At 33.1% G+C, this 57671-nt stretch carries 49 protein-coding genes and 3 tRNA genes (2 of these 52 running past the window's edge); 28 read left to right on the plus strand and 24 right to left on the minus strand.

Translation table 11 applies throughout. The annotated features are described in order from the left end of the window. Both EG348_RS10935 and EG348_RS10940 read left to right on the plus strand, forming a co-directional pair. Positions 1–184, plus strand: the end of a protein-coding gene (locus tag EG348_RS10935) for a glucose 1-dehydrogenase (protein ID WP_123983154.1). It extends 626 nt beyond the left edge of the window; only the last 184 of its 810 coding nucleotides appear in the window; the start codon falls outside the window, past its left edge; its stop codon occupies positions 182–184. Between the two features lie 326 nt (positions 185–510). After that, entirely contained in the window at positions 511–3165 is a 2655-nt protein-coding gene (locus EG348_RS10940) for an MGH1-like glycoside hydrolase domain-containing protein (RefSeq protein WP_185145475.1), read from the plus strand. 171 nt (positions 3166–3336) lie between these two features. Here EG348_RS10940 and recO read toward each other — a convergent pair whose 3' ends face one another. From recO to EG348_RS10960, 4 genes are read right to left on the minus strand one after another with little or no spacing between them, the layout of a single operon-like run. After that, positions 3337–4023, minus strand: coding sequence for a DNA repair protein RecO (gene recO, locus EG348_RS10945; RefSeq protein ID WP_123983156.1), 687 nt, complete (start codon positions 4021–4023; stop codon positions 3337–3339). Continuing rightward, complete coding sequence (locus EG348_RS10950) at positions 4023–6302, minus strand: hypothetical protein (RefSeq protein WP_185145476.1); 2280 nt, start codon at positions 6300–6302, stop codon at positions 4023–4025. Before EG348_RS10950 ends, recO begins: the two co-directional genes overlap by 1 nt. A gap of 1 nt (position 6303) precedes the next feature. Further along, a complete protein-coding gene (locus tag EG348_RS10955) occupies positions 6304–7254 on the minus strand; it encodes a bifunctional metallophosphatase/5'-nucleotidase (protein WP_123983157.1) in 951 nt (316 codons plus the stop codon). Then, complete coding sequence (locus EG348_RS10960; RefSeq protein WP_123983158.1) at positions 7254–8012, minus strand: 5'-nucleotidase C-terminal domain-containing protein; 759 nt, start codon at positions 8010–8012, stop codon at positions 7254–7256. The genes EG348_RS10955 and EG348_RS10960 overlap by 1 nt, the downstream gene beginning before the upstream one ends. Before the next feature lie 116 nt (positions 8013–8128). Between EG348_RS10960 and dapA the strand changes: the two genes are divergently transcribed. The 4 genes from dapA (at position 8129) to EG348_RS10980 (ending at position 10900) form a co-directional block, all read left to right on the plus strand. After that, entirely contained in the window at positions 8129–9001 is an 873-nt protein-coding gene (gene dapA, locus EG348_RS10965; protein WP_123983159.1) for a 4-hydroxy-tetrahydrodipicolinate synthase, read from the plus strand. Positions 9002–9076: 75 nt separating this feature from the next. Beyond that, positions 9077–9580, plus strand: a complete 504-nt coding sequence (locus tag EG348_RS10970) for a GNAT family N-acetyltransferase (protein WP_123983160.1) — start codon at positions 9077–9079, stop codon at positions 9578–9580. Between the two features lie 296 nt (positions 9581–9876). Then, positions 9877–10458: a helix-turn-helix domain-containing protein gene (locus EG348_RS10975; RefSeq protein WP_123983161.1), complete on the plus strand. Its 582-nt coding sequence runs from the start codon at positions 9877–9879 to the stop codon at positions 10456–10458. After that, positions 10451–10900, plus strand: coding sequence for a response regulator (locus EG348_RS10980; protein WP_123983162.1), 450 nt, complete (start codon positions 10451–10453; stop codon positions 10898–10900). Before EG348_RS10975 ends, EG348_RS10980 begins: the two co-directional genes overlap by 8 nt. Positions 10901–11512: 612 nt before the next feature. Here EG348_RS10980 and recG read toward each other — a convergent pair. From recG to EG348_RS11025, 9 genes are all read right to left on the minus strand, one after another. Then, positions 11513–13597 carry an ATP-dependent DNA helicase RecG gene (recG, locus tag EG348_RS10985; RefSeq protein WP_123983163.1) on the minus strand — a complete coding sequence of 695 codons (2085 nt, stop codon included), beginning with the start codon at positions 13595–13597 and terminating at the stop codon, positions 11513–11515. 123 nt (positions 13598–13720) lie between these two features. Beyond that, on the minus strand, positions 13721–14254 hold the full coding sequence (locus EG348_RS10990) for a thioredoxin family protein (RefSeq protein WP_123983164.1): 534 nt from the start codon (positions 14252–14254) through the stop codon (positions 13721–13723). 44 nt (positions 14255–14298) lie between these two features. Then, on the minus strand, positions 14299–15810 hold the full coding sequence (locus EG348_RS10995) for a peptide MFS transporter (protein ID WP_123983165.1): 1512 nt from the start codon (positions 15808–15810) through the stop codon (positions 14299–14301). Positions 15811–15963: 153 nt separating this feature from the next. After that, the gene (locus tag EG348_RS11000) at positions 15964–17718 is read right to left on the minus strand and encodes a peptide MFS transporter (RefSeq protein ID WP_123983166.1); all 1755 of its coding nucleotides are present in this window, start codon (positions 17716–17718) and stop codon (positions 15964–15966) included. A gap of 133 nt (positions 17719–17851) precedes the next feature. After that, positions 17852–19507: a peptide MFS transporter gene (locus EG348_RS11005; RefSeq protein ID WP_123983167.1), complete on the minus strand. Its 1656-nt coding sequence runs from the start codon at positions 19505–19507 to the stop codon at positions 17852–17854. Between the two features lie 139 nt (positions 19508–19646). Next, entirely contained in the window at positions 19647–20432 is a 786-nt protein-coding gene (locus tag EG348_RS11010; protein ID WP_123983168.1) for a hypothetical protein, read from the minus strand. Positions 20433–20450: 18 nt separating this feature from the next. After that, the gene (locus EG348_RS11015) at positions 20451–22580 is read right to left on the minus strand and encodes a S9 family peptidase (protein WP_123983169.1); all 2130 of its coding nucleotides are present in this window, start codon (positions 22578–22580) and stop codon (positions 20451–20453) included. Positions 22581–22712: 132 nt separating this feature from the next. After that, complete coding sequence (locus tag EG348_RS11020) at positions 22713–24101, minus strand: hypothetical protein (RefSeq protein ID WP_123983170.1); 1389 nt, start codon at positions 24099–24101, stop codon at positions 22713–22715. Between the two features lie 4 nt (positions 24102–24105). After that, positions 24106–25287: a hypothetical protein gene (locus EG348_RS11025; protein WP_123983171.1), complete on the minus strand. Its 1182-nt coding sequence runs from the start codon at positions 25285–25287 to the stop codon at positions 24106–24108. 215 nt (positions 25288–25502) lie between these two features. Between EG348_RS11025 and EG348_RS11030 the strand changes: the two genes are divergently transcribed. Then, positions 25503–25976, plus strand: coding sequence for a hypothetical protein (locus EG348_RS11030; protein WP_123983172.1), 474 nt, complete (start codon positions 25503–25505; stop codon positions 25974–25976). An 11-nt stretch (positions 25977–25987) separates the two neighbouring features. Then, positions 25988–26173 carry a DUF6496 domain-containing protein gene (locus tag EG348_RS11035; protein WP_123983173.1) on the plus strand — a complete coding sequence of 62 codons (186 nt, stop codon included), beginning with the start codon at positions 25988–25990 and terminating at the stop codon, positions 26171–26173. Positions 26174–26281: 108 nt separating this feature from the next. Here EG348_RS11035 and glgP read toward each other — a convergent pair whose 3' ends face one another. Continuing rightward, complete coding sequence (gene glgP / locus EG348_RS11040; protein ID WP_123983174.1) at positions 26282–27946, minus strand: alpha-glucan family phosphorylase; 1665 nt, start codon at positions 27944–27946, stop codon at positions 26282–26284. A gap of 203 nt (positions 27947–28149) precedes the next feature. Here glgP and EG348_RS11045 point away from each other — a divergent pair, with 203 nt between their 5' ends. Then, entirely contained in the window at positions 28150–28947 is a 798-nt protein-coding gene (locus tag EG348_RS11045) for a hypothetical protein (RefSeq protein WP_123983175.1), read from the plus strand. A gap of 159 nt (positions 28948–29106) precedes the next feature. Continuing rightward, positions 29107–31212: a T9SS type B sorting domain-containing protein gene (locus EG348_RS11050; RefSeq protein WP_123983176.1), complete on the plus strand. Its 2106-nt coding sequence runs from the start codon at positions 29107–29109 to the stop codon at positions 31210–31212. Between the two features lie 46 nt (positions 31213–31258). Here EG348_RS11050 and EG348_RS11055 read toward each other — a convergent pair whose 3' ends face one another. Further along, complete coding sequence (locus tag EG348_RS11055) at positions 31259–31618, minus strand: nuclear transport factor 2 family protein (RefSeq protein WP_164463283.1); 360 nt, start codon at positions 31616–31618, stop codon at positions 31259–31261. A gap of 59 nt (positions 31619–31677) precedes the next feature. On the opposite strand from EG348_RS11055, the gene EG348_RS11060 reads away from it, so the two are divergent. The 3 genes from EG348_RS11060 to EG348_RS11070 all read left to right on the plus strand — a co-directional run bounded on the left by EG348_RS11060 (position 31678) and on the right by EG348_RS11070 (position 35250). Further along, complete coding sequence (locus EG348_RS11060; RefSeq protein WP_072411485.1) at positions 31678–32268, plus strand: DUF1572 family protein; 591 nt, start codon at positions 31678–31680, stop codon at positions 32266–32268. 66 nt (positions 32269–32334) lie between these two features. Next, on the plus strand, positions 32335–33681 hold the full coding sequence (gene mtaB / locus EG348_RS11065) for a tRNA (N(6)-L-threonylcarbamoyladenosine(37)-C(2))-methylthiotransferase MtaB (RefSeq protein WP_123983178.1): 1347 nt from the start codon (positions 32335–32337) through the stop codon (positions 33679–33681). A gap of 51 nt (positions 33682–33732) precedes the next feature. Next, the gene (locus EG348_RS11070; protein WP_123983179.1) at positions 33733–35250 is read left to right on the plus strand and encodes an FMN-binding glutamate synthase family protein; all 1518 of its coding nucleotides are present in this window, start codon (positions 33733–33735) and stop codon (positions 35248–35250) included. A 71-nt stretch (positions 35251–35321) separates the two neighbouring features. Here the strand turns inward: EG348_RS11070 and EG348_RS11075 are convergent, their stop codons facing one another. Next, the gene (locus EG348_RS11075; RefSeq protein ID WP_123983180.1) at positions 35322–36089 is read right to left on the minus strand and encodes a hypothetical protein; all 768 of its coding nucleotides are present in this window, start codon (positions 36087–36089) and stop codon (positions 35322–35324) included. Between the two features lie 54 nt (positions 36090–36143). Between EG348_RS11075 and EG348_RS11080 the strand changes: the two genes are divergently transcribed. Continuing rightward, positions 36144–36605: an RNA-binding S4 domain-containing protein gene (locus tag EG348_RS11080; RefSeq protein ID WP_123983181.1), complete on the plus strand. Its 462-nt coding sequence runs from the start codon at positions 36144–36146 to the stop codon at positions 36603–36605. Here EG348_RS11080 and EG348_RS11085 read toward each other — a convergent pair. Continuing rightward, entirely contained in the window at positions 36600–37115 is a 516-nt protein-coding gene (locus EG348_RS11085; protein WP_123983182.1) for a shikimate kinase, read from the minus strand. The genes EG348_RS11080 and EG348_RS11085 overlap by 6 nt on opposite strands. Before the next feature lie 115 nt (positions 37116–37230). Between EG348_RS11085 and EG348_RS11090 the strand changes: the two genes are divergently transcribed. The 3 genes from EG348_RS11090 to EG348_RS11100 all read left to right on the plus strand — a co-directional run bounded on the left by EG348_RS11090 (position 37231) and on the right by EG348_RS11100 (position 37576). Further along, positions 37231–37303, plus strand: a tRNA-Lys gene (locus tag EG348_RS11090). Positions 37304–37344: 41 nt separating this feature from the next. Beyond that, positions 37345–37427: transfer RNA gene (locus EG348_RS11095), tRNA-Leu, on the plus strand. 76 nt (positions 37428–37503) lie between these two features. After that, positions 37504–37576, plus strand: a tRNA-Lys gene (locus EG348_RS11100). Between the two features lie 243 nt (positions 37577–37819). Here EG348_RS11100 and panC read toward each other — a convergent pair. Further along, complete coding sequence (gene panC, locus EG348_RS11105) at positions 37820–38668, minus strand: pantoate--beta-alanine ligase (protein ID WP_123983183.1); 849 nt, start codon at positions 38666–38668, stop codon at positions 37820–37822. A 170-nt stretch (positions 38669–38838) separates the two neighbouring features. On the opposite strand from panC, the gene EG348_RS11110 reads away from it, so the two are divergent. The 8 genes from EG348_RS11110 (at position 38839) to EG348_RS11145 (ending at position 49028) form a co-directional block, all read left to right on the plus strand. Beyond that, entirely contained in the window at positions 38839–39609 is a 771-nt protein-coding gene (locus EG348_RS11110; protein ID WP_123983184.1) for a glycogen/starch synthase, read from the plus strand. Positions 39610–39622: 13 nt separating this feature from the next. Next, positions 39623–41176: a DUF4270 family protein gene (locus tag EG348_RS11115; protein WP_123983185.1), complete on the plus strand. Its 1554-nt coding sequence runs from the start codon at positions 39623–39625 to the stop codon at positions 41174–41176. Positions 41177–41200: 24 nt separating this feature from the next. Then, positions 41201–43054, plus strand: coding sequence for a glutamine--fructose-6-phosphate transaminase (isomerizing) (glmS, locus tag EG348_RS11120; protein WP_123983186.1), 1854 nt, complete (start codon positions 41201–41203; stop codon positions 43052–43054). Positions 43055–43162: 108 nt separating this feature from the next. Next, entirely contained in the window at positions 43163–44581 is a 1419-nt protein-coding gene (gldK, locus tag EG348_RS11125) for a gliding motility lipoprotein GldK (RefSeq protein ID WP_123983187.1), read from the plus strand. Positions 44582–44643: 62 nt separating this feature from the next. Further along, a complete protein-coding gene (gene gldL / locus EG348_RS11130; protein WP_123983188.1) occupies positions 44644–45336 on the plus strand; it encodes a gliding motility protein GldL in 693 nt (230 codons plus the stop codon). Between the two features lie 50 nt (positions 45337–45386). Further along, positions 45387–46976: a GldM family protein gene (locus tag EG348_RS11135; protein WP_123983189.1), complete on the plus strand. Its 1590-nt coding sequence runs from the start codon at positions 45387–45389 to the stop codon at positions 46974–46976. A gap of 24 nt (positions 46977–47000) precedes the next feature. Further along, entirely contained in the window at positions 47001–47939 is a 939-nt protein-coding gene (gene gldN / locus EG348_RS11140; RefSeq protein WP_123983190.1) for a gliding motility protein GldN, read from the plus strand. Positions 47940–47993: 54 nt separating this feature from the next. Next, positions 47994–49028 carry an NAD(P)/FAD-dependent oxidoreductase gene (locus EG348_RS11145; protein ID WP_123983191.1) on the plus strand — a complete coding sequence of 345 codons (1035 nt, stop codon included), beginning with the start codon at positions 47994–47996 and terminating at the stop codon, positions 49026–49028. Between the two features lie 88 nt (positions 49029–49116). Here EG348_RS11145 and EG348_RS11150 read toward each other — a convergent pair whose 3' ends face one another. From EG348_RS11150 to EG348_RS11175, 6 genes are all read right to left on the minus strand, one after another. Further along, on the minus strand, positions 49117–49476 hold the full coding sequence (locus EG348_RS11150; protein ID WP_123983192.1) for a helix-turn-helix domain-containing protein: 360 nt from the start codon (positions 49474–49476) through the stop codon (positions 49117–49119). A gap of 13 nt (positions 49477–49489) precedes the next feature. Then, positions 49490–49927, minus strand: a complete 438-nt coding sequence (locus EG348_RS11155; RefSeq protein ID WP_123983193.1) for a transposase — start codon at positions 49925–49927, stop codon at positions 49490–49492. Between the two features lie 309 nt (positions 49928–50236). Continuing rightward, positions 50237–50596 carry a hypothetical protein gene (locus EG348_RS11160; RefSeq protein WP_123983194.1) on the minus strand — a complete coding sequence of 120 codons (360 nt, stop codon included), beginning with the start codon at positions 50594–50596 and terminating at the stop codon, positions 50237–50239. A 1071-nt stretch (positions 50597–51667) separates the two neighbouring features. After that, on the minus strand, positions 51668–53086 hold the full coding sequence (locus EG348_RS11165; RefSeq protein ID WP_123983195.1) for a tetratricopeptide repeat protein: 1419 nt from the start codon (positions 53084–53086) through the stop codon (positions 51668–51670). Positions 53087–53755: 669 nt separating this feature from the next. Then, positions 53756–54106 carry a helix-turn-helix domain-containing protein gene (locus EG348_RS11170; RefSeq protein ID WP_123983196.1) on the minus strand — a complete coding sequence of 117 codons (351 nt, stop codon included), beginning with the start codon at positions 54104–54106 and terminating at the stop codon, positions 53756–53758. A gap of 20 nt (positions 54107–54126) precedes the next feature. Continuing rightward, positions 54127–54585, minus strand: a complete 459-nt coding sequence (locus EG348_RS11175; protein WP_123983197.1) for a transposase — start codon at positions 54583–54585, stop codon at positions 54127–54129. A 474-nt stretch (positions 54586–55059) separates the two neighbouring features. Here EG348_RS11175 and EG348_RS11180 point away from each other — a divergent pair, with 474 nt between their 5' ends. The 3 genes from EG348_RS11180 to EG348_RS11190 all read left to right on the plus strand — a co-directional run. Beyond that, the gene (locus tag EG348_RS11180; RefSeq protein WP_123983198.1) at positions 55060–56775 is read left to right on the plus strand and encodes a helix-turn-helix transcriptional regulator; all 1716 of its coding nucleotides are present in this window, start codon (positions 55060–55062) and stop codon (positions 56773–56775) included. Positions 56776–56835: 60 nt separating this feature from the next. Then, positions 56836–57093 (plus strand): SemiSWEET transporter, encoded by a 258-nt coding sequence (locus EG348_RS11185; RefSeq protein WP_123983199.1) that lies wholly within the window; start codon positions 56836–56838, stop codon positions 57091–57093. 484 nt (positions 57094–57577) lie between these two features. Continuing rightward, a protein-coding gene (locus EG348_RS11190) for a hypothetical protein (RefSeq protein WP_123983200.1) crosses the window boundary here: on the plus strand, positions 57578–57671 show its 5' portion. It continues 1388 nt past the right edge of the window; only the first 94 of its 1482 coding nucleotides appear in the window; the start codon lies at positions 57578–57580; the stop codon falls past the right edge of the window.

A 57671-nucleotide genomic window follows, 5' to 3' on the forward strand; every position in this document is an offset into this window, starting at 1 on the left:
GGGAACTCCAGAAGCATTAAATTCTCTTCTTAATTTAATTCCTTACAACAGAATCGGGCAACCACAGGACATCGGAAATCTGGCAGCATTTATAGCGAGCGATCTCGCAGATTACATCACAGGGACAAGTATTTTTGTAGACGGTGGAATGACAACTTTTGAAAGCTTTTCAACAGGAGGCTAATTATTTTGGCGCACATTTCCGGCTTTCACTACTCGCTTTTTTGTCCCTTGCATTTTCCGAGGCTTACAAAAAGAGCTCAGACAGACCGTTCAATCCGGGGCGCGAGACCGTCAAAGTTGAAACGGAGGTCGTTTGAGTGTCAATTGTGAAAAGTGAATTCACTTCGTTTGTCAATTTTTTTTAATTTGTACATTAAATTCAGAATTCACGCTAAAAATAAATTGACCATTCATTTTATCACAAAAAGTTTAAAATTGACCATTGACTTGCGAAGCAAAATTAACCATTCACCCTTTTAATCAATTATCATTAATCATTTATCAATTATGAAGGAAAAAGAAAGACTTTCAGACATTACATGGAAAAAATGGGGATCTTATGTCAGCAACCGAGAATGGGGATTGGTACGTGAAGATTACAGCGAAAATGGCGACGCATGGAATTATACCAACCACGATTCCGCGGAAGCAAAAACCTACAGATGGGGCGAAGAAGGCATTTGCGGTATCTGTGATGATCTTCAAAAACTTGTTTTTTCCGTAGGATTTTGGAATAAAAAAGATAAAATGGTGAAAGAACGTTTCTTCGGCTTATCAAACGGACAGGGAAATCACGGCGAAGATGTCAAAGAATATTTTTATTATCTGGATGCTACCCCGACGCATTCTTACATGAAAATGCTGTACAAATATCCTCAAAATACCTTTCCGTATGAAAATTTGATACAGACAAATGCAGAAAGAACAAAAGATGAACCGGAATACGAATTAATTGATACCGGAATTTTTGATCAAAATGAATACTTCGATATTTTTATTGAGTATGCAAAGGAAAGTCAGAATGATATTTTGGTAAAGCTTACCATTATCAATAAATCTGAAAAGGAAGCTCCATTAATTATACTTCCAACAATTTGGTTCAGAAACACATGGAATTGGGGATATGATGATTATAAACCTCAATTAAGTTCAGAAGAAGCTACTTCAATAAAAATTAATCACAAAGATTTAGAAACAAAAAACATATACGCAAAACAGTCTTTAAAAACACTTTTTTGTGACAATGAAACTAATAATGAAAGGCTTTATCAGTCTCCTAATAACACAAAATACTGTAAAGACGGAATCAATGATTTTGTAATTAATGGAAACTCTCAAGCCATCAATCCAAAAGATATAGGAACAAAGGCTTCGTTTTTTATTGATGAAAATTTTAAAGCTAAAGAGACTAAAGTATTTGAATTTAGACTTTCAGATAAAGATTTGAAACAGCCTTTTGAAGATTTTAATGAAATTTTTAATTCAAGACAAAAAGAGGCAGACGAGTTTTATAGTGAAATTCAGGAAGGAATAAAAACTGATGACGAAAAACTGGTTCAAAGACAGGCTTTTGCAGGAATGTTATGGAATAAAATGTTCTACCATTACAACGTTGAAAAATGGTTGAAAGGCGATCCTGCAGAAGTTAATCCGTCAAAATCCCGCGAAAAAATCAGGAATTATGAATGGAAACATCTCAACAACGAGCATATCATTTCAATGCCCGATAAATGGGAATATCCGTGGTATGCGACTTGGGATTTGGCTTTTCATACGATCAGTTTTTCTTTAATTGATCCTGGTTTTGCCAAACATCAGTTAAAATTATTCCTTTTTGAATGGTACATGCATCCAAACGGTCAACTTCCGGCGTACGAATGGAATTTCAGTGATGTGAATCCTCCGGTTCATGCCTGGGCGGTTTTTAGGGTGTTTAAAATTGATGAATATTTAAACGAAAAACCCGATCTGGAGTTTCTTGAAAGTGCTTTTCAAAAGCTTTTGATGAATTTTACGTGGTGGGTTAACAAAAAAGATAACAACGGGAATAATATTTTTGAAGGCGGATTTCTAGGGCTTGATAATATTGGAGTTTTCGACAGAAATATGCCACTTCCGAATGGTGAGCATTTGGAACAGTCCGACGGAACAAGCTGGATGGCAATGTTTGCGCTAAACATGATGAGAATTGCTCTGGAATTGGCTCTTTATAACAAAGTGTATGAAGAAATGGCGATGAAATTTTTCGAGCATTTCCTCTCGATTGCCAATTCTCTCGAGAATATGGGTGATGAATGTTTCAGCCTTTGGGATGAGCAGGATGAGTTTTTCTACGATGCGCTTGCGGCCAATGACGGGACTCATATGTATTTGAAATTGAGAACGATTGTTGGTCTGATTCCAATGTTTGCCGTTGAGGTTATTGATGATGAAATGATCGAAAAATTGCCCAATTTTAAGAAAAGAATGAATTGGGTGCTGGAAAATAAACCTGAGTTGGCTTCTTTGGTTTCCCGTTGGGAAGTGAAAGGTCAGGATTCCAAACACTTACTTTCGCTTTTGCGAGGTCATCGTTTGAAGAGATTATTAAGCCGAATGCTTGATCCTGAACAGTTTTTAAGTGATTACGGCGTTCGTGCTTTGTCTAAAGAATATGAAAAAAATCCTTATCAACTCAATTTGAATGGAACGGATTATTCTGTAAAATATACTCCGGCAGAAAGTGACAGCGGACTTTTTGGTGGAAACAGCAATTGGCGCGGTCCGATTTGGTTTCCTATCAATTTTTTAATTATTGAAAGTCTGCAGCGTTTTTTCTTTTATTACAGTCCGGATTTTATGGTAGAATATCCTACAGGAAGTGGGAATTATTCTAATTTAGATCAAATTGCAGACGCTTTAAGTAAAAGATTATCTAAGCTATTTTTAAAAGATGAAAATGGTGACAGACCTTTTAACGGACAATATCCAAGGTTTCAAACTGATCCAGATTTTAAGGATTATATTTTGTTTTATGAATATTTCCACGGGGACAATGGCCGTGGAGTAGGAGCTTCTCACCAAACGGGCTGGACGGGGTTGATTGCGAAAATTCTTCAGCCAAGATTTACCAAAAAGGAAATGGCAGAATCTGAAACGGAAATGCCGAATGATGCAAAATAATAAAAGCATATAACAAAGAGATTTGTTGTAAATCTTAAGTCACAAAATTTAATACCATCTTTGTCATTCCGTAGGAATCTAAACAATGATTTTCATAATTTAATCTCTACAAAATAAGTATAGATTCCTACGGAATGACAAAGATGATACATATGAAAAAATGGTTAATTTTTACTCAAAAATCTGTTGAATCACTTCTAAAGAAGTTGGTGTCCTAAAATCTGTAATATGATAATGATAATAAACCAAAACACTATCCAGAAAGTCTTTTCTTAATGATGAATTAATTTTTATCTGGTAAGGATTTGCTGAGGAAATAATGTTTTTCCACATTGATGAGATTTCTTCAGTAAAAAGCTGATGAGTTGATATTAAAGAAAAAGTTCCTGTTTCCGGATCTAAATATTTTCCATCACCTAACAAAGGCGCAACACCCTGAATTTTTAAAATTTTAATTAAAAAAATTAAATGAGACTGATAGTTTTGATTTTCCAATTCATCTATAAACTCATCAAGGCAAAAGAAAATATTGTGATTTTTGTTTTCGTGCCTTAAGTTTTGGTTTAAAAAATCTGAAACAAAAAAGACGACAGAATTACATCTGATATCGGTATAAATATCGTTGCTTTTTGCCAATTCAAATTTTGAAATTGTCTGTATTCCGTTTCCTTTTAACGGATTTAGAGAAAAATTAAGTTTACTCAAAGGCAGAAGGAGGGCTTTTTTCTTATTTCTTTTGGCGTAAATTCCTTTTAAGAAATAAGTCTGAAACCCGTCATCCTCAGTAAAACAATGCAGTACAGCATCATTTTCCCCATATTTTATGTATGAAAGTAGAAATCCGTTTTGAGAATTCATTAATTAACCACAGCTATTTTTGCGGTAGCTTTATCAGAACCATCTTCGTTGGTCATTAATACAAAATAGATCCCGGAAGCGACTCTTGTACCTCTCATATTGTTAAGATCCCATTCATAATAACCACCTCTGGCAACCGCTGAATGAACTACATTTCCTGCAACATCAGCAATTCTGATATTTGTTTTTTCTGCTAAACCTTTAATGGTAACTTTTCCTTTAAAGTTTGAATACACAACAGGATTAGGATAAACCAATACATTCCCAAAACCGGAAGTAACATCTGCTACATCTCCTTGATAGACAACGATCCCGTCATATGATGCGAAATATACCTTTCCTGTTTTTCTGTCAACTTTAATATCAGTAATACTGTTTGTTGGCAAAGGAGAGTTTTCTTTTGTAAAATGTTTAATAGTTTGCTGGCCGTCTGCCGATAAATAATATACGCCACCACCGTCTATAGAAACCCATTTGTGATCTCCGGCATCTACTTCAATCTGTAATATTTGCAGATCTCTGAAAAGTTCTTCACCCAATCCGTTTTGTTCTATGACGATAGGTTCTGCTTGAGGATCTGCTTCTTTAATTGCTGTTGTAGCGTTAGATAATACTCTTAATCCACTGTCTGTACCGATCCATGCGTCACCTGATTTGTCTATTGCGACAGAAAGTGTTCCTCCATTGTTTGATGGTAAACCGTTTGATGGGTCAATAATATAGTCTACATCATCCGTAGTGCTTGGTGTTTTTTTGTAATCATATACAAGTAAGCTGTTTAATCTTGGTGTTGGTACCCATAACAATCCTTCATAATAATAAGGTTTCTGAGCAGCTCCACTTGAAGAAGTAGTATTTTTGATAATAAAACCATCTGTTGCTCTATCGTAAGAGGCTATACCTGTTGCCTGTCCACCAGTGTTTACATCGCCTGTATAAGCTATAGAGGCAAATAAGCTATTTTGGTCGTCAGAAACAAATCCTACCGGACGATAGAATCCAAAGCTTGGTGATAACTGATAATATTTAACAAAATCAAAATCTTTGCTTGATGGATTGTATTTCATTTTATATAGACCACGACCAGTTGAGGTTGTATAATTTGTAAAAAATACATCATCCGGACTTGCCGGATCTAATACAGCATCAAGAACGTTAAATCTCGTTGTACTTCCTACAAAATAAGAAGAATAGATCCATTCCATCCCATTAAAGAAATAAAACCCAGGGTTTTTGGGATTATTTATTGGGGTATTAAATCTTGATTCTCTCCCTCCTGTAGAAACTAAAATTTGATTATTATCATGTAAACTAATTTTATAAGCATAGTTGAGATAAGGTCCATCTGGTTTAAAGGTATTATTAGTTTCGTTTTTTATACCTGATAATATGGTTCCGCCATAAACCCTTCCGCCAACAGTGGTAGCAGTATTACATTCTTCTCCAAAACTTGAAACAGTACCTGCCGTTCCGTTTGTATTAAAAGCATATACTCTTGCCAAATCTGTTACAATAATATTGTTTGCATTTACAACAACATCACGAACGTTTGTAAATGTCTGCCCAATTGGCGTAGAAACACCATTGTTATAAATATAAGATGTCGTTGGCGAAGAAAATGTAAGTACAGATTCAGAATCAATGTGAGTGAAATTCCCCGGTATTTCTGTTACCCAAGTCGTAAATACCGGAAAAGTGTTGTTCATTTCGTGGGTTTTTAATCCTGTATTAGTTACAGAATAAACTTTGTTTCCAAACAAAACGGCTTCGTTACTTGCCTGATAAACCCCTCCTGTCAGGAAGAAAGCGGAATCATTAAATTCCTTCTTTTTTAAGTCAAAAATAGAAACTCCATATCCTACAGAAATTACTGCTTTGTCGCCTGTAATTGAGATATGATTGATTTTTTTACTTCCGTTATAACCTGTAGCGATGGGAATATCTACAACATAAGTCACTCCATCCGAGGTAACAACATCCAAAGAACCATTTTGATATCCTATAAGTCCTACTTTAGTTTGTGGATTATAATCGAAAGCTGTTATTTTTATCTCATGCAAGCCGTTTGCTTTAGACAGCTTGGTAATTTCTCCTGAGGAAATTGTATAGTAGAAAAGTCCGTTTTCTGCCGCGGCAACTATTTTTCCATTATCTTCTTTCATGGCGATAACGTTGTTATAGGAAAACAAATCCGACCATTTTTTTGAAGAAATAGTTTGAGCATTTACCAATTGCAGGGATGCTAAAATACCAAGAGAAATTATAGAGAATTTTTTCATATTATGCTATTATAGAGCTGTCTATTGCCTGATTATTCCAGGAAATATGTTTTACATTTTTATTTGAATCAAAAAAGAAATCTATTCTACCTAAAAGCAAACCTGCCCAGCCAACCTGGTTCACCAAAATATTTTTACCTTGTCTGTTGGTAAAAGTTTGAGGTTCAGGTAAAAAAGTATGGGTATGACCGCCTAAAATTAGATCAATATTTTCAGTTTTAGCAGCTAAAATTTTATCACTTACTTTATTTGGTTCGTCTTTGTAATCGTAACCGATGTGTGAAAGGCAGATCACAAGATCACATTTTTGTTCGTTTTTAAGGAAGTTTGAATAATGTTGAGCAACATCGATGGGATCAGAGTAAACCGTTTCACCATATTGTTTTTTACCAACCAATCCATCTAATTGAATTCCGACTCCGAAAATACCGACTTTGATTCCGTTTTTGTTGAAAATCTTGTATTGAGAAGTTTTTCCGTCAAGAATTGTATTTTTAAAATCATAATTTGAACAGATAAAAGGAAACTGCGCATTAGGCAAAACCTTTAAAAATCCATCTAAACTATTGTCAAAATCATGATTTCCCATGGTTGAGGCATCATACTTCATCATGGACATTAATTTAAACTCCAATTCACCTCCGAAAAAGTTGAAATAAGGAGTTCCCTGAAAAATATCACCTGAATCAAGAAGCAAAAGATTACTTTCCTGATTTCTGATTTGCTGAATTAAACTTGCCCTTCTCGCAAAACCTCCCTGATTAGGATTTTTGGTATAACTTGCATCAAAAGGCTCTATTCTGCTGTGTTGATCGTTGGTATGAAGAATAGTAAGTTTATTTTCAGATTTTAAATTAAGAATTTTTAATTCTTCCGCCATCATCATATTCGGAGCTAAAGCCATTGCTAAAGTTCCGCCACCTATTGCTTTTAAAAACTTTTTTCTATCCATTACTTCTTACCAATAAAATTTAAACGAACATCTGTATTAGGAACTACTTCAGAGTTTTTCTTGAAATATTCAATGAAAAGATCTCTCATTTTAATTCCTGTAGGAAAAGATTCTCCTTTTGCGAAGAATTTCATGTTGTCACCTCCTAAAGCCAGATAATCAGACGTTGCAATGTAATAATCCTGCGTTGGATTTACCGCTTTTCCGTTGATTAAAGACTTAGATAATTGTCCGCCGTTTGTTTCAATGTATAAATGAGAAACCGGATTATTTACCTGATTTTTTGCATAATAATCAAAAAGTCCGGCTAAATCTGATCCTTTCATTTTTACAATAATCACTTCATTTTCGAAAGGCATTACTTCAAACACATTTTTCAATAAAATATCGCCTTGTCCAATCGTTGTACGAATTCCTCCGATATTAATCAACGCGGCATCGACATTTTTATTTAGTTTTGATTTTGCCCAAACATCAGCTCCATCGAATGTATAGTCTGCTAAAAGATTGCCTAAATTACTATTATCTCCTTGTTTTGTAAGGTCTACATTGGTGTGGGAGATCTTTTGATTCATCTCTTTATCCAATTTTTGCTTATAAGGTTCAATAATTTTTACAAACTCCTCATCATTCTTTAGCTCATTATTAATAGAAATGTTTTTCTGAGTCTTCACATTTGCTACCTGCAACGGAGAAGCCGTCTTACAAGCAGAAAGTGTAGCCAGAGCAATTCCTAGTAACAAGAATTTATTTTTCATATGCAACAAATTATCTTTTAGTATATGCAAATATAATTATATGTATAATAAAACATTATTATTTATTATAAATTCTTAGCTTAAATTATTAAATTTGGCAAAAATAATTCTAGCAGATGAGCATTTTAAAAGGAGTAGGTGTGGCGTTGGTGACACCCTTTAATGAAGATTTATCCGTTGATTTCGACAGTTTAACAAAACTTGTTGAGTATAATATCGAGAACGGAACCAATTATTTAGTTGTTTTAGGTACTACAGCAGAAGCTGCAACGCTTTCTGATGAGGAGAAGAAACAGGTGGTAGATCATATCATTAAGGTGAATAGTAAACGCTTGCCTTTGGTGTTGGGAATTGGTGGAAATAATACGCTTGAAGTTAAAAAACAAATCGAGGAAACAGATCTTTCAGCTTTTGAAGCGGTACTTTCTGTGTCTCCATATTATAATAAACCTAATCAGGAAGGGCTTTATCAGCATTATAAGGCTTTGGCATCTACAGGAAAAAATATTATTATTTATAACGTTCCTTCAAGAACGGGACAAAATGTTGAAGCGGAAACAACTTTACGTTTGGCAAAAGAGTTCCCTAATTTATTCTTAATTAAAGAAGCTGCACCGAATATTTTACAGTATTTCGATATTTTAAGAAAAAAACCTGAAGGTTTCAATTTGGTTTCCGGTGATGATGAATACACGCTTCCTGTAACGTTAGCAGGTGGAAATGGTGTAATTTCTGTGATCGGGCAAGGTTATCCTAAAGAATTTTCTACAATGGTGCAATTGGCATTTGACGGAAAAGTAAAGGAAGCGTACGAAATCCACAATAAATTAGTTGATATCACAAGATTGATTTTTGCTGAAGGAAATCCTTGCGGAATTAAAGTTATATTAACAGAAAAAGGAATCATTAAAAATTATTTAAGACTTCCTCTGGTTCGTGCTTCAGAAGGATTGTATGCCAAGATTAAAGCGGAAATGGCTAAAATTTAAGAAGTAATTATTAATAAATAAAAAAGTGGAAAGCCAATGGCTTTTCACTTTTTTTTAATCATAAAAAATCAAAATATGAAATTTATAAAAGCCACAGAAAACGATATTCCTATGATTCAGGATCTGGCAAGAAGATCTTGGGAAAATGCTTATGCGGAGATACTTTCTAAGGAACAAATGGAATTTATGTTGAGAACAATGTATTCTAAGGAAGAAATTTCGATCCATATGCAGAACCCGAATTATCATTATTTTTTAATTCAGGATGAGAGTAATGACTCTTTTGAAGGTTTTATAGGATATGAAAACGGGTATGAAAAAGAAACTACAAAACTTCACCGCATTTATCTGATTCCTGAAAGTAAAGGTAAAGGTTTTGGTAAAAAAGCCTTAGAATTTTTAAATAATGAAGTTTCTGATAAGGGAGATAAAAGAATTATATTAAATGTGAATAAGTTTAATTCTGCAAGAAAATTCTATGAATCTCAAGGTTATAAAGTATATGATGAAGGGGTTTTTGATATTGGTAATAATTTTTTCATGGACGATTATTTAATGGAGTATTTAATTCACAAATAAATGACTTAAAATTCTGTAACATTCCATTGTAATTCTATAACAAGTGATGTTATTAATTATTTCATCTTTGTATCAGAACCAAATCACTTTACAATAATACATTCATATGCTTGGTTTTAAGCTTTTTTAGCTTTTCATCAGTATATTTTTTTTCATCCTTAGTGTTTAAATTCCTGTATTCAACAATACAGGAGTTTTTTGCGTTTATACAAAAATTAGGGATTTTTACTCCTAATTCACTTTTAATTGAAATAAAGTGTTATATTTACTAAAAAAACTGACACACTTATACTAGGATGAAAATGTATGTAAAATTTGATTTCAATGCTCTTTGTAAGAAGATATTGGATGAAAAACTTAAGGAACATGGTTTGAAATATCGCTTGCTGAATTTTGGAGAAGTAGAATTTTATGAATCGCTTACTCAGGAACAGCATACTATTTTTAAGAAAAATCTTGAAGATTACGGTATAGAAATTATTGAAAGCCAAAGAACGGCTTTGGTGCAAAAAATAAAGGATGCAATTGTAGAACTGGTATTTTCTGAAGAGATGATTCCTGTAAAGGCATCCATTTATATTGCAGAAAAACTGAATCATAGCTATGGATATTTGTCTAATCTATTTTCGGAAGTGACTTTTACGTCTATAGAAAATTTCATTATTCTGCAAAAGATCGAGTATGCAAAAGAATTGATCATCAGTAATAAACAAAGTCTTACGGAGATCGCCCATAAACTGAACTATTCCAGTGTTGCTCATTTGAGTACACAGTTTAAGAATATGACAGGGGTTACGCCTTCTCAGTTTCAAAAAATTATTACGAAAAGAAGAAATGTACAAAGTATGATCATCAATACTAAAATGCAGTATGAATAGAGAATACCTTAGCGTAATATTGGTAGATGATGACGAAGGAAACCGTATTCTTTTTAAAAAGATTCTAAAGGAATTAAAAATAGGGGTTAAAATTCAAAGTTTCAGCAACGTAGCAAATCTAATGGAATATCTGAACAGTAAAGAAGCTCAGATTCCGGAGATTTTGTTTATGAATTATCATATTTCTCAGAAAAACAGTCTGGAATACGTTTCAGAACTAAAAACTGATTTTAGGTTTGATAATATGGTTACCGCAATTTATTCTGAAAATTTATCGGAAAGTGAAGTTGAGGAGATCTTTGTAAACGGAGCCAACATTTTTATTAAAAAGAAAGATGATTATAATGCCTTAAAAAAGGTGCTTTCTGAAGTAATCACTATAAACTGGCAGTATTATACTTCCGGGCTTAACAGAGATAATTTTATCATGAAAGTGTTATAAATAAGAGGTTTAATAAATTCGTTTGATGCTTATTTATATAGTATTTATTGCATAATATTCACACAAAGGTGAAAATTTTGTAACGAATTATTAAAATGATATAAAAATTTTTCCATTGCATATCATCACTTTTGTAAAAGAAATTTTAACACAATGTTTAGATATAAAAAACATTAAATGAATGAAGATAATTGTTTCACTAAGAAACTGAATTATATAAGTTACAATGTTAGTTAAAACAAAATGGATTATATGAATTTCCAATTTTAAAAGCGAAGAAGATCTTTAAAAAAACGGTACAATCATGAAAACTCAAGAGTAGTTAAAGGAAAATATATTCGTTTCATTTACATATTTCCTTTAACGAAAAACGGTTAGTTTTTATAATAAACAAGTTGGAAACATAATTCATTTTGTTTTTTAAAATTTATTTTAATAGTTATAGCTAAAAAAGTACTTCAGGTAATAAGTATAAATATTTTCACACCAAATCACAAGATATTAAAAGCTATAACTATTGAAATATTTTATTAAAAACGGTACAAAATAATTTCTTCAAAATAACAGTTTTATAAGGGGGAACCGCGAAAAGATTTCTTTTCGCGGTTTTTTTTATGAAATTTTGCTCCATTTATTTTTGCCTTTGTAATATCTCAAATAGTAGTTTTTGATGACGAGATTTTCAGGTTTTGCTAACAGCGGATCTGCTTCCAGAATTTTTTCCACCGTTTTTTTTGTGGTTTTTATAATCGCAGAATCGTTTACAAGATCCAGTCTTTTAAAATCTATCACACCACTTTGTTGAGTGCCTAAAATATCTCCGGGACCGCGCAGTTGCATATCAACCTCAGAAATTTTAAAGCCGTCATTAGTCTCCGTCATTGTTTTTATGCGGGTTCTGCTTTCTTTGGATAGTTTGTCGGAAGTCATCAGAATACAATAACTCTGTTCAGCACCACGACCCACACGGCCACGCAGCTGATGAAGTTGAGACAATCCAAATCTTTCCGAGCTCTCAATAACCATCACCGAAGCGTTTGGAACGTTTACACCAACTTCAATTACGGTCGTTGCAACCATTATTTCCGCCTTTCCTGACGCAAAATAATTCATTGCAGCATCTTTTTCAGCAGGTTTCATTCTTCCATGAAGCATTGAAACATTATAATCCGGAAAAGAATTCATTACATGATCAAGCCCTTCCATCAGATTTTTATAATCCAGTGTTTCGGATTCTTCAATTAATGGATAAACAAAATATACCTGTCTTCCTTTTTTTATTTCATCTCTACAGAAATTATACACAAAAGTTCTGTCCTTTTCACGTCTGTGAGCTGTTATTATGGGTTTCCTTCCAACAGGCATTTCATCAATCACAGAAACATCAAGATCAGAGTAAAAACTCATCGCCAGCGTCCTTGGAATAGGAGTAGCGGTCATCACCAGAATATGTGGAGGAATTTTATTTTTAGCCCAAAGTTTAGCCCTTTGTGCAACCCCAAATCGGTGTTGCTCATCAATAATTGCTAAACCGAGATTTTTAAATTTAACTTTATCCTCCAAAACAGCATGAGTTCCTACCAAAATAGAAAGTTCGCCACTTTCGAGTTCCTGATGAATAATTTTCCGCTCGGATGCTTTGGAAGAGCCCGTTAAAATACGAATATTAATACCTGTATCTGTCAGCAGATCTTTAATGCCGTTAAAATGCTGTTGTGCTAAAATTTCCGTTGGAGCCATCAGACAGCTCTGAAAACCGTTATCCATCGCAATCAACATCGTTAACAATGCAACCATTGTCTTACCTGAACCTACATCTCCCTGTAAAAGCCTGTTCATCTGGATCGGCTTTTTCATATCCATACGAATTTCCTTTAAAACTCTTTTCTGAGCATTGGTGAGCTCAAAAGGAAGATTATTTGCATAAAAATTTGTAAAATGAGCTCCAACCACAGGAAACGGATTTCCCTGAGATTGGGTTTTATGATGAAGTTTTTTTAAACCAAATCCTAATTGAAAAAAGAAGGACTCTTCAAATTTCAATCTGTTATTTGCCTTCTCAAAATGGTCGAGATCTTTCGGGAAATGAATATTTAAATAAGTATGCTGTCTGGACATAAACTTAAAAGAATTCATCATATAATCCGGAAGGTTTTCCTGTATCAGATTAGGGATTTCTTTGCAGATATTTCTTAAAACTGTCTGAAAGAATTTTTGATGTAAACCTCTTTTGGTCAATTTTTCTGAACTCGGATAAATAGGCCTTAAACGATTGTCGTTTTCCTTTCTTTCATCAATTTCAATTTCAGGATGTGGCATTGAAAATTGATTATTAAAAACGTTAATCTTCCCGAAAATATAGATCTCACGATTGATAGGAAGCTGTTCTACCATCCATTTCGAATACTGAAACCATACCAAATCCATCATTCCCGTGTCATCATTGAATTTTGCAGACAATCTTTTCACTTTTCCTGTCTGAATTTCCTGAACATGGGTAATTTTTCCTTTAAGCTGAATCTCAATACTACTTTCCTGAAGCTGAGAAATTTTATATACTTTATTTTTATCAAGATATCGGGTAGGGTAGAAGGTAAGAAAATCTTCTACAGTGGAAATTCCTAACACATTTTTAATGAGTTTGGCTTTTTCAGGACCGATTCCTTTTACATATTCTATGGAAGTCTCTAAAGTCATTTATTTGAGATCAGAATTCTGAATGAAAAATAAAGTCTCGAATTTCGGTAAAATAAAAAAGACTTCCAAAAAAAATTGAAAGTCTGAATTCTTTATTTGGAAACTCGAATCCCGGATGATCAGTTAATCTTTTATTTTAGATTTAAATTTTTTCTGATAATCTTCCCATTGTTCCCGGGTGCGGATTTTTTTATATAAATTTTTTGAAATAAGTTCTAAATAAGGCTCAAGCTCTTTTGCGGATAATTCTCCTTGAAGAATAGTGATAGGACCTCCTTTTTCATCCAAAAAAACAGTGCTCGGAACAGCTGATACATTCATGTATTGGGTAAATTCATGTAAAGAATTTCTTCCTTTTTTTTGCTCTGTATTAGGATTTGAAAATGTTCTGTCAAAAATTTCGATAGAATTTTTTTCTTCCGCATTGAATTTTACAGGATAATAATTTTCATTTAAAATATCAGCAATTACCTGATGTCCATATGTTTTTTTATCCATAATCTTACATGGAGCGCACCAGTCTGCGTAAAAATCGACCAATATTTTTTTAGGATTTTCTTTTTGAGCCTTTAAAGCCTCTTCAATAGTCATCCATTTTACCTGGGCAGAACTAAAACTTACTATAAATAGGATGAATATGCTTATAATTTTCTTCATAATTTGGTATTTAAATAATAAAAATAAGCATAATTTCCTTATTTCTATTTTACTTCCTGCATTAATTTTTTAACGAATGGGGAGATCAAAATTAATACAACTCCGGCAATAACTGCATATAATCCTAATTGTTTATATCCATCAGTATAAGTGATTAAAGCATCATAGTTGGTAGAGCCTTCTTTTGCTGTTGCCAACCCTGCCCCAATGATTCCTGCAACGTATTGTCCGTAAGCTGAGGCTAAAAACCACATTCCCATCATCATTCCTTGTAGGTTTTTTGTGGAAAGTTTGGTCATAATTGATAATCCTATCGGAGAGAGACAAAGTTCACCCAAAGTGATGACCAATAAAGCGATTGTGAAGAAGTTCAGTGATGTGATTCCCTGCAAATTAGCAAAGAATTTAGTTGCAAATAACACATAATAACCAAGTCCAAGGAAAATAAATCCAAGCCCGAATTTGATGATCGTATTAGGCTCTATTTTTCTTTTATTCAGCCAGATCCAAAGCAAACCGATGATTGGAGCTAAGAAAATGATGAAAAATGCACCTCCGGAGTTATTAACTCCATTTGGATCTAACCCTAAAAGGTCTTTATTTAAATTTTTAGCAGCAAAAATACTTAATGAACCTCCACTTTGCTCATAAATTCCCCAAAATAGGATAGAGAATAAGATGAAAACCAGCGCAGCCCAAAGTTTTTTACGTTCTGCAGCAGTTACTTTTGTCATTTCATAGAAAAGATAAATAAGGGTAAGCGGCCCGATGGTATACATGAAATAGTCTGTATATTGGGTCTTTGCAACCATTACCATAATAATTGGAACGAAAATTAATGATAAAACATAAACCCCGTATTCCTGCCATTTTGGAATTGGGGCAGATTTTATTTCATTATCCGGATGCCCCGGCTGAAGTCCAATTGGACCTAGACTTTTTTGGGTAAAAACAAAATTAATTAAGCTTATTACCATTACAATAGCAGCAAATCCGAAAGCGAGATGCCATCTTAGTTCTTCCGGAATAAAACTTGCAAAAAGTTCTCCTTTACCTATTGCAATACATAAATATCCTCCAAGCAAGGCTCCAAGATTAATTCCCGCATAAAAAAGTGAGAAACCTGCATCAGCTCTTGAGTCATTGGGTTTGTAAAGCTGACCAACCATTGATGAAATATTCGGTTTAAAGAAACCTGTTCCTACAACCGTAAATGCAATCCCAAGGAAAAAGAATTTGTGTGGATCTGTTGCTAAAATCAAACTTCCAACAATCATTAATATTCCACCCCAAAATAAAGATTTTCTGAATCCTAAAATTTTGTCAGCGAAAAGTCCACCAATAAATGTGAAAGCATACACAAATGCCTGTGTTGCGCCGTATTGAAGATTGGCTTCTTTTTCGTGGAAGTTAAGCTGTGAGATCATGAAGAATACCAACATTCCGCGCATTCCGTAGAAACAAAAACGTTCCCACATTTCAGAGAAAAATAAACTCCATATTTGTTTTGGATATTTTCCTTTGAAATCTTGTATTTCATCTAAAGTTAAGCTCATAATATTTATGATAATTTTTTAATTAAGATTACTATCAATTAATTAAATTCATGACGCAATGCGTCACATATTAGATTTTTTTTGATAAGCACACACGAAAATAAAAAAAACCTCTGACTTAGCAGAGGTTTTACTTATATTTTATTGATGCGGTTAGTTTACACCGTGCATCATTTTCTTTAAGATTGGTGAAATTAAAGCTAAAATCACAGCAGCGATACCACAAAGTACAACGAATACCATGAAGAATTCGAATAAGTTGTGAATTTCAAATCCTGCAAAAGTAGGATTTGCCAAAGGTAATTGAGCCTTTTCAAAAGCCGCAGCCTGAGTAGCTGTTAGCGTTACTTTTTTATCTAAAACATCCTGAAGATTTACTCCGATTTCCTGTGCTTTAGAGAACTTATCTCCAGTTGCAGGGATCAATGCTCCTAATGAACCCGCCAATGCATAACCGGCAGCATTAGAAATAAAGAACACACCATATAGTAATGAAGCAAATCTTTTTGGAGCTAATTTACCTACTAAAGATAATCCGATCGGAGATAAGCAAAGCTCACCACAAGTTTGGATGAAATATAATAGCATTAACCATTTGATTGCTAATAATCCTGAGTTTCCAAGATCTTTTACGTTATGTGCGATAATGAAATAACTTAAAGCAATTAATGCAAGACCCATAGCCTGTTTCATTGGAGATACCGGCTCTTTTCCTTTTGCTCTTAACTTATCCCAACATAAACTGAAAGGAACTGCTAATAATACAACAAAGATTCCGTTGAAGATCTGAACCATTGAAGGTGGCATATTCCATCCGAAAATGCTTCTGTCAGTTTGATTATCTGCAATAAATGTTAATGAAGATCCTGCCTGCTCAAAAGCTGCCCAGAAGAAAATAATAAAGAATGATACGATATAAATTACCCAAATTCTGTGTCTTTCAATCTTGTTTTCAGCAGAACTCATGATTAAGAATGCCAAAGCAATACCTGCAGCATAAATAAAAGGATAGATAACTCCTTTGATTAATTGCCCCATTTCTACAGCTTTGAATCCGAATTCACCAACAAGTAAATATCTGAAAACGAAGAATAATACAACAAAAATACCTCCTGTAATTCCTAATGATGCTCCGGTAAATTTTGCTGTCTGAGTTTCACCTTCTTCAAAATCTGCACTTGTATTGTTTTTTGGTAATCCACCGATAGGTCTTCCTTCCGGTGTTACTACATACTTGTTTTTAAGGATAAAGAATGTTATTGTTCCTACTACCATTGCAATTGAAGCAGCTAAGAATCCCCATTTGAAAGCGAAGATATCTCTTACTCCCGTTGCAGCATCTTTTACGTCTCCTACGTATGGACAAATAAACTGTCCCAAGAATGCTCCAATGTTGATTCCCATATAGAAAATCGTAAAAGCTGAGTCTAGTTTTGATTTTTCCTGTTTAGGATAAAGACTTCCTACCATCGAGGAAATATTTGGCTTGAAGAATCCGTTACCGAAAATAATAACGAACAATGCCAGCCACATAATTGTTTTTGCACTTCCTAAATCAGCAGAAAAACTTGATGCACTGATGAATAGTAAGAACTGACCAATTGCCATTAATGATCCTCCAATTAAAATAGCATTTCGGTTTCCGATATATTTATCTGCAATGAAACCTCCCAAAAGCGGAGTCAGATAACATAAAGCTAAAAATCCACCGTAGATAATTGCTGCATCAGCTTCTTTTATTAATAAGGAGTTTACCATAAATAAGGTAAGCAATGCTCTCATTCCATAAAAGTTGAAACGCTCCCACATTTCTGTTCCGAAAAGAACCCATAATCCCTTTGGATGTCTGGAACCCTTATTCTCTACAAATTCATCCTGTTTCGGACTTAATGCTTCAATATTATCCATTTCTATTGTTAATTTTTGTTAAGACTAGCAAATATAGTTTTTTTTGGGTTTTTGGCAAGGTTTTAATTTTATATTTAAATAAAAAAGCTGCAGAATGGGTCTACAGCTTTGATATTCTTTATGAAGATAAGGATTAATGCCCTTTTTCTTTCATGATTTTGTTTAATCTTTTTAACATAGAAAGGCCTAAAAGAGTAGCAAATATTAATAAAGCAAAATTAACCAGGAAATAATTTGCTTTGTTATCATAGTTGTACCACGTACTTGCTAAAATTCCGGATAGTTTGTTTCCTACTGAATTGGCAAGGAAGAAACCACCCATCATTAATGCCGTTAATCTTGCTGGAGATAATTTGGAAACAAAAGATAGCCCCATTGGTGAAAGACAAAGTTCTCCGATAGTAATCACCCCATATCCGGCAACCAGCCATAATGCTGAAACCTTTACGGCTCCGTTTTCTCCTGCCATTACTGCCAATACCATGACCAGACAAGATAGCGCCGAGATAAATAATCCCAGAACAATTTTTGTTGGAGTTAAAGGTTCTTTTCCTTTTCTTCTCAATAATGCCCAAAAACCTACGACAACAGGCGTCAATGCAATCACCCAAAACGGATTGATCGATTGAAAGAGTTCCGTATTATATAAAAAAACTTGTTTTTCAGGGTTGTTTTCCAGTTCAGCTTTCTGTTCTGTAGAAATATTTTTGAAATAAATATCTTTTCCTTTTTCTTTAAGAGGATTTCCGTCTTTATCTTTTTGAGACTGATATTGATCATTATACACAGGAACTTCTTTGTCTTTGTAGCTTTTTCCCTCTACCATGTAGATGTCTTCCAATGGTTTTTCTAATGATGCTGGAACACTTCGGTCTGTGTAATAATTAGCCCATCTTGTTAAAGCGGTTCCATTTTGTTTGAAAACTGCCCAAAAGAACATACTGATCATAAATACGGATAAAAGTGCACCGATTGAGGCTTTTTCTGTCGGTTTAGCTTTAAAGTAAAGTGAAGCGTAAAAGTAAATAACAGGAACACATGCGAAAATAAATGCATCTGTACTGTCGCTTCCAAAAATATTTCCGGGAATAAACCATCCAATAATTCCGGCTACAATTGCGGGAACAAAAACTTTAAGTAAAATTTCAGAAAGCTTCGTATCGCCTTCCTGAACAGGTTTCATCTGAGCTGCATGAATGTAATGTTTTCTACCAATGGTAAAAATGACCATTCCGATTAACATTCCAACTCCGGCAGTGATAAATGCTTCACCCCAACCGAATTTATTACGCATAAAAGCGGCAATAATGTTGCAAATAAACGCTCCAATATTGATTCCCATGTAGAAAATATTGTATCCAGAGTCTTTATTCGCTTTATAAGGTTCTTCGGAATATAAATTTCCTAATAAAGTAGAAATTGTAGGTTTAAAAAAACCATTTCCGATAATAATTAATGCTAAAGATCCGTAAAATAAAGGAAGTTCTTTGAAAACCCCCATCCCGATATATCCGGCTGCCATTAAAATTCCTCCTAGATAAATAGATTTTATATATCCTAAAACTCTGTCTGCCAAAAATCCTCCGATAAATGGAGTTAAATAGGTTAATGCGATATAAGTTCCAAAAATATCATCCGCAGTTTTATCGGGAAGTCCCAGACCTCCTTTCATTCCGGTAGGTTCAATAACGTACAGAACAAAAATTCCGAGGATCAAATAATAGCCGAAACGCTCCCACATTTCTGTGAAAAAGAGAAAAGGTAGGCCTTTAGGATGTTTAGTCTTCATATGTTCAAATTTCAATTTTCCCAAAAATAGCTTTTTAATTTTAATTGATAAAATAAATAATGTTTTACAAAAACGATTAATGAAATAAATATAAAAATCCCTCTCAAAGATTGAAAGGGATTGTGTATTAATATTAAATTTATCTAAGAGATCGAGAAGGAGGCTCTATAAGTATGTTAGATCTATCAAGTCGTTCGGCTTTTGAAATTCCGTTGATTAATTTTTCAATCTCTACTTTATTTTTCTTAAACTGGTTACTGTATGTATACCCGGAAATATGACAATAACCATAAGTTGTTTGAAAATACTGATCAACATAATCAAAATTACCATCATCAAGTTTTCTTGAATAGTAAATATAAAAAGTTTGTAAGCCATTCACCGTTCTGTATTCTGTTTTCTTCAAAGTAGAACTATTTGGAAAATGTAAAATAGAACCAATGGCTTCATTTTTAAGAACTTCTATATTTTCTTTTGGTGAATTCAAACATTTAAAATAACCATACAATTTTGATTTATGAGTACTTATAAAATCATATTCAGAATAACGAAGATCATCACTTTTGTAAACATTCCATTTTTGTTTGTCAAAATAAACACCTGCATCAGCATATTCGCTTCTTACCAAAGAGTCGGCAGATTTTGATTTCTCAAATACTTCCTTGTTGATAAGGATATTTTCAAAAGCTTCTCGATCTTTACTATTTGCGTATTTCCAAGTGCGGTCTTTGTAAAGGATCAGCTTTGCTCCATTTTCGGTGATAGCATTTGTTTGAGATAAATTGAACTCGTCATTTAATTTTCTTATTTCCCAGTTTCCTTCGGCAAAAACGGCTACTTCCATCTTTTCATCGGTAATAGCTAATGCTTGCGATTCTGCTAAAGAATAATAAATTAAAAATGCTAAAGCAAACCAATACTTCATAGGATTTCAGACTGAGTTTTAAAGATTTTCCAAGATAAAATCCGTCATTTTCTGGTACAATTGCGGTCTTGTCTGCCCACCGTAAATTCCGTGGTTTTTATCAGGATACGCCATGAAATCAAACTGTTTTTTGTTTTGAATCAATGCTTCTGAGAATTCCATAGAATTTTGAAAATGTACGTTATCATCAGCTGTTCCATGGATTAACAAAAATTTTCCTTTTAATAAATTCGCGTATTCGGTAGGAGAATTTTTATCATAACCATCAGCATTTTCCTGTGGTGTTCTCATGAATCTTTCTGTGTAAACTGAGTCATAATATCTCCAGTTGGTAACAGGTGCAACCGCGATTCCCATTTTGAAAACATCGGCTCCTTTGGTCATTGCCAAACTCGTCATATAACCTCCGAAACTCCATCCGAACATTCCGATTCTGGTTTTATCGATGTAAGATTGATTTCCAAACCATTTTGCAGCAGTAATCTGATCTTCAATTTCATATTTTCCTAAATTCATGTACGTAACTTTCTTGAATTTAGCGCCTTTGAAACCTGTTCCACGTCCGTCTACACAAGCTATAACGTAACCTTTTTGTGCCAGCATTTCAAACCACATTGCGTTTCCGTTGTCCCAAGAATTGGCAACTTGTTGAGAGCCCGGACCTGAATATTGGAACATGAACAATGGATATTTTTTGTTTTTATCAAAGTTTTTAGGCTTAATAATCCATGCATTCATCTGATCTCCGGCTTCGTTTGGAATTGTGATGAATTCTTTTTCAACAAAATTATCAGACTTTAATTTTTGAAGCTGATCGTTGTTATTTTGAAGTTCTTTTACAACTTTACCATTTCCGTCTTTTAAAACATAAGTGAAAGGTTTTGCTGCTGTAGAAGATGTTTCGATGAAATAATTATAGTTTTTGCTGAAACTTGCAGAATTATTTCCATCAGTATTAGAGATTAACTGAGTTTTTCCGTTTTCAATATTAACTTTAGAAACCACTTTATTGATGCTTCCTTTTTCAGTCGTCTGAACGTAAATTTCTTTCGATTTTGGATTAAATCCGTAATAATCAGTTACTTCCCAGTTTCCTTTTGTGATTTGTTTTTTAAGTTTTCCATCTTTGTCGTACCAGTACAAATGACGGTTTCCGTCTCTCTCAGAACCCCAAAGGAAGGAATTATCCTCTAAGAATTCTAATGTCGGACTGTCTGTATCGATCCATTTTTCATCAGTTTCCGTGAATAATTTCTGAACGGATCCCGTTTTTGTATTCACTTTTAAAACATCAGAAGCATTTTGAATTCTGTCAGAAGTGATCAGAACAATTTCGTCCGGTTTTGCCGTCTGAATAACGTTTGGAATATAATAATGCTTGAAACTATCTAAATTAACTCTTGTTTTTTTACCATCACTTAATTGATAAATATGAGCCGAAGCAACAGAGTTTTTTTCTCCTGCTTTAGGATATTTGTAACGCATTTCCTGCGGATACAAAGATTTTCCATAGATTGGAATATAGATTTCCGGAACTTCAGTTTCGTCTAATTTAACGAAAAGAATCGCATCAGAATTTTTGGTCCATTCATACAATCTTGCGTGCCCGAATTCTTCTTCATACACCCAATCAGCAAGACCGTTTAAAATTTTATTTTTAACCCCATGCTCTGTTATTTGCGTTATTTTTCCTGAATTTAAATCTTGATAAAATAAATTATTATCAACAATGAAAGAAATTTTTGTTGCATCAGGAGAAAATCTTGGTTCCTGAACGGGTTTTCCATCATTTAAACTGATCAATTTTCCTGATTTTAAATCTTTAACTTCAAAAGTTCCAAGGAAAGAATGTCTGTAAATGGGCTGACTTTCCTTTAATAAAAGGATTTTAGACTCATCATCTGAAAATTCATAGCTTTCAAACTGTCCGTCAACAATATTTCCTTCTTTTTGAGAAGTTTTGTAAGAATATTTTGCAATTCCTCCTTGTTCAATGACTAAATAATTTTCGCCATTTTTCATGGAAGTGATTCCGGCAATGCCTTTTCCACGGTAATATCCTGAATATATTTTATCTAAAGTGATTTCCTGTGCGGATAAACTTTGAAATACAGCAGCAACTGTAAGCGTTAGTAAGAATTTTTTCATTTCTAATTTTAAAAGAATTCAAATATATAAAATATTTAAATCTTACAGATGAAGTTTGGGGTTTGGTGAATTATTTAAAACAAAAAAGTTGACATTTCTGCCAACTTTTCGTTTATTTATCAATAAAGATTATTAATTCTGCCAGCTATAAAGACTTTGAGTAAGCAATTTATTATCGCCTACTTTTCTCAAGAAAATCACACGGTCAGATTGTGGGATGTATTTTACCGAAGTAAAAATAGGTTGCCCATACTTTGCATCGGTACTTGTATATCTGTTCTGGAATTCGACAAATTTACTTTTATCTGTGAAATCACTTCCTACTTTATATGGCGTGAAACCATAACTGTCAGTGAAAAAATAGTTGATATTATCTTTTGTGAAGAATCCTATATCTCCTCTTTTTTCAGTTGATGTTGTACTTGCAGTTCCGTCTGATTTTATGGTAAACCATTTACCCGGACCGTAAGAATAAATCGGATCAGGGAAGCGATTAGCAGGTGTTGACGGCGGTAAGGTTTTATTTACATTAAATCCGTATAAAAATGCTTTTCCGTCTACCACCTGAACCAATGGAATATCAACCCCTGACATATTGGTATTTGATCTGAAATCAGAAACTTCACTCATTGTAATATTTCCGTTCTGAAGATTGATGAAAGCCATATCTCCAAAATTACTTTGGTTGATTCTCACTCCCGTAAAATATCCGAAAGACACCAAATAATCCTGATCATTAATAGAAACCGGAGTCAAAGTCTTTAGAATTAATTTATCCTTTAAAGCAATATCCTGCTCACTTTGAGCAGAAACGTAAACTAATTTAGAAGATTCTTTCCAACCAGTTGATTTTCTTAAAATTAGAATTCTTCCTGAGTTGGTTACTGCAGCGTCAGATTCAAAATATTCAGTGTCTAAAGTGATTTCTTTATCCCATTTTTTAGATAGAGTAGAAAGGTCGATCACGATATTGTCAATGGTGTTCGCAGTTTTTTTAGATACAGATCTGTCGTTTACAATGGCAACATATTTTCCGTTTTCAGAGAATCTAAGGAAAGTTGTTCCCTGCTTCATTCCGCCTTCTGTGAAAAGTTTTGCAACGCTTGTTGTTGTAAAATTTCCGTCTTTTCTGTTGAAAACATGTTGGAAAATCTCTTTTCTGTTGATCTTGGTTTCAATTTCTTCAGTGAAAATTACAAACTGATCGCTGCTAGTCTGGATAGAACCTAAATAATTATGCAAAACACCATTGGTTTTATTGGCATAATCTTTAATATAAGTATCAATCAAATTTCCGTTTTGATCCAGCTTTCTCATTAAGATCTTTTTGTGAGGATATGAGCTGTAACCGTCTTCATTAATATCACTGAAAACGTATTGGTTATAGTCGTCACAAAGAACTAATTTGATGTCTTTTTCGTATTTTGAGTTGAATTCGAAAGCGTCACCGTAAACAAATTTCTTCTGCCCGAAAGCAAGAGAACTTATTACGGCAAGCGAAATGATTAAAGTTTTTTTCATGGTCTTAGTTATAGATTTTTAGTTCAAGAGCTTTTAGTTCGTTATTTTGATCCCAAGATAATTTAAGATCAACAAGATGTTCCTGCATTTCATTTAAATATTTTTCTGCTTCGGCTTTGTTTCCTAATGCAAGATTCAAACGAATTAAGTTCATATAAAGATACGTTGCAATTTTACCGTTGTATATTGCTTTTTTATCGTTGTAATCGATTTTTAACAGTGTGCTTTTCCAGATCTCAACCCCTTTGTTTAGGTTTTCAAAAGCAGCTTTGTTTGGAGCGTAATCCGGTTTTGCCTGCATTTTTTTAAGATTGGTTGTTACATAGATGTAAGCTTTATCCAAATTGTCATAATCTCCTTTATTTTTTACATTCTCCAGTTTTACCGTTGAAATAATTTTTGAATACGCAAAATTCTCGGCTAAGATGTCATTAATTTTATTGATTACTTTTTGAAGGTAATTTTTTTCATGAACACTTAAATTAATTTCGTTTGTAGGGCTTGATGCAATTTCTTCAAAATCAGAGAATAAAGTTTTGTCGATTTTTACAACACCGTTTTGTTTTACAACCAATTTTGTAGGCTGGTTGGCAAAAGATTTTCCTGCATTATCCTGAAAGTTTGTTCTTTCCATATTTACAGACACTTCGATATAATTTCCGCCTCTTGAAAAACCGTCAATATTGATTTGTGAAGCCAGAACTTTGTTGTCAACGATCAAAGCATTTCTTAAATCAGGTTCAGTATAAACAGGCTTTTTCGGTACATTCAGTTGCGGACGGGAAGGAATTCTCAAAACCGGAGGTGTTGCATTCATTGCAATTTTTTCAACGGTTTTCAGCTTGTTATATTCCGCAGATTCAATTTTGTATTTTTCCTGAAGTTTTTTTACTTCAAGATCATATTCTTTTAATCTTTCTTCGTGCTGAAGTTTTGCATCAGCTATGCTTTGGTCATGATTATCAACCTTTTTTTGGAAATTAGCCTTAGCATCAGTCACCACATTTTCTTTTGTAATGTTGTAAGGCGAATTTACGACTACCGAAAAATTTCTGTTTTGAGCTTCTATAGCATTTGTAGGTTCTTTTAATATCTGAAAAGAAATGTTTTCTGAATCAATTCTTTGAGCCTTACCCAATACGGCTGTTAATGATAGAAAAATAGAAAAAATAAAATTTAATTTCATATTGTCAAAATTTTAGTCTGCAAATTTAATTGTTTAAATGAATTTTTTTAATTTAATTAATTAATTTTTAAAGATATACAATTAATGATTGAAAATTCACAGTTTGTGTCCGATTCAACATTCTTCTGAAATATTTAATAAATATTAGTAAAATAGGTGCTGTTTGGCAAAAGAATTGGATGTATCATTATATCAATCAATTTAAAATAATAATTATGGAAACGAATGCATACGATCAAAAACTTAACCGTTACGTTTTGAGTGATCAAATTGTATATACAGGTTTTTCAAGCTTTCAAGATGCTGAAGCCTGTGCGCAGAAAAAAGGAGGAACTTTAGTTGAAGTCGCTTTTAAAGATGGAAATGATAATCCTCAGATCACGGATGAAGCAGGACTTATCGAGAAAAAACTTCATTTTTATGTGTATGCTGGCGAAGAATATAAATTTATCCACTCTTCTGATCCCGGATTTAGAAAATATGCCGACGAATTACAAAAAATAAAGGCGAGTAACGATAAAACAAGTCCGGATGAAAGATATCTTGCCAATTTTGAACTTGAAAATACGGAAGATCCGATTATTGTGATTAAAAATGATCATTTAGAATCGGTGACTTCAAGAGAGCGTTCAAAATATTTGAAGCATGCTGATGTTTATGAATTAGGAATTACGTTGCCAAAATCTTAAAATCTAATATCATGAGCAAAACAAAATATTCAGATAAAGCTCAGGACAAAGTAGGAAAAGTAATGGACGAATTCAAGGAAGGAAAACTGAAATCTTCTTCCGGAGAAAAAGTGACGGACAGAAAACAGGCAATTGCCATCGGAATTTCTGAAGCCAAAGAACAAGGTTTAAAAGTTCCTAAAAAGGAAAAAGATTAGTTAAATAAAATCGGTTTGTAATTTTTACAAACCGATTTTTTATATACAAAGATGCTTTGGCTACGCTCAGCATGACAACGCATCTATAGAACCAATATTTACCTAAAATTATCCTTTATAATTGTAAAGAATTCTATAATATTCATCAGCCATTCTATCGCTATTGAATTGATCTTTAACATCGTTCATCGAGTTATGCTGAATTTTTCTCCATTGATTAGGATTGTCGTAATACGTAGGAAGTATCTCGTTTTCAAGGATTTCGTATAATTTATTCAGATCATAATTATCCTGTTCGTAAATACTCATATTATTATAATCCGCTTTTGGAACCACGAAAGAATTTTCTCCGTGTTTTGCAAATTCCGGGATCCATCCGTCGTCAGTTGATAAGTTTACGGAACCGTTCATTGCAGCCGTCATTCCTGATGTTCCGGATGCTTCTCTTGGAACTCTTGGGTTATTTAACCAAAGATCAGAACCTTGTTTTAAAGATTTACTTAAAGAAAGTTCATAACCTGTAAGAACCGCCATATTTTTGTGATTTTTACTTTCTTCAACCAGCGTGTTGAAAGTAGAAATTGCGGAATAATCCATCGGATAAGGCTTTCCGGCCCAGATAATCTGTACAGGATATTTTGGATTATTTAATAATTTATAAAACCTGTCTTTATCGTGTAAAAGCAATTCAGCACGCTTGTAACCTGCAAATCTTCTCGCCCAGACAATCGTAAAGATATTTGGATTAAATAGATTCCCGGTTTGGTCTGCAACGATCTTGAAAAGTCTCTTTTTTAGATGTTTTTTACGATAATCAAATACGATCTCATTGTTTTCGTCTTTAGAGTTATAAAGTGGTTTGTCTGACCAATATTTGAATTCCTGAGCGTTGGTGATCGAAGTTATCTCACAAATTCCCGGATATTTGCTCCACATTGCTCTGGAAACAACCCCGTGAAGTTGGGAAACTCCATTGGCAACTTTCGCCATTTTCAAAGCGCAAAGTGAATGGTTGAAACGGTCATCATCAAAACCTTCAATACTTTTTACTTCTTCCATGCTGAAACCCGAAAAATAAGACATGTCGTAACACAATTTCATGTTATGCTTCTCATTTCCGGCTTCTTCAGGCGTGTGAGTGGTGAAAACTAATTTCTCCTTCACTTTATTTAAATCTCCCTTATATTTTTTCAATAAATGAAAAGCTGCGGGAAGTCCGTGTGCCTCGTTAAGATGGTAAGTATCTCTTTCAAGATTCATTTCATCTAATAATTTTGCGCCGCCTTTTCCTAATAAAATATATTGTGCAAGCTTTGTAGACTCGTTGGCGTCATATAATCTGTGGGAGATTGTTTTAGAAATATGATCATTTTCAGGAACGTCTGTTGAAAGGAAAAACATCGGTGCCGTATTGAAGATTTCAGGATCTAAATACCAGACTTTAACCCAAACAGGCGCACTATGAATTTCGATCTGAAATTTTATTCCCGTGTCTTCCAGAAAGCTGTACATTTTTCTTGTCCATGTCGGCTGTAACGTCTGATCATGATTTCTTGCCTGATCATAATACCCGAATTTCCAGAGAATCCCAATCCCAATAAGATCTTGCTTTAAATTATAAGCACTTCTCATGTGAGAACCCGCCAAAAACCCCAAACCTCCTGAATATATTTTTAAGACCTGCTCAAGGGCAAATTCCATTGAAAAATAGGCAACTTTTTTAGAATATTGAGGATTAATACCAAAAGGCATTTTAAAATTTTTAAAATCCATACATCAATGTTTTTTTTGTAATCGAAAAACAAATGTATTGATTATGAAAATAAACTCTACATTAATTATATAATAAATTATTTTTAAAAGTATCTCCTGAACAGTTTTTTTGCTTATCTTTAAGTGTAAGAAATTGATAATCAAAAACTTTATTAGTGAAATCGTAGCGGATATTTATTGTTTAACATAATAAAAAAGAAGTCATGAAAAAGGTATTTTCCGATGAAGATCTGATCAAAAATCTGAGTTTATACTACCTGAATCGACATTTGAAAAAAAAGCCGATGGAGAAGTATCACCGTACGATAGATGAGTCTCCGCTTCATGACCGCGAAAAATATAAGAAGAAAGCCGAAATCTTGCTCCTTAATTCTTTCATGCATCATTTTCCTGAAGTTAAATTTGAAGATCTTACCTGCGAAAGTCCGGACTTTATCGCAAAATTCAACGACAAAAAAATCGGAATAGAATTAACCGAAGTCATCAACCATTTGGAAATGAAGAAGGTGGAAAGTAATCTGAACAAGATGTTCCGTCAGGCAGAAATATTATTAGAACAGGAAGACACTACGAAATATCGTGGTGTTTATTTTTTAGGATTTCAACCGAATATTAGATTTGAACGTCTGGAAGAACAGGAAGAAAACATTCTTAATATTTATAAAAGTATTAAAAAAGGAAAACCTTTTGGCTGTGTAAAAAGCATCAGAAAATCTTTTCACCGCAGAAATGTTTTCATTACCCACGAATATAATATGAATTTGTTTGATGAACTTTGTTCTGAGAAAATTTTAGAGTTAATAGAAAAGAAAAACGAGAAATTTCCTTATTACGATACCTCTGTGGACGAATGTTGGCTGGTGATTGTTTCTGATATGAACTCCATTGCTTCCCGATATACTTTTATTCAGGATAAAGAACATTTGAATGAAGTAAAAAGCCCTTTCCATAAGATATTTCATCTTGAAAATCTTTGCGGAAATATTACGAGTATAAAATAATCATTGTTGTTTTCTTTTTAAATGATGAATAAATTTTAATTTTTCACATTTAAATGTATTGTTTTTTTTGAATATTGTTATTATTGATTGGAAAAATGTTTATATTTGATATGCACTGTCTTACAATCATTTAAATTAATAACCATTGAAAAAAAATATATGAAAAAAACTTTACTATTTCTTCTTTTATTTATTTCACAGACATTTTTTTCACAGGCAGATTGTACATCTGCATTGTCTGTTTGTGGAAACTCGAGTATCACGTATTCTCCATCAGGAATTGGCGCTGTCAATGAAAGTTTGGGAGGATGTTTAACGACAGGTGAGCATAATTCGATATGGTACAAACTCACGATTGCTACAGGCGGAACGCTTACTTTTGATCTGGTTCCAAATGATCCTGATGCAGATTATGACTGGGCGATCTATGGGCCGAATGTTACCTGTGGAAGTTTAGGATCTCCGATACGTTGTAATGCAGCAACCGTAATCGGTGTCGGACCATCTACGGGATTAAACATGACCAGTACGATTACCAATGCTGCAGGAGGTTCGTTAACGCCTTACTGCAAATATTTGGATGTTTTGCCGGGACAAACCTATTATTTATATATAGATAACTGGGTTGATGGGATTAATCCTACAATGGCTCCGTTTTCTTTAACTTGGGGAGGAACGGCAACTTTAGCATCCCCATTTACAAATCCTGCGATACAGCCTCATCCGTTTGTAGCTCCGGGAATGCCTGCTGCAAATCCAGCAGATCCTAGAGAAGTTATTGTATGTAATAATCCTGCGGTTTTTGATTTTACGACTTTATCAGCAGGAATTCTTAATAATAACCCGAATTTCCTGATCAGTTATCATACTTCACAAAATAATGCACTTTCAGGGGCGAATCCTATTTTAACGCCAATTACGGTTAATACAACAACTACTTATTATTACAGCATTCATTATCTGGATCCTACAAATCCTACAAACCCTATTAATTCCTGTCGACAGATTGGTGCATTCAAATTTAAGATGGGAAATATTACAGGAACGAATGTTAATTTATTTACCTGTAATAATAACAATGCCGGATTAGGAACATTTAATCTTACAACAGCCGCCGTTTTTGGAGATCCCACTGCGACTAAGAAATATTATCCTACAATGACTGACCTTAATGCAGGAACTAATGAAATCCTGAATTTTACGGCTTATGTTGCGGCAGAAGGTACAGTGTATGTAAAAATAACTTCTCAGTTCGGATGTATCGGAACTGCGGTGATCACATTAAAGTTTTTCCCAGTTGTTGTAGTAAATGATGCAACGCTGAGATCTTGTTTTATCGAAACAAATCCTTCTACAGGATTATTTAATCTTACCAATGCTTCGGTTACAACACAAGGAGGAATTACAAAAAAATATTATCCATCTTTAACTGATGCATTGAACGGAACAAATGAAATTCCTGCTACATTAGCCGCTGCATATATTGCTCCGAGTGGCGTTGTTTATATAAAAGTAACGAACGGAAACGGTTGTTTTGCCATTGCTAAAGTTACTTTAATAGTGATAGCCCCGGTTTTCTCTACAGTTTTAAAAGATAAAACAATATGTATGGAAGACAAAACAACATTGGATGCCGGTACTGGCTTCAGTTCTTATCAATGGAGTACGGGCGCTACAACGCAAACTATTACTAATGTTGGTGTTGGAACGTATTGGGTTAAGCTAAAAACAGGTGACTGTATCACAACTCAAACGGTGAAAGTCTATTCTTCTGAGCAGCCTGTGATTTCCAGTATTGATATTTCAACAAATACGGTTACAATATATGTGATGGGTGGAACTGCCCCATACAAATATTCAATGGACAATATCACTTGGCAGGATTCTAACATTTTTACCAATGTTCCGAGAGGTGATAATCTGGTTTATGTAAAAGATGCTTATGATTGCGAACCGATTAATATTACGATTGTTGTTCCAAATCTTATCAATGTTATCACACCAAACGGCGATGGTATAAATGATGTGATTGATTATTCTGCATTGGCTTCAAAACAAAATATGGTCTTCAATATTTTCGATAGATATGGATCTAAAATTTTCCAGGCGGATAAATTTAACGGCTATAAATGGAACGGAACCACGAATGGAGGAATGAAAGTTCCTACTGGAAATTACTGGTATTCCGTATCATGGAATGAGAAAGATAAAAAGAATACCCTATTCAAATATACCGGATGGGTAATGGTTAAAAACCGAGAATAATTAAATTATCAATACATAATAAAACCATCTTTAGCGAGATGGTTTTTTAATTAAATACTTTTGTATCTTTAAAGTAATCAGAAAGATATAATATTTTACCGCAGTCTGAAAACTGAATAATTGTACATATTTCATTTTCGTAAGTGCCTTTTCCGGACATATTTCCTAAAGAATTGGTTTGGTAGAAATATTTTCCGTTTCCTAAAGGAAAAATTTCAGAAACCCGCCATTCGATGTTTTCATAGCGCCTGAAAATAGCCCTGAACAAAGCCAAAATTCTGTTTTTACCAGAAATTTCTTTGGAAGGAGGAATCCAGATGATACTTTCATCGGTAAACCATTTTTCAAGATGTTCTGTTTTTAAAGAATTTAAATCCTTCATAAAATGACTGATTTTACAATTCATAATTTTCATTTATGTAATATACGCGAAAATTATTAACTTGGTTTTTTATTTTAAATGATATGAAAGAGCTATTCATCAAACGTTTCGAATATTACAAATCTCTTGGCGATAAAACATTTGAGCAACTTTCTGAGGAGCAGATTTTTTGGCAGTTTAATGAAGAAAGTAACTCAATAGCTATTATTGTGAAGCATCTTGCAGGAAATATGCTTTCAAGATGGACGAATTTTTTAACGGAAGACGGCGAAAAAAGCTGGCGAAACCGCGACGAGGAATTTGTAAATAATTTTAAAACTAAAAAAGAGATTGTAGATTTTTGGGAAGAGGGTTGGAAGTGTTTTTTTGATGCTTTAAACCAAATTAATGATGAAAATTTATATTCTACACTTTATATAAGAGGCGAACCTCAGTTGGTTGTAGATGCGGTTTTCCGTCAATTGGCACATTATCCTTATCATATTGGGCAAATAGTTTACATTGCCAAAATGATGAAAAATGACGATTGGAAAACACTTTCCATTGCTAGAAATAAATCCCAAGAATTTAATTCTGAAATGAAAAATAAATTCTCTGAAACAGATTTTAATTCAAATTCTTCGCCTGTTTGCTTTCGAAATAGTAGTGAAGTGAGAGATGAATATAAACAATAGACTGAATCGATTTCGGGTTTTTATTAAAATTACTATCTTTGCATCCACTAAAATTAGGAGTACTCAATGTCCCATTTTCATAGAACTGCCGCTTTTCATACACTCGGCTGCAAATTAAACTTTGCGGAAACATCTACTATTGCCCGTCAATTAACAGATGCCGGTTATGATAAGGTAAGCTTTGATGATAGAGCGGATATTTATGTAATCAATACTTGTTCAGTAACTGAGAACGCAGACCGTGAATGCAAACTTCACGTAAAAAGAGCAATGAAAGCCAATCCAGAAGGGCTGGTAGTAATTGTTGGATGTTATGCGCAGTTGAAACCCGAAGAAATTTCACAGATTACCGGCGTTGATTTGGTTCTTGGAGCCAAAGAAAAATTCAATATTCTGAGTTATCTTGACGATTTAGAGAAATCTGAAAGCGAAGGTGTTGTTCATTCTTGTGAAATTGAAGAAACTGATTTTTTTATCGGAAGTTATTCTATCGGAGACAGAACCAGAGCTTTTTTGAAAGTTCAGGATGGTTGCGATTATAAATGTACGTATTGTACGATTCCTTTAGCGAGAGGGATTTCCCGTTCAGACACCATCGAAAATGTTCTGAAAAATGCTAAAGAAATTGCTTCGAGAGACATCAAAGAAATCGTTCTTACAGGGGTAAACATTGGTGACTACGGTAAAGGTGAATTTGGAAACAAAAGGCATGAACATACTTTCTTAGACTTAATTTCAGAGCTTGATCAGGTTGAAGGGATCGAAAGAATCCGTATTTCTTCGATTGAACCGAATCTTTTGAAAGATGAAAGTATCGAATTGGTTTCTAAAAGTAAAAGTTTTGTTCCGCATTTCCATATTCCGTTACAATCGGGATGCGATGATTTGCTGAAAAAAATGAAACGCCGTTATTTAACGAAACTATACAACGACAGAGTCAATAAGATCCGTGAGGTAATGCCTGATGCGGCTATCGGTGTTGATGTCATCGTTGGTTTTCCGGGAGAAACAGAAGAAAAATTCATGGAAACGTATAACTTCCTGAATAATCTTCCCATCACATATTTACATGTTTTTACTTATTCTGAAAGAGAAAATACGGAAGCTGTAGGTATGGAAGGTGTTGTTCCAATCCCTGAAAGAAAAAAACGTAATAAAATGCTTAGAATCCTTTCTGAAAAGAAAAAGATGGCATTTTATCAAACACAATTGGGTAAGACGCTTCCTGTTCTTTGGGAGCACGAAAATAAAGACGGCAAAATGTTAGGCTTCACAGAAAATTATGTGCGAGTGCAAAAAGATTTTGATCAAGCGTCTGTAAACCAGATCGAATTTCTGAATTTAGAAAAAATCCTGTCAGATGGCACGGTTTCTGTGCAATCTTCTTACGAAAGTTTTTTAGCAAAAGCATAGGCTCTTTGCAAAATTTCTACTAAATTTATTTTAACTTTAAATATTACATTCATGAGAGATAAGTTTTTATCTTGGGGAATCGTATTGGTAATTGCTACATGGATAGTAGCATTGCTGATCAGAGCGCATTATTGGATACCGATTCTGTTATCCTCTTTCTATGCATTGGGCGTTTATAACGCTTATCAGTCTAAACACGCTATTTTAAGAAACTTTCCTGTTGTCGGGTACTTCCGATACTTTTTCGAGAGTATTTCGCCTGAAATGCAGCAATATTTCATCGAAAGAGAGACTGATGGGAAGCCTTTTCCAAGAAACCAGCGTTCTGCTGTGTACAGACGTGCCAAAAATCTGAGTGATACTGTTCCTTTCGGGACTCAGTTAGAAGTTAATCATAGAAAATATGAAGGAATTAAACATTCCATTTATGCTAAATCTCCCGTAGAAGAACTTCCGAGAGTTTGGGTAGGAGGGGAGCAGTGCTCGCAGCCTTACCATGCTTCGTTATTTAATATTTCGGCAATGAGTTTCGGGGCATTGAGTGACAGAGCTCAAATCTCTTTAAATAGAGGTGCTAAAAAAGGAAATTTTTACCATAATACAGGTGAAGGAGGGATTTCTCCGCATCATTTAGAAGGTGGTGATCTTTGCTGGCAAATTGGGACAGGATATTTTGGATGTAGAGATGATGAAGGAAAATTTAACCCTGAATTATTTACAAAATATTCCAATCTTCCGAATGTAAAGATGATTGAAATTAAATTATCTCAAGGTGCAAAACCTGGTCACGGTGGAGTTTTACCGGGAGTGAAAAATACCCCTGAAATTGCAAAGATCCGTCACGTCACACCGGGGATGACGATTATTTCTCCGCCTTCACATTCAGCTTTTTCTAATGCTGCAGGTTTGTTGAGGTTTGTACAGCAATTGAGAGAGCTTTCGGGAGGAAAACCGGTTGGTTTTAAATTGTGTATCGGTGATACCAAAGAATTCGAAGATATCTGCGTTCAAATGAATGTTTTAAAAATTTACCCTGATTTTATCACTATTGACGGAGCAGAAGGAGGAACAGGAGCTGCACCACCGGAGTTTTCTGATGGAGTTGGAATGCCTTTAGAACCTGCTTTGATCTTTGTTAACAGAACCTTGAACAGTTATAATGTAAGAGATAAATTAAGAGTAATTGCCAGCGGAAAAGTCTTAACAAGTTTGGATATTCTGAGAGCTGTTGCAATGGGGGCAGATATGTGTAATAATGCGAGAGGATTTATGTTTTCTTTAGGTTGTATTCAGGCATTGAGATGTAATAATAACAAATGTCCGACAGGAGTTGCAACACAGGATAAAATGCTGATCAAAGGTCTTGATGTTACTGATAAAGCAGAAAGAGTATATCATTTTCATAAAAATACACTGCACACTTGTAATGAATTAATTGCAGCAGCAGGAAGAACTTCATATGAAGAAGTTGATGCCACGATGTTTATGAGAGGTGATGAGTTTGATCATCTGGCTGACCTTTATTTCCCTGATATTCTAGGAAATGTAAAGCAGAAAGCAAGATTTTAAATTCTTGACATATGTATAAAATAAAAACCACTTCGATGAGAAGTGGTTTTTTTATGTTGTCATTTATAAAATTATAATTGATCTGCAGGCCTTGCTTCAGTTTTATAAACTTGGAAGTTAAATACAAACGTTCTGTTTCTGAAAGAGTAACCGCTGTAATTGTAGTGAGCATCTCTTGCAAAGGCAGCTCTTGAAGGAACAATAATTACACCTTGTAGGTTGTAAGCAGATCCATCTGGCTGGTCGAAAGCTTTAAATTTTTGTAAAGCTTCACTAAAACCTTCAATCATATAATAACTTTGTTGTTTTGCAGCATCAGTTGTTGCTTGTGTTATTAAAGTATTTTTAGTACTAATAAAATAAAATTTTGGATCTATTACAGGAGAACCTGATCCGTCAATCGTATTATACCCTGTCATATCAGTAGGTGAAATAAACGCTACGTCTCCACTTGTGTTGGCTCCAATATAAGTTTTTGCCCTCATCATGATTCTTGTAATGTCTGTAGCACCAATTGTTTTACCCGGTGCTGTTGCAGGTGCATCTTCAGGTTGAGCATTGGCTCTTTTGATATAAACCACTCCTGAAGGAAGCGTTACTGGCGCCAACTGAGATAGTTTTTTGTAGTTATCATCAACTGTATCTGTTGCGCTGAAAGGTTTTATATTTCCTTGAGTATCCAAATAGTTGGCATCTAAAAACTTTTGGATAGACTGGTCGTCATAGGTGTTTTGTACTGCGATGTCTTCTGGTTCTACATAAGTTTCAACATCATCATCCTTTTTACAAGCAGAAAAGCACAGTGATCCCGCAAGGATATATAAAAATATTTTTTTCATTTCAAAAACTTTAATTACTTTACAAATAATATAACGACAAAAGTATAAAAAATTATGAGAATAGATAAATTTTTATGGAGCATTCGTTTTTATAAGACCAGAACCATTGCTACTGAGGAGATTAAGAAAAATAGAGTTTCCATTGGCGAATCGGTTGTAAAGTCTTCTAAAGAAGTGAAGGAAGGAGATGTTATTAAGATCCGTAAAAATCAGATTGATTACAAAATTAAGGTCATCCAGATCCCTAAAAGCAGAATGGGCGCAAAATTGGTTCCGCTTCATATCAAGGATATGACGGACAAAGAGCAGTATGAGATACTCAAAATGCGTAAAATGACCCAGGATTATTACAGAAACAGGGGAGAAGGAAGACCTACCAAAAAAGACAGACGAGACATGGATGATTATACCGGAAATGATATTTCCGGAGATTTCACAGACTGGGATGACTTTTTTGGCGAAACTGGTGATTCCAATGATTCAAACGACGATGAAAAAAATGAAAAAGACTTATAAATACAGTTTTTCAATGATTTCATTAACGATATCTTCCGGTTCTCGCGAATCTGTAATGATATTAAACTGTGCTTTGCTGTAGAATTCGTTTCTTTCGAATAAATGCTTAGCAATAAATTCAGGAAGGTTTTCATCCGAAATGTTGGCTATTATCGGCCTTTTCTCTTTTTGTTTTGAAATCCTTTCTGATAAAGTTTGAATAGAAGCTCTTAAAAACACACTCTTAGAGTTAAGATTAACAATTTCCATATTATTGTAATAAACAGGAGTTCCTCCACCCAGGCTTAAAACAAGATTTTCTTCCGTAGCCAGGAGTTCTTCCAAAGTTTCTCTTTCCAGCTTTCTAAAGTAGATTTCGCCCTTTTTTTCGAATATTTCAGGAATGGTTAATTTATTTCGCCTAGAAATCTCTTTATCTAGGTCAATTAATTTAAAATTTATTTTCTCGCTTAATATTTTGGAAATGTGAGATTTGCCACTCCCCATGTATCCTACCAGTGAAATTATCATGAATTTATTTTAAACAAATTTGCGAAAAAGTTTTGAGAAATAAAAAAAAGCTATATCTTTGCACCACTCAAAACAAGGGACGTTACTTACTACGAAACTTGATAATAAAGTGACCGACTCGGTAGCTCAGCTGGTAGAGCAATACACTTTTAATGTATGGGTCCTGGGTTCGAATCCCAGCCGGGTCACAAGCGAAAAAATGATTACTAGATTTTTGTAATTCTTTTTAGCCTGCGTGGTGAAATTGGTAGACACGCCATCTTGAGGGGGTGGTTTCCTAAGGATGTGCTGGTTCGAATCCAGTCGCAGGCACTGCAAAGAAAATTGAAATTTTATTTTAAGATGTGAAAATTTTTTTATACTTTTGCAATCTTAAAATTTAGTGACCGACTCGGTAGCTCAGCTGGTAGAGCAATACACTTTTAATGTATGGGTCCTGGGTTCGAATCCCAGCCGGGTCACAAGTTTACTGAAAAGTAAATTTTTTTCATATTAATATTTTGTGATTTGGTGTTCAAAGGCTTCCTAACGGTAGCCTTTGATTTTTTATATATACTCAAGATCTAAATCAATTTTTAAAATTAATCTTCTAGGATTTATTTAACACAAAGATTCAATCTTATATTTTCTTCAATAATCAACTTTGCATAAAAAAAGCGTCACTTAAAAAAAAATAACGCATATTTATATTGTATGTAATTTTTTTAATCCAAATGCATATTGTCGATCAATCTCACACCATCTACCATCACAACAATAAACGCTCTGAAATTTCTGTCTTTATAAAAGAAATCTGTCTCCTTTAAAGTTTCTTCGTCTGCGATAAGGAAATATTCCAACTGCATTCCCTGCTGCTGATCCATAATATCTTGAACTCTTTCTTTAATCTCCGGAATCGTTACAACCCTGAACCAGTCATTCACTTTATTTAAAGTCTCAAAAATTACCTTTGAAGCCTCTCTTCTGTCTTCATGAAGTCTTTGGTTTCTTGAGCTTAATGCTAAACCATTTTCTGCTCTATAAATAGGAACTCCTTTTATTTTTACGTTAAGATGTTTCTTTTCGACCATTTTTTTGATAATAGCCAACTGCTGGAAGTCTTTTTCACCAAAATAAGCGTTGTCTGGTTTTACCTGATTAAAAAGTTCTTCTACAACAGTTCCTACACCGTCAAAATGCCCAGGTCTGGATTTTCCTTCCATTTCATTCTCCAATCCATCATAATCATAATGCTGGCTTACTGCTTTTTCGGGGTAAATATCTTCTACATTTGGAATATAAACCGCGTCCACAAGCCCTGAATTTTTTAAAATTAATATATCTCTGTTGATATCTCTGGGATATTTTGCCAGATCTTCAGGATTATTAAACTGAGTAGGATTTACAAAAATTGAAGAAACAACAAGATCGTTTTCTTTTCTAGCTTCCTCATACAGGGATAAATGGCCATTATGCAGTGCGCCCATTGTAGGGGCGAAGCCTATCCTTTTACCCATTTCTTTCTGTCTTTCAATGAAATCCTGAAGTGTTTTTTTGTTTTTTAGAACTTCCATAGTTTATTTTAATAGCAATTCAAAAATACTAAAAATATCATATAATAAAGTGCGTTTTTAACAATTTGGAAAAGGGAATTATCGTAAAAAAATGTTAATTAAAATAATGTTGGATGTTTTTTTGTAATTTTGCACATTAAAGCATTTTTACAAAAATTAGATAGAAGTTTATGCCGAATCAAAAAATACTGTACATTACTACAGAGATGTATCCATATCAAGAAGACACGAATATGGCTGCAGTGGTAAACAAAATGGCACTTAAGATGCACCAAGAAGGCAATGATGTAAGAGTTTTTATGCCAAGATTTGGACAAATAAGTGAGAGAAAGTTCCAGTTACACGAGGTTATACGCCTTTCTGGGATGAATATTATTATTAACGATCTAGATCAACCCTTAATTATTAAAGTAGCGTCGCTTCCGGGGGAAAGACTGCAGGTTTACTTTATAGATAATGAAGAGTACTTCAAAAGAAAACAATATTATTTTGATGATGAAGGAACTCCTTTCGATGATAACGACGAGAGAGCAATTTTCTTTGCAAGAGGAGTAATTGAGACTATCAAGAAACTAAACTGGGTTCCTGATGTAATTCACCTTAACGGCTGGATGGCTTCTTTCGTTCCAATTTATCTTAAAACGTATTACGAATCCGATACTTATTTCAAAGATGCAAAAATCGTTCTTTCATTATATAATGAAAAAGATGCACCTTTTGATAAAAATATAGCTGATAAACTGAAATTTGATAATATTTCAGGATTAAAAGCGTTAGATAACCCAAGTGTTCAAAGTTTTGTAATTGAAAGTATGAACTATGTAGACGCTGTAGTAAAAGGAGATGAATTTTTAGATGGAGAATTGGATAAAGCATTCAACGAAGCTTCAATTACAAAATCGGAATATCTCGATGTGGATTCTATAAACCAACTTTATTAAAAAACACATTTTAATGACTTATAATATTAAAAAAGCTTTCGCCATCATTTCTTTGGCGATTTTTGGAAGTGTATTGCTTTATAATTGCGAACCCGATCCGGATTCTTTAGGAGAACAATTATTCTTAGACGGAGCTGCACAAGGCAAGGAGGTTTCTTATCCTATTATTGCCTATAATATTGATAATAAAGATAGTATCAGAAGTGATGCTTCTAAATTAGGTCTTGCCACTTTGGGGGCTGTAAAAGATGATCAGTTTGGTAAGCAAAAAGCTTCTTATTATACACAATTAAGATTGCCGGCTTATAACCCTGATTTTGGGACTAATCCATCAGTAGATTCTGTAGTTTTGGTAATCAAGCCTCTTTATGCTTCAGATTCTATTACAACAACTACGAATGAAGATTACGTTTATCCTGACGGAAATGTAGCTGCTAAAAAAGTTGTAAATACTTATCCTGCAGTAAAATACGGAAGAACAAAAGCCCCTAAACTTACAATTAAAGTAAATGAGGTTACTGAATTCTTAAATGGTCCTGCGGATATAGCTTATTCAAACAAAGCTTATAGTATTGGACAAGAAATTGGAACTAAAGATTTTACAGGAACGGTTAATTCTGTAACTATTACTAAAGATTCTGATGCTTCTTCTTTATTTACATCAACTACAGGTTTTAGAATTCCTTTATCTCCAAGTTTCTTTAAAACTAAAATTATTGATAAAAAAGGTCAGCCTGAACTTAGTGATGTGTCAAATTTTATCAGACATTTTAAAGGAATAAAGCTTTCTGTTGACGAAGATGATGCTTATTTAATACAATTTGTTCCTAATGATATGGAGTTGGTGATGTATTATAAGAATGATAAGACTGAAAATGGAAGTACAACAAGACCACAGTCGACTTATACATTTTCTTTAGGTTCTGCGAATGCTCATATCGGAAATTATGTTTATGACAGAGCTGGCACACCTTCTGGAACTGTAGCTTCAGGAAGTGACCTAATAAATGGAGATGCAAAATTATATGCTCAGGGTATGGGAGGAGCTTCAATAGGGGCTAAGCTTTCTAATGATGCAATTGTAAAGCTTAAAAAGTTGTATCAAAATGATAAAGCGGCGATTATTAGTGCTAAGATCAGACTATATACAGATGGTACTAATTGGACAAGTCAATATGCAAAACCTAAAAACTTTACAATTGTTCAAAGAGATAAAGATACTGATGGTAAGCCGACTACAGCATTTACTGCAGACTTACTTAATTTAACTGGATCTAACAATTTTGCAATTTACAGAGCTTATGATTTAGATAAAAACCCAACATATTATGACTTTACAGTGACAAAATCTGTAAAAGATATTGTTGAAGGTAATCTAACTGATGCACAAATTGCAAATAAATATTTTAAAATTGATTTAGGTAGCTTCTTAACCACTACTACAGGTAGCTTGGCAGGATACCAATATACATCAACACCATATACTGTTGATAGGGCTGTCTTCATAGGATCTGAGTCTGCTAATGCAAAGAAAGCTCAGTTAATAATCATTTACGGTACAAAATAAAATTTAAAAACACTTGTTAAAATTATGTGTGGAATAGTAGGATATACAGGCTTTCAAGACGCTTACGAAGTAGTAATTAATGGTCTTAGAAGATTAGAATATAGAGGATATGATAGTGCAGGAATTGTTCTTGAAGATAAAAATAACAAGCTTGAAGTTGAAAAAACAAAAGGTAAGGTAGAAGATCTTGTTAATGTTGCAAGCCATTTAAAAGGAACGGCTACAATAGGAATGGGACACACCCGTTGGGCAACTCACGGTGTTCCAAGTGATAGAAACTCTCACCCGCATTTGTCAAATAATGGTAAGATAGCAATCATTCATAATGGTATCATTGAAAATTATGATACGATTAAAAAAATGCTTTCTGAAAAAGGATTTACATTTAAATCTGAAACAGATACTGAAATATTGGTAAATCTTATTCAGTATTTTATGGATCTTAATGTTGAAATGGATTTTCCAACAGCTGTAAGATATGCTCTTAACGAAGTGTATGGAGCTTATGCAATTACAGTAATGCATGAAGATTATCCCGGAGTATTGGTTGTTGGAAGATTAGGTTCTCCACTAGCAATCGGTATCGGAGATAAAGAATACTTTATTGCTTCTGATGCTTCTCCTTTTGTAGAATTTACAAAAGAAGCGATCTATTTAGAGGAAGGGCACATGGCAACTATTTCACTGGAAAATGGAGTGGATATCAGAACAATCAATGATAATTCTAAAATTGAGCCTGAGATTCAGAAGCTTAAAATGAGTCTGGAGCAGATTGAAAAAGGTGGTTACGAGCACTTTATGCTTAAAGAGATTTTTGAGCAGCCAAAATCTGTACACGACACAATGAGAGGTCGATTGATCGTTGAGGAAGGCGTAATTAAAATGGCCGGAATCTGGGATCATGTTGAAAAATTCAAAAATGCAAACAGAATCATCATTATTGCTTGTGGAACTTCTTGGCATGCAGGTCTTATTGGCGAATATCTGATCGAAGAATATGCGAGAATTCCTGTAGAAGTAGAGTATGCATCAGAATTTAGATACAGAAATCCAATTATTACAGATAAAGATGTAGTGATTGCAATTTCTCAATCTGGAGAGACTGCTGATACAATGGCAGCTTTAAAACTTGCTAAAGAAAAAGGAGCATTTATATATGGTATATGTAATGTGGTAGATTCGTCTATTGCAAGAATTACAGATGCGGGTTCTTATACACATGCAGGACCAGAAATTGGGGTGGCTTCTACAAAAGCGTTTACAGCTCAACTTACCATTCTTAGTTTAATTGCGCTTAAATTAGGTAAACATAATGGTAACCTAGGAAATGCCGAATTTATGAGCTTAATTGCTGAATTGGATGCTATTCCTAAGAAAATAGAAGATGTTCTTAGTGCTACTCATGAATTAACTCAGAATATCGCAAAAGACTTCGTAGATGCTACTAATTTCCTTTATTTAGGAAGAGGATACAATTATCCGGCAGCTCTTGAAGGGGCTTTAAAACTAAAAGAAATCTCTTATATTCATGCTGAAGGATATCCTGCCGCAGAAATGAAGCACGGACCAATTGCATTAATTGACGAAAACATGCCAATTGTTATCATTGCTCCTAAAAAAGGACACTATGATAAAATTGTAAGTAATGTTCAGGAAATTAAGGCTAGAAAAGGAAAAATTATTGCTGTAGTAAATAGAGGAGATACACAGGTTAGCGAAATGGCAGACTATGTTATTGAAATTCCAGAGACTTCAGAATGTTTCTCACCAATTGTTGCATCAGTACCTTTACAGCTTTTAGCTTATTATATCGCTGTATATAGAGGTGCAAATGTAGATCAACCGAGAAACCTTGCGAAATCTGTAACTGTGGAATAAAAAATACTTGTAAATAAAATAAATTTAGATTTCTTTCGTTATTTCAAAAAAAATCTTAAAAGTTTCTTAAAAAAATTATATATTTACGGCTTAATTATAAAAATTAACATGAAAAGGATATTTCTTTTATTATTGTCTGCGTCGGTAGCGTCGGTATCTTGTTCAGGTGGTGGAAGCTCTTCTGTAGGGAAGCCAGGAACAAAAGGAGAATTGATACCAAGAGAAAAAACAAAATCATTTGTTGCGGAAAGACCATTCGGAATGGTGGCAATTCCTGCAGGATCGTTTGTTGCTGGTTTAGCAGACCAGGATCCAACAAATACTCCTGAAAAAGCAGCATTGAAAACTGTGACTGTCTCTTCTTTCTTCATGGACGAAGCTGAAACTACTAATGCAGAATACAGGGTGTTTATCAACTATGTAAGAGATTCGATTGCTAGAACTCTACTTGCTGAAGCTGCAGGAGAAGGTGGTGAAGGTGGTGGTAAAGGTGCAAGCATAGGAGATTATGCATACCTTGCTAAAAAAGAAGAAAACTTAACACCATATCAAGAGTATTTAGAGGGACAAGGAGGTAGAGATGATGGCGGATTTGATGCAAGCAAGAGATTAGACTGGAAAATTCCTTTACATTGGAATACGACCAAATATCCTGATGTAGAATATGCAGAAGTATTAGAATCTTTATATTTACCTGCTTCTTCAAGAATGGGTAGCGAAAGAATCTTAGATGTTAGTAAATTAAAATATAATTATCAGTGGGGAGATATGGATGCTGCACTTGCAGATAATGAGAGAGGTGTAAACTTCCTTAAAAGCGAGAGTATTGCAATCTATCCAGATACTACAGTTTGGGTAAAAGATTTCCACTTTGCTTATAACGAGCCATTATTCGAACAATATTTTTGGCACAAAGCTTACAAAGATTATCCTGTTGTTGGGGTAACTTGGGATCAAGCAAGAGCATATTGTAACTTCAGATCAAAATTAAAATCTGATTACAACGAAAGCTTGAAAAGAAGAAAACAAAGACCATTGCAGTTCCGTCTTCCAACAGAGATCGAATGGGAATATGCTGCAAGAGGAGGAATGCAAAATGCTACTTATCCTTGGGGAGGTCCTTACTTAATGGATGACAGAGGTTGCTACTTGGCAAACTTCAAACCTAAGAGAGGTAACTATATGGAAGACGATAAAAAAGGTACTTATACATATGCCGCTCCAGTAAAGAAATTTAAGAAAAACGGATTTGGATTATTTGATATGGCAGGAAACGTTTCTGAATGGACAGAGTCTGGATATAATAATTCTTCATACGGTTTCTCTTCAACTTTAAATCCTTCAACTAAAGATAAAACTGATACTAAGAAATCTGTAAGAGGTGGTTCTTGGAAAGACGTAGGGTATATGCTTATGACTGGTGCAAGAGATTGGGAAAGAAAAGATTCTGCAAGAAGTTATATCGGATTTAGAACAATCCAGGATATTCCTGAAGCAGCTGTTAAGCCAAGAAGAGTTAACAGATAATAATTATCGGACATTTATTTTTTCAATAACAATTTTATTTAACATTAAAAAAACTAACTTATATGTTTAAGACTAAAGATGCTTGGATGAATTTCTTTTATTCGTTCGGTGCTGCAATTGTAATTCTTGGAGCTTGGCTTAAAATTACTCACATTACATTAGGGCCAATCAATGGTAACATCGCTCTTACCGTGGGGCTTATTACTGAGGCAATTATCTTTATTATTTTCGCTTTTGACCCTCCAAAATCTGAAGAGTCTTATGCTTGGGAAAATGTTTACCCAGAATTATTAGATAAACATGCAAATCCTAACCCAATACATTCAAATATCTCTTCTAAAAATGGAGCTGCTCAATTTGCTGAATTAGAAAATTCTCTTTCTACAAAATTGGACAAGATGCTTGCTGATGCAAAATTAGATGTTCAGTTATTTGATAGATTAAGAACAGGTATTGACAAATTTTCAAACTCTGTAGACCAGATCAATCAAACTGTTGACGTTTCTGCTTCTACTCATAAGTATAATGATCAGTTAAACAAAGCTGCTACACACATGGAAAGCATGAATGCTCTATATGCAATGCAGTTGGAAAACGGTAAAAGACAATCAGAATTTGCTAATAAATATGTTGCAGATATGCAAAAATCTGCTGAGCAATCAGAAAAATTTAATCAGGAATTACAAGGTTTAACATCTAACTTAAATAACTTAAACAGAGTTTATGGTGGTATGTTAACTGCTATGAAGTCTTAATTTCCTAAACCATTTCTAAATTTTAACTACTTAATCAAAAACAACAGAGAATGGCAACAGGAAAACAGACGCCTCGTCAGAAGATGATCAACCTTATGTATTTGGTGTTCATCGCTATGATGGCCCTAAATATTGATGCGGAAATCATCAGATCATTTTATGATTCTACAAAAGCACTTAACGAGACTAGATTTTTAACTGAAAAGAAAAACGAGAAAATTTTCGAAAAAACTTTAGAGGCAAAAGCTCAGCAAGTACCGGATACTTATGCTACACCTTGGGAGCAGTACAAAGTCTTAAAATCTAAAGTAGATGTATTAGTAAATTCAGCAGAAGAGATTAAAAATAATCTTAAAAAGCAATCTGAATTTCACGAAAAAGATCAAGCTGGAAAAGATATTGATGTAAGCGAAAATTTTGCAGCACTTAATAATAATGAGGCTACAATGATATACTTCTTTAAAGACGGAGATGAAAATTCTCCAACAAAAGGAGCAATGGATTTGAAAACCAAAATGGATGATTTAAGAAATTACATTTCTGCAACTTTTGGAAAGAACCCTCAATTAAAGGATTTAGTTGATAGAGCTAATGCATCTATCATTGCAGAATATCCTCAAGGAAAATCTCCAAATGGTAAAACGTGGTTCCAGAATAAATTCTACCATCAGTCGCTTATTGCAGCAATATCAAATCTTGGAATTATCCAGAATGATGCAAGAAACGTACAGTCTGATGCATTAGCATTATTACTTCAGGAAAAAGTAGATGCGAGCATCAAGTTTAATAATTATGAAGCTATTGTTTCTGCGCCTACAGATATTCAGTCTGGTAAAAAAGCAGAAGCGGTTATTATGTTAGGAACTTATTCAAACAGTAATAAAATTAGTATCAGTGGAGTTAGCAGACAAGAAAACGGTAAAGGATATATTCCTTTAAATACTGGAGGTCTTGGTGAGCACAAACTTAATGGATCTATTACTTTAACAGATGCTACAGGAAAAGCTCAAAACTTCCCTTACACGCATACTTATAATGTAATTGCTGGTCCGCAAGAAGTAAAACTTGAAAAAGGATTATTACTTTCTGCTGATAAGATGAATGTAATGTATAGAGGACTTGAGAACCCTGTTTCAGGATCGATCTTAGGTGCCGACAATTCTAAACTTTCATTATCTGCTCCAGGTGCTACGGTAAGAAGTACAGGTCCAGGAAAATGGATTGTTAGTCCTAGCTCAGGAAATACTGTTAAATTGACACTATCAGGTAAAAATCCTAGTGGACAAACAGTTTCTCAGGTGTTTGAATACAGAATTAAAAATGTACCGCCACCACAAGGGCAAATGAGAGGTCAGAACGTATTATCTATGCCTGCAACTTCAGTACCTAACCAGTCTGTTCAGGCAGCAATACCAGATTTCGACTTCCCGGTTTCATTCACTGTTAATCAGTTTATGGTAAAAATACCTGGTAGAGCAGCATTATTGATTAAAGGTAGCAGCTTAGATGACGCAGCTGGATTGGTGAAAAACTTAAGATCAGGAGACGTAGTTTATATATTTGATATTAAAGCAACGGCTACAGGTCTAGGTAATCAGCAGATTAAAAATATATCTCCTATCGTTATCAATATTAATTAAGATTAATAAGTTTAAAATAGTATTATGAAAAAATATATAAGCAGTCTTTTAGTTTTAGTTTCGGGGTTTGCATTTTCCCAAACTATTCTAAACGCTTCTTCTCCTGAGGAGTTTAGACAGATGAGAGCTGAGAATAAACAAAAAGTTGGAGATACTATCGTTGACAAAACAGTGAAGCCCTTGGAATATGGTTTTGTTGATGATAAAGATATCTTGAAAAGTATGTTTGTTTGGGAGATTATTGATATGAACGATAAGATCAATCAGCCGTACTATTATGATAATCCGGATGGATTGTTGGCTACTCAAACAAGATCTTTATATCAGTTATTACTTGATGCAGCTATTTCTGGAAAAATTCAGGAGGTATATGACGACGAGAACTTTGTAACTAAACTTTCTCCTGAAGGAATTCAGAAGAGATTGGAAAGTGTAAGAGTCTCTGATGCAGCTATTGACATTCTTAACTCAGGAAGACAATTGACTGAGCAAGAGAAGAAAGAATATACAGATATCTTTAAAACAACTACAGATAAGGTTAAGGTTCTTAAAATTATGGGTATGTGGTTTATCGATAAAAGAGATGGTCAAATGAAATACAGACCTCTTGGTATCGCAGCAATGGGTCCAGACCCTGCTGTTCAAGGTAGAACAGGACCAGACGGACAGCCTTTGGTTGGTGCTGACGAACTAATCGATTTGTTCTGGGTTTATTATCCTAGTGCAAGAGATGTATTAGCTAATAATTTTGTTTATAACAGAAAGAATTCATCTGCTGACCTTTCTTTCGATGATTTACTGAATGCAAGAAGATTTTCTTCTGTAATCTACAAGTCTTCAAGCGGTTTAGGAGATGGAGTTATTAAAGACTATATTCCTAGAAATGCTGAAGAGCAGATCGAAGAAAGCGACAGAATTAAGGAGCAAATTCTTCAAATGGAAAATGATATGTGGAATTACTAAATTTCACTTGATATTTATAGAAAACCTGAGTACTTTTACTCAGGTTTTTTTATTATGGAAAATGTAGATTATATAATTGTAGGGGATGGATATGCGGGGTTGTTTTTCGCTCATCAGTTAATTAAGAATAACAAGTCTTTTATACTGTTTTCGGAAGGAAAGAAGAGTGCTTCTCAGGTTTCTGCAGGGATTATTAATCCTGTAGTCCTAAAGAAATTCACAACATTCTGGAAAGCTCAGGAGCAAATAGACTTTCTTAAGCATTCTCTTAAGGAAATTGAAACCTACACAAGTCAAAATTATTTGATAGAGGCTCCTATTCACAGGATTTTCCATGATGAAAACGAACAGAATCTTTGGCTTAAAAAATCTGGAAATGAAGATTTACAAAATTTTTTAGATAAAAAATTTGATCATTTAAATATAGTAAAAAACGATTTTCTCAAAGGAAAGGTGAATCAATCTGCCAGACTTGACGTGAATGGATTTTTTAATGGTTTATTTAGTTTTTTAGAAAATGAAGCTAAATTAATTAAAGAAAAATTCGATTACTCTAAAATTGATGAGAATAGTTCTACCTACAAAAATTTTAAATTTAAAAATATACTTTTCTGTGAAGGAATGGGGGTGAAGGACAATCCATTTTTTTCTGATATTGCTGTAATTCCAAATAAAGGACATCATATTAAAGTAAAGCTTTCTACCCCGATTCCTGAAAATATTACGATCAAAAAGAAACATTTTTTGTTTCCAACTTACAATGGATTGTATTTTTATGGCGGAACTTATGACAGGGAACAACTTCATCATCATATAGATGATTCTGCAGTTGAGCAATTGGTGAAAGGATTATCGGAATTTTATCCTTATGATTTTGAAGTTTCTGAAGTAAATTTCGGTTTCAGACCCACCGTGAAGGATAGAAGGCCTATTATAGGTCGCCACTATCAAAATAAAAACTTATACGTTTTTAATGGTCTTGGAGCACGCGGAATTTTGAATGGTTGTTACTTTTCGAAGAGTTTATATGATTTTATTGAAAATGATGTTCCTTTGGATGAAGAAGTGTCTTTGGATAGGTTTAAATAATGTGTCATTCACAATACAAAAAGGCCAAAGATTTACAATAAATCCTTGACCTTCATTAAAATATTAATTAAAAATTGATGTTTAGTACTTAAAAATCATCATCAACAGCAAATATTTTCTTCCATTTGGTGATGGTATTTCTGCTCATTTTCAGGTCTCTTGCCAGCTCTGAATTATTCATTTTGTTTTTCTTCTGAAACTGCAAAATTTCAATCACAGCTCCCTTATCATAAGATCTATGAGATTGATTGAATATTTGCGTTTCCTTATCCTCTGTTCCGAATATTTTTTCATTAAGACTCAATATATCTAAACTGGATAATTCTTTTTTATTCAGAAGGTTTTTGCATTCCTGTTCTTTATCAGGATATTTCATCTGTATCATATCCTTGAAGATCTTTTTGTAATCCGGAGAGGTTGAGTTTTCATCATTAAGATTAGATATCATAGGCGTAGAATTTTTAATCATTATTGATTGTTTTATATTTGGCAATCCACTTATAAAGGGTCGTTTTTGGGATTTTATATTCTTTTATAACCTGAGTCTTTGTTTTCTTTTTAGTTTCAATAATTTCTATGATGAAATCAATGATCTCTTTGGTGTAAATATTTTTCCTAAACTGAGGTAAGCTGGTTTTGTGTACTTTTGAGTGATTAGATTGAGAGGATTGTGGTGAATAAAGTATCAAATGCTGAGAATATATTCTGAAAAAATCATACTCAAGCAGTTTGCTCCATTTTAATAGATGGGCAGAATCTAAAGATTCACTCGTGTACATTGTATCGATCTGTTGTTCACTGCAGTTGAAAAAGTTACAGATCCTGGTAATACTGATATCACATTCGGTAACTCTTTTTTGGATAAGCGATCCTATGTGTATGTCTTTTAAATTATGCATAGAGGGAGTATGTATAAAAATGTTTTTGAATATAGTAGAATGATATTCTTAAACACTGATCATCATTGTGTTTGAAAATACATAGCAAATTTATTACACATTAATGAAAAATGTACTACTACAATTTTACTTCAATGGTTTATATTATTGAAAACCATTGTTTTGTGTGTTTTTTTTGAGATGAAATGTAGTAGTTTTTTTTCATTGTGTAATAATGAGATTTTGTATTATTTAAAAATTAGCTCTGCAGAAATATGCAAAGCGAATAAAAGAATACCCTAAAAACTGAGTAAATAAAATGTATTATTGTTAATAGGCACTTCCTACACAAAATTCAAAAACAGCTCCATTAATATTATTTCTAAAATCAATTGCTATTTCATCAGACCATACTACTCCGAGGTTGAAAATAATGGTTCCATAACGATATGCAGAAGTAGAAGAAACACTCCAATTACTTGTACAACCTGATAATATTGGAGTAGTGGTTGGATATACTCGTTGTCCGTTCTTATGTGGGTGGTGGTAAACAATATCATTACCACGATTATTATCAAAACCGGCTGCTTTAATTCTGAAATTAGCAAGTTCTCTGTTGAATTTAAATCTAACAAGTCCATTTGAGTAGCTTCCGTAGACAGAATTTAAAGGATGGGGCAGGTAAATCACACAAGGTTGGACTATTGCTTACATTACTCATCGTATTAGTAGTTAACGATGCGGTAACATATGTTGAACCTATATAGCCACTTGCTGCTGCTCCATTGTATGTGAATGGAAGTGTCCATGAGCATGAAGTAGTATTAGGAAATGGAGGCTCTGCAGCCAGTCTAGCAGTCAAGCCTGTTACTCCTGTATAATATACTGTTACTGCGGGATGGTATTCTCAAGTTTAACGAAGATAAAAATTTTATATATAACATTAAGATTTAAAGTCAACAAAAAATCGCCCTATAGCTAGGACGATTTGATAATTTTTTTTGCAAATGTGTTTTAATTTCTTGAAAAAAAGGAAGCAAATAAGTTGATCTTAAAAGGGATGATTTTTTAAATATCAATATATTTGCAGTCCTTTATAATTTACTTACGTTGAAAAAACTTCACAAACACTAAAATTTAGTAAGTAAATCTTAATAAATCGGATCATATAATATCTTAAAAATAAGAGCGGTTTTTCTTACCATCCAAAAGATTTTAAAAAAGGTAGTGAGCTTACCTTGGCTCACCCACTACCAAACCCTTATTATAAATAAACTTTGTTGTTCTTTAAAAAAGAGGAAGCAAACACTAAATATAAAATGGGATGAATCTTTATATTAAATATTTGCATTCCTACTTCCACTTCACTCTAATTAATTTTTTGTGTAAACTATTAATAATTAAAAGTAAAAATTTAAATAACCTTATTATGTCTTATTAATCTACATTCTATTAGTTAAAATAGTGAGTGTTTGTTTGAGGCTACACTCACTATTTAAATTTTTTCATCTTATGAACAAGTTGTGTTTTTATTACTAACTCGAATGTGATGCAAATGTATAATCAATTTTAGATAAATATATTACTGCAAATCTACTATTAGTATTTAATTTGTTGATTTTTAGTTATTTAAATTTTATATGTAGTAGCTTTGACGTAATACTGAAAATTGATTTTGAGGAGTTATTACTCAAAAAGTCACAAAAAAAACCTTTAAAATATTTCATTTAAAGGCTTAAAAATTATTTTTCAACAAAGAAATTAAAGTTCCATCATCCATTTATTAAGATCTACATCTGAACTAAGGTCTAATTTTTTTCTAAGTCTGTATTTTCTTGATTCAATAGTACGGATTGAAATATTTTTGTATTGAGCAATAGTTTTAGTAGAAAGGTTTAACCTTAAAAAAGCAGAAAACCTTATATCATTTGCCGAAAGATTAGGATATCTTGTGGTTAATTTTTCATAAAATTCCGGATATACTTCTTTGAAGCGAGTCAGGAAAAAGGGATCATTCGTCATGGCGAGTTTAGACAATTCTTCAAAAGCTTCGTTGAGTTTGCTTTTTAGTTCATCTGTTTCGTGCATGGTTTCGATAATTATTTCTTCAGCTTGTTTTTGTTTTTTTAGATATCTCTTTGTAAGTATGACAACGATAATTACTGATGCTGCTATTACTCCTGCTATCAATATAAAATACTTTAATCTTTCGTCCTTTTCCTTTTCGCTTTCAGCATGTATTATCTTGTCTACAGGTATTCTCAGAGCTTCTCTTTCGGCCTCGCTAATGCTGTCTTTTATATCAGAATATTTTTGAAGATATTCATTTTTTTTCTCTTCATTATCAAGCGATTTATAAGTTTCTGAAATTATTTTATAAGCATTTTTAATGTCGCTTTTTCTTGATATCCGTTCAGAAATAGCCAGAGATTTAAGATAATAGTCTAAAGCCTTCTCATAATCTTTTCTTTCTGTATGCAGTTTTCCAAAGGCGAGCAGTGTCATAGATTTTTGATAAAAACTAAAATCACCATTTATTTGGCTGGCTTTATTAAGATAATATTCTGCAGAATCTATTTTTTTATTTTTTATAAAATTTTCCGCCATATAAACATAGGTAAGCGGCTGAACGGCTATTTTTGACCGTTTTTTAAGGGTTAAATTAATAGAGTCTGTCGCACGAAGCTCTTCAAAATTTGCTATTTTCCAGGTATAATAAAAATATAAAAGTTTTTCTTTTTCCTTTCTGTCTGAGATTTGTTTTGCAAAATAAATTGAGGTGTCAAGACTGGTATTGGACTGATCCAGAAGCCCCAGAGAAGCATAGTTTCTGGCATATTCTCCATACATTCTTGCACACAGTGTAGGATTTTTTATTTTTCTTAATTCTGTTTCTGCGTTCTCCAAATACTTCAGACTTTCTTTATATCTGTGAAGATTCCAGAACAAACCGCCAATATTAATATAAGCTGCGATTACGCCATCTTTATTTTTTTGCTTTTCATAGTTTTTTATAGCATTAATATTAAGTTCTATGCTCTTCTTAATATTGCCTTCTGTTCTGTATTTTTCAGAGAGGCTGTCGAGATCTTTTATAGAATATATTTGTGCATTATAATTCCCTATAATTAATAAAATGAAAACATATAATGTTTTTTTTAAATTAAATTTTAAAAACATGACTTGTGGTTTTGTAATACAAAAGTAGTTTTTATAGTATATTATTGTATGATTTACAGATATAATTTATTATTATTTATTTGTTCTTAATATAAATTGAATTGTTTTTATCTGATTTTAAGGCTCCTTTTTTAATTTTCAATAAAAAAAGGAATGCGAATCACTTAAAATTGAAGATCAAAATTGAGTGTTCACATTCCTTACAAACTTTATTTAAAAAACTTATGAGACAATTTTATTTATTTTGTATACAATTATTCATCTTTCAAAAAAAATAGAATGCAGGTTCTCAAACCTAATCATAGATCATGAATAAGATCCCTGCAATTTCTATTTCTACTTTACTTATTACTACGAAGATGTTTTTTTTCTAATTAAAAATAGGGCGCAAATCAAAAATGTAAAGAGGGATGAATTTTTACATTGATAAATATTTGCGCTTCCTATCTCCACTTAATAATTATATTTTGTATGATTAATAAAAATTTAATAAATGGCATTTACATTCAGTAAGGCATCATTAAGGCAAAAAAATAGAATGCTGATTTATCTAAAGATCTTTCGATCAGTAAAACACTAATAATAAAACACAAATAAAAATCAATACATTCTATATCTGGTCTTTATGACATATACTAAATTGTGTTTTTTAATGATTTTTAATTATTGCTAAGCCTCAAAAGAATGCAAATGCCTGTTTGAAAAATGTTTTTTCCACTTTGTAACTGTATTTCTACTAAGCTTGAAATGATTGGCTAGTTGAGTGTTGTTTAAATTGTTTTTTTCTTGATAATCAAGTATTTCCATGATAGTTGTCTCGTCATAAGAACGATGCATCTGATTAAAAATAAGCGTTTCCTTATCCTTAATTCCGAAAATAATATTGTTAAGTTTAATTACGTCAAGCATAGAAAGATCTGCTTTTTTTAATATGGTTTTGCATTGATCTTCTTTGTGAGGATGCTTCCTTGCTATAATATCATTATAGATTCTTTTATAGTTTGGTGTTACTCTTTCCATTTTGTGTTATTTTTAGTAATTTAGATGGTATTTTTATTTTTTTTCTCCAATTCGTGGTTTCTGTATTTTACGGTCCATCTGTGAAGAGTTGTTTTTGGAATGCCGTATTGATCTATTATTTCATTCATATTTTTTTCTCCGGACTGTATAAGTTCTACCAGAAAATCTATTACCTCTTTAGTATAAATATTTTTTCTAAACTGTGGCAGCTCGCTGGGTTTTTCTCTGTCTGCACTGTATGCGTTACTTGGAGGAGAAAAAAGAATAAGATGCTGTGAGTATATTCTAAAAAAATCATATTCTAATAACTTGCTCCATTTGAGTATAATATGTGCTTCTAAACTTTTAGACTCATACATTTCTTCAATTTCTTCTTCTGTACAGTTGAAAAAATTGCAAACTCTGGAAATATCCATTTCTGATTCAGTAACTTTCTGTCTAATTAAGTTCCCTACATTGATATTTTTAAAAGACTTCATAACATTTTATTTAGAGTTAAAAAACTGTTTTTGTTCCTGTGAAACTTCTAAACAAATCTATGCGGTAAGCATTTAAAATGGCAATAAAATGTTGTTAATTGATGTTAATCGTAGCCTTATAATTCGATGTAAAGTGTTAATAGTTGTTTATGTAATTATTTTATTTTCAATATATTATGTTTTTGTTTGTGTTAATCTTAAAGTATTTTGAGATTTTATCTCGTTGATACAGAATTTTTAAAATTTGGTTACTTTTTATTTTATTTAATGCTGATAATCTATGTCAATAAAATAATAAATGTAATCTAATACTTGATAAGAGAATTGTGTTGGGAAACATTGTTTTTTACTATAAAAAATTGTTTTCTAAGTGTTTTATTAATTGATTTATAGTATTTAATTTCTCCATTTCTTATTTAGTGATTTTTGTTGAACTAAGTGATTTTTGACAGCTTTTTTTTTCTAATTTAGAGCATGTATCGGATCATAATATTATCATTAATATCATTTTTAATCATCTATTCTTGTCATTCACAGAGTGATAATGACTATTTTTATAAACTTGATAAAGAATATACAGAAACTCACGATAATCGTGGGAAAATTTACAGTATATATCTTAGAGAAACTGAAAAATATAAAAAAACTCAGGATCTTAAATATCTTATTAGCAGTAAGTATATAGATATGTTTCTGCATTCTGACAATACATCAAAAAAAGTATCGTTGATCTATGAGTTATTAAGAATCAATAATAACGAATATGATTACATCACAACAGCCTGTAACTTTTATTTGGCTTTAGAGCTTGAGAATACATCCCCAAAATTATGTCTCCAGTTTTTGAATCAGGCACTAAAAATTGAAGAAGAGTGTGAGAATAAGACTTTTCTGCCTCATATGTATCACATAAAGGGAAGGTGGTATTTTAAACATAAAAATTATTCCCTGGCTAAACTGTATTTCGGGAAAGCTTTAGATAACTTTAACAAAAAAGATACTTTATATGTTGCATCAATGTATAATAATTTTGCATTATGTGATTATCAAACTGGGAAAACAGACTCAAGTATTAAGTTGACATTATACGGAATTCGATTACTTCAAAAAAAAGTTTTTCTTAATGAAAATGAGTTGTATTTTATCAATATAATAAAGGGTAATCTTGGATCATATTATCTGGATAAAAAAGATTATAAAAATGCTGTAAGATATTATAATGAACAGGTGGATTTTCAAATGGCGAAAGCCGGTAGAAATCCCTATATTATTATCCGGAATGCGAGAGAGTTGTTTCAATTGTATAAAATTACCAAACAGACACTTCGTAGCCAAGAGCTTGTTGCAAAAATTATTTCAATTTTACCGAATTTAAAAAATACAAGAGACCGTATTTCGGCATGTTCTCTATTACAGGAGTATTATGCTGATAATAATGATTTGGAGAAACTTAAATTATATTCTAAAAAGCTGGAAGAGCTGAACAATGTGTTTAATCAGGAATCAGTTAGAGATCTAGATAACGTTTCGGATATACTTAACGGCTACATTATAAAAAATATCAATCAGGAGTATGATTACAAAATTGCAAATCAAAAGAAAAAAAATATTTTGCTTATTATTTTGGTGCTTGTCATGCTTGTGATTTTTGTAAGGGCAATTTTAAATATCAGAAAGAAAAATAAGTTAGAAAGAGAGCTGCTGGAAAGTCAGAATAACATACTGGAAAATAATAAAGAAGATCTTGAAAAAGATATACAGCTTCATAAAGGGAAAATCAAGAACCTACACCTCAACCTTAATCTAAAGATAGAAACGGAAAAAGCATTCCTGGAAAATCTGAAAAAAATGAAAAGGTCTAAAAATATAGATGCTGAAGGAGCTGTAAAAGATCTTTTTCTCAGAACCAGTAATCTGCTTCAGATCGATCAGAAAAACCATGATTTTATCGGAGAAAGCTCAGAAGAGACAAGGAGATTTATGCATTCTATCTCTGAGAAATTTCCTTTTTTAACGGCACATGAATTAAAGTTGTGTGTCTATTTCAGATTAAATTTATCGTCAAAAGAAGTTTCTTTACTCGAAAATATTACGCCGGGAAGCGTGAGAGTTTATAAAACCAAAATTAAATATAAAATAGGGCTGGATAAAGAAACAGACTTAAATGTTTTTTTAAATTCAATAAAATAAAAATACTTAAAACTCATAAATTGCACGAAAATTCTTATCTTCAAAAGAGAATTAAAAGCTATGAATGAAAATATTTTAGGTATTGTTGCAGGTGTTCTTACTTCCGCATCCATGATTCCTCAGCTTATAAAAGTTTTGAAGGAAAAAAATGTTGAAGATATTTCTTTGATTATGCTTTTGGTTCTTATCACAGGCGTTTCGTTATGGGTTTGGTATGGGATCATTAAAGATGAATGGCCGATTATCCTGTCTAATGCATTTTCTGTGGCTGTCAATCTCAGCCTTCTTGTCTGTTATATGATCTTCAAAAAATCTTAAACTCCAAAAATTCCATAGACTATAGATCAAATAGTCATTTTGCAGATACAAAGTCCTAATTCCTTTTTAGGTTTTCTCAAGATATTCTAAACTCACTTCGTGTCGGTTGGCTGTACAGAGAAGGTTTTGGTATTAATATATCTAACTCGTATATTTTCAATATTTTTCTCATTTATATATAATAACTCCACTATTTTGAATTTATTTTTGTCAATTCATTCTACTTAAATGCTACTTGTGTGTTGTGTTTAATTATTTAATATCCAATCCATTATGTTTTTGAAGTGAATTTGCAGTATCTGTTTTTGAGTTCAGTGGCTTTACATTTGCAACTGTAAATCAATAAAAGTGAAATTTTAATTAATAACAAAGTTTTAGTTGATATTTCATAAATATTACAATACTGTAAAATATAAATTTAATATAAAATCTAAAGATCTTTAAAAACAGAATGATCTTTAGAAGATTTAACACACTAAGACAAATGAAAAACAAAATTACTTTGACTCTAGCCCTTATCGTGGGAGGTATTGCCCAAGCCCAAGTTGGTTTTAATACAACAACACCAAAAGCTACCA

The sequence above is a fragment of the Chryseobacterium sp. G0201 genome (assembly GCF_003815655.1).
Classification (GTDB): domain Bacteria; phylum Bacteroidota; class Bacteroidia; order Flavobacteriales; family Weeksellaceae; genus Chryseobacterium.

Coding starts and splice junctions, on each gene's coding strand:
- EG348_RS10975 (WP_123983161.1), top strand. CDS start 9,877: ATGAAAATGTATGTAAAATTTGATTTCAATGCTCTTTGTAAGAAGATA.
- EG348_RS11135 (WP_123983189.1), top strand. CDS start 45,387: ATGGCAACAGGAAAACAGACGCCTCGTCAGAAGATGATCAACCTTATG.
- EG348_RS10960 (WP_123983158.1), bottom strand. CDS start 8,012: ATGAAAAATAAATTCTTGTTACTAGGAATTGCTCTGGCTACACTTTCT.
- EG348_RS11030 (WP_123983172.1), top strand. CDS start 25,503: ATGGAAACGAATGCATACGATCAAAAACTTAACCGTTACGTTTTGAGT.
- EG348_RS10980 (WP_123983162.1), top strand. CDS start 10,451: ATGAATAGAGAATACCTTAGCGTAATATTGGTAGATGATGACGAAGGA.
- EG348_RS11085 (WP_123983182.1), bottom strand. CDS start 37,115: ATGATAATTTCACTGGTAGGATACATGGGGAGTGGCAAATCTCACATT.
- EG348_RS11150 (WP_123983192.1), bottom strand. CDS start 49,476: ATGATATCTAATCTTAATGATGAAAACTCAACCTCTCCGGATTACAAA.
- EG348_RS11175 (WP_123983197.1), bottom strand. CDS start 54,585: ATGAAGTCTTTTAAAAATATCAATGTAGGGAACTTAATTAGACAGAAA.
- EG348_RS11145 (WP_123983191.1), top strand. CDS start 47,994: ATGGAAAATGTAGATTATATAATTGTAGGGGATGGATATGCGGGGTTG.
- glmS (WP_123983186.1), top strand. CDS start 41,201: ATGTGTGGAATAGTAGGATATACAGGCTTTCAAGACGCTTACGAAGTA.
- EG348_RS11010 (WP_123983168.1), bottom strand. CDS start 20,432: ATGAAGTATTGGTTTGCTTTAGCATTTTTAATTTATTATTCTTTAGCA.
- recG (WP_123983163.1), bottom strand. CDS start 13,597: ATGACTTTAGAGACTTCCATAGAATATGTAAAAGGAATCGGTCCTGAA.
- EG348_RS11020 (WP_123983170.1), bottom strand. CDS start 24,101: ATGAAAAAAACTTTAATCATTTCGCTTGCCGTAATAAGTTCTCTTGCT.
- dapA (WP_123983159.1), top strand. CDS start 8,129: ATGAGCATTTTAAAAGGAGTAGGTGTGGCGTTGGTGACACCCTTTAAT.
- EG348_RS10990 (WP_123983164.1), bottom strand. CDS start 14,254: ATGAAGAAAATTATAAGCATATTCATCCTATTTATAGTAAGTTTTAGT.
- gldK (WP_123983187.1), top strand. CDS start 43,163: ATGAAAAGGATATTTCTTTTATTATTGTCTGCGTCGGTAGCGTCGGTA.
- EG348_RS10955 (WP_123983157.1), bottom strand. CDS start 7,254: ATGGATAGAAAAAAGTTTTTAAAAGCAATAGGTGGCGGAACTTTAGCA.
- EG348_RS11000 (WP_123983166.1), bottom strand. CDS start 17,718: ATGGATAATATTGAAGCATTAAGTCCGAAACAGGATGAATTTGTAGAG.
- EG348_RS11070 (WP_123983179.1), top strand. CDS start 33,733: ATGAGAGATAAGTTTTTATCTTGGGGAATCGTATTGGTAATTGCTACA.
- EG348_RS11165 (WP_123983195.1), bottom strand. CDS start 53,086: ATGTTTTTAAAATTTAATTTAAAAAAAACATTATATGTTTTCATTTTA.
- EG348_RS11005 (WP_123983167.1), bottom strand. CDS start 19,507: ATGAAGACTAAACATCCTAAAGGCCTACCTTTTCTCTTTTTCACAGAA.
- EG348_RS11185 (WP_123983199.1), top strand. CDS start 56,836: ATGAATGAAAATATTTTAGGTATTGTTGCAGGTGTTCTTACTTCCGCA.
- recO (WP_123983156.1), bottom strand. CDS start 4,023: ATGAATTCTCAAAACGGATTTCTACTTTCATACATAAAATATGGGGAA.
- panC (WP_123983183.1), bottom strand. CDS start 38,668: ATGGAAGTTCTAAAAAACAAAAAAACACTTCAGGATTTCATTGAAAGA.
- EG348_RS11110 (WP_123983184.1), top strand. CDS start 38,839: ATGCCGAATCAAAAAATACTGTACATTACTACAGAGATGTATCCATAT.
- EG348_RS11045 (WP_123983175.1), top strand. CDS start 28,150: ATGAAAAAGGTATTTTCCGATGAAGATCTGATCAAAAATCTGAGTTTA.
- EG348_RS10950 (WP_185145476.1), bottom strand. CDS start 6,302: ATGAAAAAATTCTCTATAATTTCTCTTGGTATTTTAGCATCCCTGCAA.
- gldL (WP_123983188.1), top strand. CDS start 44,644: ATGTTTAAGACTAAAGATGCTTGGATGAATTTCTTTTATTCGTTCGGT.
- EG348_RS11115 (WP_123983185.1), top strand. CDS start 39,623: ATGACTTATAATATTAAAAAAGCTTTCGCCATCATTTCTTTGGCGATT.
- EG348_RS11015 (WP_123983169.1), bottom strand. CDS start 22,580: ATGAAAAAATTCTTACTAACGCTTACAGTTGCTGCTGTATTTCAAAGT.
- EG348_RS11050 (WP_123983176.1), top strand. CDS start 29,107: ATGAAAAAAACTTTACTATTTCTTCTTTTATTTATTTCACAGACATTT.
- EG348_RS11035 (WP_123983173.1), top strand. CDS start 25,988: ATGAGCAAAACAAAATATTCAGATAAAGCTCAGGACAAAGTAGGAAAA.
- EG348_RS10940 (WP_185145475.1), top strand. CDS start 511: ATGAAGGAAAAAGAAAGACTTTCAGACATTACATGGAAAAAATGGGGA.
- EG348_RS11075 (WP_123983180.1), bottom strand. CDS start 36,089: ATGAAAAAAATATTTTTATATATCCTTGCGGGATCACTGTGCTTTTCT.
- mtaB (WP_123983178.1), top strand. CDS start 32,335: ATGTCCCATTTTCATAGAACTGCCGCTTTTCATACACTCGGCTGCAAA.
- EG348_RS10970 (WP_123983160.1), top strand. CDS start 9,077: ATGAAATTTATAAAAGCCACAGAAAACGATATTCCTATGATTCAGGAT.
- glgP (WP_123983174.1), bottom strand. CDS start 27,946: ATGGATTTTAAAAATTTTAAAATGCCTTTTGGTATTAATCCTCAATAT.
- EG348_RS11080 (WP_123983181.1), top strand. CDS start 36,144: ATGAGAATAGATAAATTTTTATGGAGCATTCGTTTTTATAAGACCAGA.
- EG348_RS11055 (WP_164463283.1), bottom strand. CDS start 31,618: ATGAATTGTAAAATCAGTCATTTTATGAAGGATTTAAATTCTTTAAAA.
- EG348_RS11025 (WP_123983171.1), bottom strand. CDS start 25,287: ATGAAATTAAATTTTATTTTTTCTATTTTTCTATCATTAACAGCCGTA.
- EG348_RS10995 (WP_123983165.1), bottom strand. CDS start 15,810: ATGAGCTTAACTTTAGATGAAATACAAGATTTCAAAGGAAAATATCCA.
- EG348_RS11180 (WP_123983198.1), top strand. CDS start 55,060: ATGTATCGGATCATAATATTATCATTAATATCATTTTTAATCATCTAT.
- gldN (WP_123983190.1), top strand. CDS start 47,001: ATGAAAAAATATATAAGCAGTCTTTTAGTTTTAGTTTCGGGGTTTGCA.
- EG348_RS11170 (WP_123983196.1), bottom strand. CDS start 54,106: ATGGAAAGAGTAACACCAAACTATAAAAGAATCTATAATGATATTATA.
- EG348_RS11155 (WP_123983193.1), bottom strand. CDS start 49,927: ATGCATAATTTAAAAGACATACACATAGGATCGCTTATCCAAAAAAGA.
- EG348_RS11060 (WP_072411485.1), top strand. CDS start 31,678: ATGAAAGAGCTATTCATCAAACGTTTCGAATATTACAAATCTCTTGGC.